Origin of the sequence: Zoogloea sp. (genome assembly GCF_023150065.1) — a bacterium.
Classification (GTDB): Bacteria; Pseudomonadota; Gammaproteobacteria; order Burkholderiales; family Rhodocyclaceae; genus Zoogloea.
In genome coordinates, this window is sequence record NZ_JAKLLN010000011.1 from 108,109 (window position 1) to 153,552 (window position 45,444).

Here is a 45,444-nt window from a genome sequence, read left to right on the forward strand (position 1 = left end):
GCTGGCCGGGATGGGCTTCAAGGCCCTGGCCTCGACGGGGGCCGGCCACGCCTTTTCCTGCGGGCTGACGGACGGCGCGGTGGGCCGCGAGGGCATGCTGGCGCACCTGCGACAGATGGCCGACGCCACCGACCTGCCCCTCAGCGCCGACCTGGAGAACGGTTTCGGCCATGCCCCCGAGACGGTGGCCGAAACCATCCGCCTCGCCGCCACAACGGGCATCGTCGGCGGCTCCATCGAGGACAGCAGCGGCGACCGCGACGCGCCGATTCTCCCGCTGGATCTCGCCGCCGAACGCGTCCGCGCCGCCGTCGAAGCCGCCCGCGCCCTACCCTTCCCCTTCACGCTGACGGCCCGGGCCGAGAACCACTTCCTCGGCCAGCCCGACCTCGCCGACACCATCCGGCGCCTGCAGGCCTACCAGGAAGCCGGCGCCGACGTGCTGTTCGCCCCCGGCCTGCGCACCCGCGAAGACATCGCCGCCGTGCTGAGCGCGGTGGACCGGCCGGTGAACGTGCTGATGGGCATGGAAGGCGTGACCCTCACCGTGGCCGACCTGGCGGCCCTGGGCGTCAAGCGCATCAGCGTCGGCGGCTCCTTCGCCCGGGCCGCCTACGGCGCCTTCCTGCGCGCCGCCCGGGAAGTGCAGGCGCACGGCAGCTTCAGCTACGCCAACGAGGCCATCAGCGGCCGCGACATCACCCGCCTGCTGCGCAGCCCACGGGGCTGACAATCCACGCCCGCTGCGTCCGGCCGGCAATCGCGCTAACATCCGCTCCGCAGTTCCCCAGAGCACACCGTCCGCGCGCAGCCCCTTGATGCCCAAGCCTCCGATCACCCCCTTCCCGGCCCTCGCCTGTCCGCTGGACGGCGGCGCCCTGCAGCGCCACGGCACCAGCTGGCGCTGCGCGGCCGGTCACAGCTTCGACATCGCCAGCCAGGGCTATACCCACCTGCTGCCGGTGCAGAACAAGCGCTCCCGCGATCCGGGTGACAGCAAGGAGATGATCGCCGCGCGCCGGCGCTTTCTGGAGGCGGGGGTCTACCAGCCCATCGCCGACGCCGTGGCCGAAGCCACCCTGGCCGGCCTCGCCCCCGGCGCCACCGCCAGCTGTCTCGATGCGGGCTGCGGCGAAGGTTATTACCTGCGCCAGCTCGCCGCGGCCGCCACCCGGCGCGGACACGCCCTGGCGCTGCTCGGCCTCGACATCTCCAAGTGGGCCGTGCTCGCCGCCGCCAAACAGGACCGGCACACCCAGTGGGTCGTCGGCAGCAACGCCAACCTGCCCGTGCTGCCCGGCACCCTCGACCGGGTTTTGTGCATGTTCGGCTTTCCGGTGTATCCGGAGTTTGCCCGGGTGCTGAAACCCGGCGGGCTGCTGCTCAAGGTGGATGCCGGGCCCGACCACCTGCGTGAGCTGCGCGAGATCATCTACCCCAGCCTCAAGCCCGAACGCCCCGCCGCCCCGACCGCCCCTGCCGGCTTCACAGCCCTGCCCCCCGGCGAGCCCATGCGCCACACCCTGAGCCTCTCCAGCCCGGCCCAGATCGCCGATCTGCTGGTCATGACCCCGCACCTGTACCGCGCCAGCGCCGAAGGGCGCGCCCGTGCCGCGGCCCTGGAAAGCCTGAGCCTGACGGTGGACGTGCGCCTCACCCGCTTCGAGCGCAAGCCCGGCAGGTGAGCGGCGCCACACCCGATACCATCCCGCCCTAAAACGTCCCCACCCTGCCCGATCTCCCCCATGAACCCCGACCTGCAGACACTCCCCACCGACACCATCAATTTCAAGGACATGGACAAGGGCTACGCGCCCTTCGCGGAGGCCTTGCGCACCCTGGGCTTCGACTGGCAGATCGGCAAGACGGAAGACCTCAAGGGCTGGTTCGAGGTGCACGGCGCCGAAGCCCGCATGTGCTTCCGCCTGCTCGCCACCGGTGACAGCCAGCGCGGCGTGGAGGTTACCGAACAGTCGGTCATCTCCGACCTCTGGTCCGGCGTCAGCGAGAGCCTCGCCCTCTTCCGCCAGAAGCAGCCCGGCAAGCTGATCAAGGTGCGCAGCATGCAGTTGGACGGCAGCGCGCTGTACTTCAGCGTTTCATGAACAGCATCAGGAGAACCGATTTGAGCGACCAGATCACCCGGGTTTTCGAGCATGTGGACTTCGCCATCTGGCATGTCCCCCAGGCCAATGGCTACGTCTATGAAGCCGCCGGCATCCTGGTGGATGCGCACAGCTACGAAGACTGCCCCTTCGAGCCCACCTACGAGGACGCGCTGAACGCCGCCTGCGAGCTCTACGACGTGGAAGTCGGCAGCCTCAGCCAGCCCCTGCCGGTGGTGTACACCAACGCCCTGTTCAAGGTCTACGAGACGCCGGCGGGGGAGTTCCTGTACGCCTTCTGCGACGACGAATTTGCCGAAGCCCCCACGGACCAGAACTTCGCAGCCCACCCCGGCGAACGCTACAAGAGCCGTGACGCCGCGGTGATCGCCGCCTTCGAGAAGGATCTGGCGCTGCGCACGGGCTAGCGCCGGGAGGGCCGGGTCCGTGGACGTAGCTTGATGTCATGTCTATGCTGGATCGTTCCCCTGGCCCCTGCGACCACCTCTTGTTTGCCGGATCGGACGGGCTTCGTTTCCCTTCAAGCGCACCCACCCTGGAGGCCTGATCATGACCGATACCCGCATCACCCCCGCCGAACTCAACCGCAAGCTGGCCGACCTCTCGATCCCGGAGCGGGATCTGGCGCGCTACTTCCTGATCGACGATGAAGGCTCCGGCCTCTTCAACCCCCGCCTGCAGCTCAACCCCGAAACCATAGCGCTGCCAGCCGACCCCGCAGCAGCCAGGGCGCGCAGCGATGCGGCCCTGACTTTTGCCAACGGCATCGCCCGCCTGCGCCGTGCGGCCCGCTTCAACCACATGGTGGCGGACGGGTATGACGGCCCCATCCTGGTCTCCGAGGGCGACTCCTGGTTCCAGTACCCCATCATCCTCGACGACACCATCGACCAGCTCTACGAGAAAGGCTTCGCCGTGCGCAGCCTGGATGCTGCCGGTGACACCCTCGAGAACATGCTCAAGGAGCGCGAGTACATCGAGGCCATCCGCGAGGACCACGCCTCGATCTTCCTGCTCTCGGCCGGCGGCAACGACGCCCTGGGCGGGGGCAACCTGCGCGCCCACCTGCGCGACTTCGACCCGGCGCTGTCGCCCGCCGCCCACGTGCTGCCCAGCTTCGAGCAGCTGCTCGACCATGCGCTGGCCATGTATGAACGCGTGCTGCGCGAGGTGGAGGCCGAGCCCGGCGTGGTGACCATCTGCCACGGCTACGACTACGTGATCCCCAACAGCGGCAAATGGCTGGGCAAGCCCATGGAATCGCGCGGCATCACCGACGGCAGCGCGCAGCGGGGCATCGCCGCCCACATGATCGACCGCTTCAATCAGCGCCTGCGCCAGTTGGTGGCCGGTTTCGGCGAGCGCGTCATCCACGTGGATGCCCGGGGCGCCGTGGGCAGCACGCTCGGCTCCTGGCACGACGAACTGCACCCGAAGAACCCCGGCTACGGACGGGTCGCCGACCGCTTCGAGCAGGCCATCCAGAAAGCCCACGCCATCGCCCGCGCCACGCCCCGTTCCCGCGGGCTCGGCACCGCTGCAGCCCCCACTCGCCGGGGCTGGTCCCTGCATGTAGGCATCAACCACATCGACCCGGCCCACTATGGCGCCGACGCACCGCTCTATGGCTGCCATTTCGACGCGGAAGACATGGAGCGTATCGCCGCCGAACGCGGCTTTGAAAAGCGCACCCTGCTGCGCGACGAACAAGCCACCCGCGATGAAGTCCGCAGCACCATCGCTGCCGCGGCAGCCGAACTCAAGGCGGGCGACGTCTTCCTGTTCACCTATGCCGGCCACGGCAGCCAGGTGCCCGACTTCAATGCCGACGAAGACGATGGCTCCGACGAAACCCTGTGCCTCTTCGACGGCATGCTGATCGACGACGAGCTGTATGAGTTGTGGTCGGGCTTTGCCGACGACGTGCGCATCGTGATGATCTCCGACAGCTGCCACAGCGGCACGGTTTCCCGCGCCGCCCGGCGCACCCCGACGGTGGCCGCGCCGGCCGACCCGGCGACCCCGCGTAGCCGCCTGCTGCCCCTCGACATGGCCGCCAAGGCCTTCCGGATGAATCGCGAGTTCTACACCCGCCTTGGCCGCCAGCAGCGCGGCCCCGACGAACGCCTGCTGACCCGCGAGCTCAACATGCCCCTCAAAGGCCCGGTGCTGCTGATGGCGGGCTGCCAGGACAACCAGGAATCCGGGGACGGCATCGGCAACGGCCGCTTCACCCAGGAGCTGTTGCGGGTATGGGACGAAGGACGCTTCAAGGGCGACTGGAAAACCCTGGCCGAACGCATCATCAGCAACATGCCCCCCGAGCAGACGCCGAAGCTCACGCTGATCGGGCGGGCACCGGAGATGCTGGCGGCGCAGGGGCCGTTCAGCATCTGAAGGGGGGCGGACGGAACACCCACTGCCGCCGAGATACCTGACGGAGCTTTCCACGGGAAAACCGCGATAATGGCGGCCAATTCGTTTTGAACGCCATTTCAGGATTCCCCCATGGAAATCAAGGTCAATTTTCTCGACAAGCTTCGCCTTGAAGCCAAATTCGACGACTTCACGGTGGTGGCCGACCAGCCCATCCGCTACAAGGGTGACGGCTCGGCGCCGGGGCCTTTCGATTACTTTCTGGCCTCGTCGGCCCTGTGCGCGGCTTATTTCGTAAAGCTGTATTGCGAGACCCGCAATATCCCCACCGACAATATCCGCCTGTCCCAGAACAATATTGTTGATCCGGAAAACCGCTACCAGCAGATCTTCAAGATCCAGGTGGAATTGCCGGCGGACATCTCTGCCGCAGACCGGCAGGGCATATTGCGCTCCATCGAGCGCTGCACGGTAAAGAAGGTGGTGCAGACCGGGCCGGAGTTCGTGATTGAAGAGGTGGAGAATCTGGATGCCGACGCGCAGGCCCTGCTGACGCTGAAGCCGGACTCCGCCGCAAGCACCTATATCGCCGGCAAGGACCTGCCCCTGGAGCAAACCATCGCCAATATGTCGGCAGTGCTGGCGGGCCTGGGCATCAAGATTGAAATTGCCTCCTGGCGCAATCTTGTGCCCAATGTGTGGTCGCTGCATATCCGCGATGCGCATTCGCCCATGTGTTTCACCAATGGCAAGGGCGCCACCAAGGAAAGCGCGCTGGCCTCGGCCCTGGGCGAATATATCGAGCGCCTCAATTGCAATCATTTCTACAATGACCAGTATTGGGGGGAGGATATTGCCGAGGCACCTTTCGTGCATTACCCCGACGAGCGCTGGTTCAAGCCCGGCCGCAAGGATGCGCTGCCAGCCGGCATCCTCGACGAATACTGTCTGCAGATCTACAACGCCGATGGCGAATTGCGCGCCTCGCACCTCTACGACACCAACTCCGGCAATGTGAAACGCGGCATCTGTTCGCTGCCCTATGTGCGGCAATCGGACGGCGAGGTGGTGTATTTCCCGTCCAACCTGATCGACAACCTCTTCCTCAGCAACGGCATGAGCGCCGGCAACACCCTGGCCGAAGCCCAGGTGCAATGCCTGTCGGAGATCTTCGAACGGGCGGTGAAGCGCGAGATCCTCGAAGGCGAGATCGCCCTGCCGGATGTACCGCCGGCCGTGCTGGCCAAATACCCCGGCATCCTGGCGGGCATTGAAGAACTGGAAAAGCAGGGCTTTCCGGTGCTGGTGAAGGATGCGTCCCTGGGCGGGCAGTATCCGGTGATGTGCGTCACCCTGATGAACCCGCGCACCGGCGGCGTGTTTGCCTCCTTCGGCGCCCACCCCAGCCTGGAAGTGGCGCTGGAGCGCAGCCTCACCGAGCTGCTGCAGGGGCGCAGCTTTGAGGGCCTCAATGATCTGCCCCGGCCGACTTTTGAAAGCAACGCCGTCACCGAGCCGAACAACTTCGTCGAACACTTCATCGACTCCAGCGGTGTGGTGTCGTGGCGCTTTTTCAGCGCCAGGGCCGATTACGAATTCGTCGAATGGGACTTCTCCGGCCACGGGGAAAACTCCAATACCGACGAAGCCGCCACCCTCTTCGGCATTCTCGAAGAATTGGGCAAGGAAGTGTATATGGCGGTCTATGACCAGCTCGGCGCCACCGCCTGCCGCATCCTGGTGCCGGACTATTCCGAGGTCTATCCGGTGGAAGACCTGATCTGGGACAACACCAACAAGGCCCTGCTGTTCCGCGAAGACATCCTCAATCTGCACCGCCTCGACGACGCCCGCCTGGAAGCCCTGCTGGAGCGCCTGGAAGACAGCGAGCTGGACGATTACACCGACATCATCACCCTGATCGGCATCGAGTTCGACGAAAACACCGCCTGGGGCCAGCTGACCATCCTGGAATTGAAGCTGCTGATCAATCTCGCCCTGCAGCAATTCGAAGCCGCCAAGGAGCAGGTGGAAGCCTTCCTGCAATACAACGAAAACACCGTCGAACGCGGGCTGTTCTACCAGGCCATGAACGTGGTGCTGGAGGTGCTGCTGGACGACGAACTGGAGCTGGACGACTACGAAGCCAACTTCCGCCGCATGTTCGGCAACCCGCGGATGGACGCGGTGCTGGGTTCGGTGGACGGCAGCGTGCGCTTCTTTGGCTTGACCCCCACCAGCATGAAGCTGGAAGGACTGGACCGGCACCAGCGGCTGATTGACAGCTACAGGAAGCTGCATGGGGCGCGGGGTAAGGCACAAGGGTGATCGGCGAAGGAATGGCAGAGACCTGATCGTCCAGTCGCACTGCGCTCACAGGACCTAGATGCCCTGCATCTCGTGGCAGGACACGCACGGCCCCCCCGGCAGGAAAGGACACTTTATGCGCGTTTGCCGGGGACCATGCGGGTTTGGCTGAGCACTCAGCAAGCGTCCCCAGAGGCCTGGAGCCCAAACAGCCGTTCGGCATTTCCATGCAATAGTCTGTCGAGCACGGACTCCTTGAAGCCAAGCTTCAAGAAGTCGTCGATACTCTGACGAATCGGGCGGAAGGGGTAAGACGAGCCGAACAGGAACTGGTCGCCGAGAAAACTGTTGGCCGCCTCCACATAGGTGCCCCAGCCCGGCTGGAAGAGGTACATGTCCGGCACGAGATGCACGTTCTCGTAGCGAAAGGCGACGCCAATGGCCTGCTGCACATTGGGCCAGTAGCCGTGGTAGCAGACGATCGGCAGCTGCGGAAACGCCTGGGCGACTCGGGCGAGCGGGGCCGGATCGTTGAAGCGCAGGTCGGGGGTGGTCGGCCCGGTCATCAGGAACACCGGCACGCCGAGCGCGGCGCAGACTTCGTAGATCGGGAAATACACCGGATCGTCCGGGTGACGCGGGGGCGCGCCGAAGCCCGGTTCGATGTCGATGCCGGCCAGGCCCAGCTCCCGGATGGCGCGTTCAGCCTCGTCCACCGCTGCCTGGCCCTGCAGCGCCGGATCGACGCCGGCGATGCCCAGCAGTTCGTCATGGCCGTGGGTGATGCGGTGGATCAGGTCGTTCGGCAGGTGCTGGCCGGGCGTGTGGCGCCCGACGACCACCGCCTTGGCGAGGCCGGCCTCGCGCACTTCGGCCAGAAAGCCTTCCTGGGTGCGCGAGCGGGCGTAGTGCTCGTCGTCACCACGGGAGCCGACGCGCCGGTTGAGCCAGCGGGCTACATCGTTGGCGGCGGAGCCCGGCGTTGCGCCGAAGAAATCATGCAGAAACGCCGGCCTGCAGCGCATGTCGATGACGCGGGTCATGCTGTTACCCCTTCTTTCGTGTTGTCTTGTTTGACGGTGCTGGTATCGAACGGACCGCCGGTCATGACCTGATCCTGGATGGTGACGGGCTGCTTGCCCGGCAGCAGCGGGAAGACCAGTTCGGCAAAACGGTAGGCTTCCTCGAGGTGCGGATAGCCGGACAGCACGAAGCTGTCGACACCGAGATCGACGTATTCCTTCAGGCGGGCGGCCACCGTCTGGGGATCGCCGACCAGCGCTGTGCCGCAGCCGCCGCGGACAAGCCCGACGCCCGCCCACAGGTTGGGGCTGACTTCCAGCTTGTCGCGGCGCCCGCCGTGAAGCGCGGCCATCCGGCGCTGACCTTCCGAATCCATGGCGGCGTAACGGGCCTGCACCTTGGAGATGGTCTCGTCGTCAAGGCGGCTGATGAGCTTGTCGGCGGCGGCCCAGGCTTCCTCGTTGGTCTCGCGCACGATCACGTGCAGGCGCACGCCATAGCGCACGGTGCGTCCGAAGCAGGCGGCGCGGGCGCGCACGTCGGCAATCTTCTCGCCCACCGCCGCGGGCGGCTCGCCCCAGGTGAGGTAGGTATCCACGTGCTCGGCGGCCAGATCGTGGGCCGCCGACGAGGATCCGCCAAAATACAGCGGTGGATACGGCTTCTGCACCGATTCGAAGAAATTGCGTGCCCCTTCGACGCGGTGATGGCGCCCTGCGAAATCCACCGATTCGCCGGCCAGCAGGCGTCGCCAGATGGCGAGGAACTCGGCAGCCTCGGCGTAGCGTTGGTCGTGATCCAGAAAGATCCCGTCGCCAGCCAGCTCGGTCGAATCGCCGCCGGCAACCACGTTCAACAACAGGCGGCCGTGGGTGGCCTGATCGAGGGTCGCGGCCATGCGGGCAGCGGCGGTGGGCTTGGTGAGGGCCGTGCGCAGGGCCACCAGCAGCTTGATCCGGTGGGTGACGCTGGCCAGCGTCGAAGCCGTCACCCACGGGTCGAGGCAGCCGCTACCGGTGGGGATCAGGAGGCCGTCGTAGCCCAGGTTGTCGGCGGCAACGGCGATCTGCTGGAGATATTCGTTGGTGACCGGACGACCGGAATTGGACTTGCCCAGGTAGCGGGTATCGCCGGAAGTGGGCAGGAACCAGAAGATGTCGAGACTCATGATGTTTCCTTGACTCGGTTTGGGTGGCGGCCACCGGCGCGGAGCGAATCCGGGCCAGGGCCACCAGCCGTTGGGAGCACCCCGAAACGGCGGTGCGCTGTCGCCGAGGATTTGCACGATGCGTGCCATGCCTCAAGGCACCGGAATCAGGCACGCTGTGCCGAAAAACTGCTCCTCCACCAGCACCTCTGGCGGCAGGGTGCTGGTGGAGAAGCAGTCGACGTGATGCGTCAGGTCAGGCTTCTGTTGCCACCGCCTGCTCGTGTCGCGCCGTGCCCGCACGGATTGCGGCCTCACGCTTCACCCGCTCGATGTCGCGATAGCGTGCGGCGGGGTGACTCTCAGGCAGCAGTGGGCCTTCACCGAAGAGCTTCTCCCGCAACGTGCCGGGTTTGTAGGCGGTCGGATAGACACCGCGCCGCTGAAGCTCGGGCACCAGATGATTCACCACGTCCTCGAAGGTCTCGTGAGCCAGCGCGTAGGCCAGGTTGAAACCATCCACGTCGGTCTCCTCGACCCACTGCTGCAGGATGTCGGCGACGGTGCTCGGCGAGCCGACGAAAACGGGGCCGAGACCGCCGACGCCGGCCCAGCGGGCGAGCTCGTCGATCGTCCATTCCTTCTCACCGTTGGCCAGGTGCTCGACCACCGACACGATGGCGTTGGTCTCCACCGCGCGCACCGGGTCGTGCGGGGCGTACTGGCCGAAGTCGATACCGCTCCAGCCCGACAGCAAGACCAGCGCACCGTCGTAGGAGACGTGCTGCTTGTACTCTTCGAACTTGGCCTGAGCCTTCTCGTCGGTCTCGTCCACGATCACCGTGACCAGCGCATAGACCAGCACCTTGGCTGGATCCCGACCGGCGGCGGCGGCCTGGCTGCGAATGTCGCTGACGTACTGCTTGAGGGTCGAGCGGGCCGGCGTCGACACGAACACGCACTCGGCGTGGCCGGCAGCAAAGGCCTTGCCGGCACCCGACGCCCCGGCCTGGAACAGCACCGGCGTGCGCTGGGGCGACGGTTCGCACAGGTGGTAGCCGGGCACCTCGAAGTATTTGCCCTTGTGCCCGATCTCGTGGACCTTGTCCGGGTCGATGAAGACGCGGCGCTCCTTGTCGCGCAACACCGAGTCCGCCTCCCAGCTGCCCTCGAACAGCTTGTAGAGCACTTCCACGTATTCCGCCGCCACTTCGTAGCGGTTGTCGTGGCGACGCAGGCCGCCCTCGCCGACGTTCTTGGCGCCGCTCTCCAGATAGGAGGTGACGATGTTCCAACCGACCCGACCCTTGGTGTGGTGATCGGCGGTGGAGAGCCGACGGGCAAAGGTGTACGGGTGTTCGAAGGAGGTCGACGCGGTAATGCCGATGCCCAGGTGCTCGGTGGCCAGCGCGATGGGCGCCGCAAGCTGGAGCGGGTCATTCACCGGGATCTGCACGCCCTGGTGCAGCGCGTGGTAGTTGTCGCCCTTGTACACGTCGTAGTAGCCAACCACGTCGGCAATAAAGATGGCGTCGAAGAAACCGCGCTCGAGGATGCGGGCGAGATCGGTCCAGTATTCCAGGTCCTTGTACTGCCAGGAACGGTCGCGCGGGTGCGTCCATAGCCCGGGCGACTGATGGCCGACGCAGTTCATTTCGAAGGCGTTGAAGCGGATGCTCTTGCTCATGTCGTGCATTCCAAGTGAGGTTTTCAGGGGAGCGGCAGGGGCTGCGGCCGGCCCCTCGTCGGCGACCCGCCCGTTCTCCAGCACGTAGCCGAAATGAGCGTGGCGCAGCGCGACGTTGATGTTCTGCCCGCCGATCAGGGCCCGGCCCAGCTCGACCCGCTTCTGCAGGCCGTAGGCCAGGTTGCCCACCGAGGTGTCGCGATGGGCCTGCAGCTCAAGGAAAGCCAGCGTGCGCTCGGCCAGCTCACGATGCGTCCGGGCCTCCCGACCCGGATCAGAAGTTGTGACGGATGCCGAAAGCGGCGCTGCGCTGGTAGCCGTTGCCCGGGTTGTAGCCGGCGCCCACCGAACTGATGAAGTCGGCATCACGCCCGGCAGCGTTGTTGGTGACGTTGGAGAAGGTGCCGTACAGCGCGGTGCGCTTCGACAGCGCATGCTCGTAGCCCACTGCCCACTGGCTGGCCTTGGCGTCGCCACCACCGCCGACCAACTCGGTACTACGCCGCACATAGCTCGCCAGCACCTTGCCGTGGGTGCTGACCGGCACGGTGGCGCCGATCAGCCACTGGCGGGAATCCTTGCCCGCGCTGGCGCCGGTGTCGGGGCTGAAATCGGCGCTATCGGCGCGGCGGATGCCATACAGCGCGGCGAGCCTGGCAACACCCAGGTCATAGGTGCCGCCGATCTCGTAGGCGCGCACCTTCTTGCCGTCGTAAGACACGGCCACCGGCGCGCCCCCTGCATCGAGGCCGGAAGTCCGCGAACGCAGCTCCTGCACATGCACGCCCACGAGCAGCGGGCCGTTTCGGTACTGGGGTACGACCGACAGGCCGTACACGTCACCGGTCGCGCCAGTTCCACGGTTGCCGACGGACTCCTGGCCGTAGCCGTTCGGGGTCAATGCCGCCGACACGGAGAAGCCGCTCCAGTCGGGGGAGAAATAGGTGATCTGGTTGTTCCAGCGGTATTCGGTCAGGAACACGTTGTTGTACTGCCCGACGGTGACGCTGCCAAAGGGATCCACCTCCGAGGTCAGCAGATAACCCGGCGTGTATTGGCGGCCGAGCGCGACCTTGCCGAAACGGCCGGCCAGGGCAACGAAGGCCTGACGGCTGAAGCCGCCACCACCGGTCAGGTCGCCGGTTGACGTGTCGATGGCGGCTTCGAGGACGAAGCTCGCCTTGAGGCCGCCACCGATGTCTTCGGTGCCCTGAAAGCCGATGCGGCTCGGCACGCTGGTGCCGGAATCGATACGCGACTGGCTGCCAATTCGCGAATCCACATTCCTGTCGCTCCAGCGGTAGCCCATATCGACGGTACCGAAAATATTGACGTTATCTTGAGCTGAGGCGACCGCACTGACAGCCAGCAGGACCAGCGCGACGATATTGGTTTTCTTCATTTTTCGATTCAACCTTATTTATTGAGAAGCAGCCAACCAATAGCAGCTTGCGTGCCAGCCAATTCAGTCAAAAAATGCCTCCGAATCGCCAAGCAATTCAAATCGAAATAGAACAATGCTTCCTCAAAGGCATTTGCTGCTAATTCAATGTCCGCACGGCAGCATTCCTGCAAATTGAATTAGCTATTCACAAGAGGCTTATGTCCGGAATCGGAAAAAAAAGCCGCACCCCGAAGGAATGCGGCCTTGAGCGGCGTACGCTGCGTTTAATTTTCGCGGCGGCGGCTGTGGTAGTGTTTGGCGTCGCGGAAGCTGCGCCGGCCATCGGCGCCCACGCCCAGGTAGAAGCTCTGGATGTCGTCCCGCCCGGCCAGATCGGTAGAGAGGCCCGCGCTGGCGACACGGCCGCTCTCGAGCACATAGGCCTGGTCGGAATACTTCAGCGCAATCGCCGCGTTCTGCTCGGCGAGCACGAAACTGACCTGTTCGTCTCGGTTGAGACGTCGCACGATCTCGAAGATCTCGGTGACGATCTGCGGTGCGAGCCCCATCGACGGTTCGTCCAGCAAGACCAGTCGCGGTGAGGCGATCAGCGCCCGACCGATCGCCAGCATCTGCTGCTCACCGCCCGACAGATAGCCCGCCAGGCTGCGACGCCGCTCCTTCAAGCGCGGAAAGTAGTGATAGATACGTTCCAGCGAATCGCGCAGGTTTCGTCGCGACGGCCCCCGCACGAAGGCTCCGACCTGCAGATTCTCCTCGACGTCGAGATGGGCGAAGCAATGGCGCCCCTCGAGCACCTGCACCAGGCCGTGACCGACCAGCTCGGCCGGATCGGCGTTGAGCACGTCGCGCCCGGCGAAGTGGATGCGGCCGCTGGTCACCTCGCCGCGCTCCGCGCCGATCAGGCCGGAGATGGCCTTGAGGGTGGTCGTCTTGCCGGCACCGTTGGCACCCAGCAGCGCGACGATGCGCCCCTCGGGCACCGCCAGGCTGATGCCGCGGGTGCCGAGGATCACCTTGTTGTAGATGACGTGGATGTCCTCAACGCTGAGGATGAAAGAAGTCGTCATGGCAGAGTCCGTCCGAGCAGGGCCGCGCGGGCCGGACACCCGCGCGGAAGGGGGAACGATCAGCTTTCCTTGGCGCAATTGCGGGGCGTGATGCCCTTTTCCTTGGCGTAGGCGGCAGCCGATTTCTCGATGATCGGGCGCAGCAGGGCGCGGTCGGCCTGCACCCAGTCGCTGATCACCTTCCAATGGGCGCCATCCCATTGCTGGAAGCGCACCGCGCCGCCGCCTTCGTGGTCGGCGCACGACAGCTTGAGGTTCTGCACCAGCCCGACAGCGCCGAGCTCCTGCAGGCGCTTGTTGTCGATGTTCAGGTGCTCGAAGCCCCAGCGCACCTCCTCGCCGGTGAGCGGACGCTTGCCGAACTTGGCCTGGGCGATGCGCACGGCTTCCACGTTGAGGATGCCGTTCACCACGCCCAGGTTGTAATACACGTTGCCGAAGCGCTTCGGATCCTGCAGGTTGCCCTTGCCGGCCTTGAGCACGTGCTTCTCGATGTCCTTCAGCACCGGAAAGTCGGTGCCGGCCGGGTGGGTGGTGATCGAGATGTAGCCCTTGGCCACATCCCCGGCGGGCGCCGCATCATCCTCGGAGTTGCTCCAGATGTTGCCGATCACGTGATCCACCGGGAAGCCGGTCTTGGCGGCTGTTTTCAGCGCCACCGGATTCATCACGCCCCAGCCGCGCAGGATCACCCAGTCGGGTTTGATGCGGCGGATGTTGAGCCATTGGGATTGCTGCTCGGTGCCCGGGTGCGGCACCTCGATGTGGGTGACCGTAAAACCGTACTTCTTGGCCAGGATGTCGAGGATGGGGATGGTTTCCTTCCCGTAGGGCGAGCCGTGATACAGCGTCACGATCTTCTTGCCCTTCAGCTTCTCAAAGCCGCCTTCACGCTGGCCGACGTAATTCACGATGGCCGACACTTCGCTGTACGGGTTCAGCTGAAGCGGAAAGACGTAGGGAAACACGCTGCCGTCGGTGGAGTCGGTACGGCCGTGGTTGATGGTGATGAGCGGAATCCTGTCGGCGGTGGAGCGGTCCAGCGTGGCGTAGGCGATGCCCACGCTGAGCGGGTTGGTGGCCGCCGCGGGCGCACCGTTGAGACCCTTTTTCAGACGCTCGTAGCACTCGACACCCTTCTCCACCACGTATTCGGTCTCGCACTCGGACCACGTCAGCTTGACGCCATTGACCCCACCGTCGCGAGTGTTGATCAGTTGCATGTAGTCGATGAAACCACCGAAGAAGCCAGTGCCGCCGGCGGCATACGGGCCGACCCGGTAGCTCTGCAGCGGAAAATACTGCTCGCCGGCGGCGTGCACGGCACCGCTGGCCAGCGCGAGGCCCAGGCTGACGGCACCCGCCAGCCGGCGGAAGGAAAGGCGTGAAACGGACATGGAAATCAACTCCTGTAGCAAAGGATGGGCACCGCCAGCGGCGCCCGTGACAAGCCCCGGAGCAACTGGCCAGGCCGCTCCGTGGAATGGAAATCGAAGAAAAGGAAAACGCTCAGTCGCGCAGCGGCCACACCCGGGCGCGGGCCCACAGCCCCCGCCACAAGCTCGCCAGCCCCTCGGGCTCGCGGATCAGGAACACGATGATCAGCACCCCGAACAGGATCTTCTGCAGGTTTTCGGTATCGCCGGGGGCGATCACGCCCGCGAGGAGGGATCCGCCCAGGTTGCTCAGCAGCAAGGGCAGCAGCACGACGAAGGCGGCACCCAGAAAGTTGCCGAGAATGCTGCCCATGCCACCGATGATGATGATGAACAGCACCTGGAACGAGCGGTTCAGATCAAAGCCATGGGGCTCCACTGTGCCCAGGTAGGCAAACGCCCACAGCGACCCCGCCACCCCGCAGAAGAACGAACTGATCGCGAAGGCCAGCAGCTTGGTACGCACCACGGGGATGCCAATCACCGCCGCGGCAGTATCCATATCGCGTACCGCCATCCAGTTGCGCCCAAGGTCGGAGCGCACGATGCGTCCGGCGAGGGCGAACAGCGCCGTGACCACCGACAGGGTCAGCAGGTAGCGGCCTGCCGGAGACGACAGATCGGTGCCCAGCATCACCAGCGGCGGCGCCGTGATCACCCCGGACGGATTGAAGTTGGAGAACCAACCGAATTTGGTCAGCGTCCATTCCACGATGAACTGGGCCGCCAGGGTCGACACGATGAGGTAAAAGCCCTTGATGCGCAGGCTGGGCAGGCCGGACACCACGCCCGCCACCGCCGCCACCAGCCCGCCCAGCACGAAGCTCACCAGAAACGGAAGCCCCTCGACACGCAGCTGGAAGTTGTAGGCAGCAAAGGCACCAATGGCCATGAAGGCCGCACTGCCCAGCGACAGCTGGCCTGCGTAGCCGGTGAGCAGGTTGAGCCCCAGCCCGGCCAGGGACAGGACGAGAAACGGGATGAGGATGGCGCTGAACCAGTAATCGCTCGCCCACAAAGGCACCACGACATAAGCAACGGCCAGCAGCACGGCGAGGCCGGCACGTGCCTGCCACAGGCGGAAGATGCGCCTGTCCTGGGCGTAGCGGGTACTGAACTGCCCGCTACCGGTCAATGACAACATGGTCAAACCCTCTCGATGGCGCGCTCGCCAAACAGGCCCGCGGGCCTGACCAGCAGGAACAACAGCGCAAGTACGTACGGAAACCAGTTCTCCAGCCCATCGCCGATGATCGGGCCGACATAGACCTCGGCCAGCTTTTCGCCGGCACCGACAATCAGGCCGCCGACGATCGCCCCGCCGATCGACGAGAAGCCGCCGATGATCAGCACCGGCAGCGCCTTCAGCACGACCAGCGACAACGAGAACTGCACGCCCAGGCGGGCGCCCCACAGCAGCCCGGCCACGAGGCCGACAAAGCCCGCGACTGCCCACACCACGCCCCAGATGCGCTGCAGCCGGATGCCGACCGCCAGCGCCGCCAGGTGGTCGTCCGCCACCGAGCGCAGCGACAAGCCGATCCGCGTGCGGCTGAACAGCAGCGACAGGCCCAGCACCAGCAGCGCAGCGATACCGGCGGCAAACAGGTCGAAGCGGCTCAGGAGGATGCCGGAGACCTCGAGCGGCTCGTCGCGGATGCCGAGATCCAGCCCATGTACCTGCGCGCCCCACAGCAACTGGGCGAGGCCTTCGATGATGAAGCTCACCCCCAGCGTCGCCATGAACAGGGTGATCGGCGGGCGATTCACCAGATGCCGCAGCACCCCGCGCTCGATGGCAAACGCCAGCGCCAGCATTGCCGCCAGCGTCGCAGCGAACGCGCCCCAGAAAGGAAAGCCGCGCTCCAGCAGGCTGACGAAGGTCAGCGCGGCAAACAGCACCATCGAACCCTGGGCGAAGTTGAAGACGCCCGAGGCCTTGTAGATCAGCACGAAGCCGATCGCCACCATCGAATACATGACCCCGGCCAGGAGGCCGCCGATCAGCACTTCCAGAAAGAAATCCATCTGCGCTCTCCGCGTCTCAGTGGGCGTTACCGATGTAGGCGGCGATCACCTCGGGGTCGTCGCGCACCTCGGCGGGCACCCCGTCGGCAATCTTGCGGCCGTAGTCGAGCACCACCACGTGATCCGAAATGTCCATCACCACCCCCAGGTCATGCTCGATCAGGACCACCGTGGTGCCGAAATCCCGGTTGATGTCGAGGATGAAGCAGCTCATGTCCATCTTCTCCTCCAGATTCATGCCGGCCATCGGCTCGTCGAGCAGCAGCAGACGCGGCTCCGAGGCCATCGCGCGGGCCAGCTCGACACGCTTCTGCAGCCCGTAGGGCAGCTTGCCGACCGGCGTATCGCGGTGCGACTGGATGTGCAGGAAGGCCAGGATCTCCTCGGCCTTGCGCCGGTGTGCGTCGGCTTCGGCAGCGGCGGCCCCCAGGCCGATCACCTGCGCCATCCAGCTCGCCTGCACCCGCAGGTTGCGTCCGGCCAGCACGTTGTCGAGCACGCTCATGCCCTTGAACAGCGCCACGTTCTGGAAGGTCCGGGCGATGCCGCCGAGGGCAGCCTGGCGCGGCGCCATCCGCGGCTGGGCACGGCCGTCATAGACCACGCGCCCCTGCTGAGGGCGATACACGCCGTTGATGACATTGAGCAGCGAACTCTTGCCCGCCCCGTTGGGGCCGATGAGGGCGCACACCTCGCCGCGCCGGACAGCGAAAGAGATGTCGGTGATCGCCCTCACCCCACCAAAGGCAAGGGAAATGTGCTCCACCGCCAGCAGCGGCGTGGCGTCGGGACGTGCCAATGCAGCGCTCGCGGCGCTCATGGCGCCACCCATACGGCGAGCAGGCGGCCCAGATCGTCCGGGGCCTCAGCGGCGGCAAGCACATCGGCCGCCGGCCAGGGCTGCAGCGTCACGCCCAGCGCACGGTAGAAGGCCACCACGTCTTCTTGCGCTGCGCCACCGACGACGATCGCAGTGCGCACGCGGCCAAGCCCGACCACGTCGCGCAAGGGGCGCAGGATCAGCAGTTGCGCCAGCCAGCCGGCCCGTCCGCCAGTCAGGGCGCGCTGGGCAAGACGACCGCGCCAGCCTTCGGACGGAAGCGGCAGGCGGGCCACGATGCGCTCACGCAGACGCACGTAGGTCTGCGCCGAGCCGAGGACCAGGGTCGGGGCGATCTCGCGGCGGTCGCGGTCGCGGCTTTCCGGGCTCTCGGCGATGTTGAAGCAGAATCCGCCCAGTAGCCACGCTGCCACCAGATAGCGGACAACACTGGCCGGGGCAAACCGTCGCCCCGCGAAGGCTTCATCGCGCGCATCCAGCCTTGCGGTACGGACCAGCCGGGCGGCGGCAGCCAGTACTTCCGCGTGGCTGGCATCGCCCGGGGCCCCACCGTCCCAGGTGCCGTGGGTGTGATAGCGCAGGGCGCTGTCGGTCGGGCGGGCGCGGAGCACAGGAACATCCCGACGGGCTGCCGGAGCGGCCCAGTCTGCATAGGCCATCAGCGCCGCCTCCGTATAGCGGTGCAAGCCCCTGCCATCGGCATAGAGCAGGCGGGTGCCGCTGAAACCGGCAGCCAGCAGCCGATCCACCTGCTCCTGGTCCTCGCCGAGCACCACCCGCGGTTCAAGCTCACGCAGAGCCGCGGCCAGTCCATCCGGCGACAGCGCCACATCCAACGGCGCCACCACGCCGCCCAGCCATTGGGCCGCCAGCATCAGCACGAGCGCTTCCGGCGTCGGCTGCCCGAGCAGCGACAGCACATCGCCAGCCCGAAAGCCATCGGCCTCAAGCGCGGCGGCCGCAGCGCCGACATCGACAGCCAACGCGCGCCAGCTGCGTTCGTGCCAGATCCCCAGCCGCTTGAATCGAAGGGCCACCGCCGCCGGGCGCCGTTGCGCCTGGGCGACGAGATGTGCAGGAAGGCTCGCGGGATCGCCCGCCTCACGTTGACTCAATTGATCGATATTCATGGAATCCATTCCCGAATCGATGACATATAAAATGCCCAGGGCAATATCCACCGGACACCTGCTCCCATTGACGATTCATGCCGGCTAATTCTGGCGACTCAAGCAGGTAATAGCAGAAACTGTTCCAGGTCTATTTCGCGGCGATTCCTGCTTTATTCACGGAAACCAGCACGCCAAATGCGGCACCGCAAACATGCGTGCTGAAAATCTGCTTTTCACGCAGCACCCGGACGCAAGGACAGAGCGCCCTTTTGCGGAAACGCAAAATGAAAAGCCCCGCACCAGGGGGCTTTCAATCCATTCCGCAGCATGAATGGCATCAGTCGAAGGGCAGGTCGTGCCCCATCCGCTTTTTCTTGGTGATCAGGTAACGCACGTTCTCGCCGTTACTCGGCGGAACCACTGACAGCACACGGACGACGGGCATCCCGGCCCGCGCCAGCTCGGCCTTCTTGCGCGGATTGTTGCTCAACAGGCTTACCGAGCGCACACCGAGGTTGAGCAGGATGTCGGCGGCGCAATCGAAGCTGCGCGCATCCACCGGCAACCCGAGCGCCACATTGGCATCCACGGTATCGAGCCCATCGTCCTGCAACGCGTAGGCGCGCACCTTGTGGCTGAAGCCGATGCCGCGCCCTTCGTGCCCCCGCAGGTAGATCAGCACGCCACACGGGGCGGCGGCGATGCGCGACAGGGACATCTCAAGCTGCGTGCCGCAATCGCAGCGCAGCGAGCCGAGCACGTCGCCGGTCAGGCATTCGGAATGCAAGCGCACGAGCACCTCGTCGTGGCCGTCCACGTCGCCCCACACGAGCACCGCGTGCTCGGCGCCATCGACTACCGACGAGAAGGCATGCATGGTGAATTCACCATGGCGCGTGGGCAGGCGCGACGTTGCCAGCCGCTGGACGCGCGGCGCGGGCAACGCATGCTCATCGCCGTCGAGGTCATCCGGATGAAGCAGGGCCAAGCCGTGACTAGTGGCGAAAGCCGCCACTTCATCGCCCTGCAGGCAACGGCCGTTGTCGTCGAAGAGCGAACAGATCAGTGCGGCGTCTGCCATGCCCAGACAGCTGGCCAGCGCACTCACGACCTGCTCGCTGTCGGGCCAGCTGAGGCTGCCCGCACCGCTCAGGCTGATGAAGGGCGCGCCGACATCGGATGCCAGATGCTGGGCACCGGCCGGATCGTGGGCGAGCGCGCGCAGCAGCACCGGCAGCGCGGCGGCGAGCGCCGGCTCGAGGGCTTCCGAGGCGTCGCCGTCGTTGGCGAGAAACAGATGAATGCCCTGCTGCTGCCTGTCACGCAGCAGGACGCTGATGAGTCCATGGGTATGCCGGCGCGCGAAGCTCAGGGCGTCCGCCCGCAGGGTTTCGAGGGCAACCAGCAGGCAACCGCCGCCGGGGCGCCGAGGATCGGGTGCAAGCACTACCGGGGCGCCTTCCCGGAAGGCGGTCAGGGCGCCGGCGAGATCAGTGCATTCCCGTTGTCCGTGGTGAATATTGGTCATGGCGGTCACGCAGGGGGTTGAATTCGATCGTAGGGGCCGTCACTTCAGGGCGGAGATCGCCCCGATCCTTATCAGCCGGGCACGGATGACGTTTCGGCTGACGCCCAGCAGCTTGGCAGCCTGGACCTGGTTGCAATGGCAATATTGGTAGGCCGTGCGCATGACCACTTCCTCGATTCTCTCGAAAAGGTCTCCATGGCAATCCTCGAAGAGCATCAGCAGCGCACGTTCCAGGGATTTGAGGGCGTCGTCCTGAGCGTCTTCAGGGGCAGCAGCTGCCTCGGGCCGGAGGCTGAGGGACGAAAGGTAGAGGTCTTCCGGGCGCAGCACGGCATTCCTGGCAATCAACAGGCCGTGGTGGATGACGTTCTCGAGTTCGCGGATGTTGCCCGGCCAACTGTGTTGACGCAGCTTCAGTTCGGTTTCCGGTGCGATAGCCACCTCGCCATAGCCAAGACGGCGGCGGTACTGATTCACGAAATGCCGGGCGAGCGGCAGGATGTCCCCAGGGCGCTCGCGCAGCGGCAGCAGCTCCAGGTGCACCACCCGCAGGCGGTAGAACAGGTCTTCACGGAAATGACCGGCCTTGACAGCCTCCTCGAGACGCACGTTGGTGGCGGCGATCAGCCGCACATTGATCGGTACCGGCTTGCGCGCACCGAGGCGGACCACCTCGCGCTCCTGCAGGACACGAAGCAGCTTGACCTGGATGCTCAGCGGCAGATCACCGATCTCGTCAAGGAACAGCGTGCCCTCGTTGGCAGCCTCGAACCAACCAGCCTTCGACGAAAACGCGCCAGTGAAGGCGCCTTTCTCATGGCCGAACAACTCGCTCTCGACCAGCGTTTCGGAAAACGCGCCGCAGTTGACGGCCACGAAGGGGCCGTTGCGGCGGGCGCTCAAGGCATGTACGTGACGGGCGATCAGCTCCTTGCCGGTACCGGTGTCGCCGATGATGAGCACGTTGGCCTCGCTGGGGGCGACGAGCTCGATCCGCGCCAGCAGTTCCTTCGACCGCGCGTCCTCGAAAACCTGTGCCGTCGCCCGGATCGACTTGGTCAGGACCTCGGGGTTCGGCATCGTCAGCAGAGGCCCGTCCGACGATTCGTCGGGCACGACGACCGACGCAGAGATGAACTCGGGATGTGCCGGGGCGTACCGGGGGGGCGGGGACGAGGGAGGGGCGTGGTCTTTCACGAGTAAAACGTCGGCTTCGGGTATTTCTGTTTCAAGGCCCATTCACCTAACTCCAGAAGTTTGTAGTCGATCGGGTCGTGCATGGTGTGGGTGCGCAGGTTGCGCCAGTAGCGATCCAGCCCCAGGCCGGCGTGGGTGGCGCGGGCGCCGGTGACTTCAAACATGCGTGTACAGAGTTCGAGCCCGACCCGTGTGGCCAGCACCTTTGCCGACGCAATGGCCAGCGCGATGTCTCCGCGTTCGGCCTCGGTGAGGGCGCTGCCCTTCTGCCAGCCGGCATCGAGCATGTCGGCCGCCCGGTCGGTCATCACCCGCACCGCGTCGAGCCCAGCCCAGAAATCGCCGTAGTGGTGCAGGACGTAGGGATCGTCCTCGAAACGTTCGGCGGGCGAGCGGTGCCAGGGGCGTGCCTCGTTCAGGCTGTAGCCCCGGGCATCGGCGTAGGCCCCCTCGGCGATGCCGGCGTAGATGTTGGTGAGGATGAGCTGGGCGATCAGCGGGCGCAGGCAGGCGAATGGCGTGCTCAGCGGGCCGGGATCGGCGAGGATCTCGTTGTCCTCGATGCGCACCCGCTCGAAGTTGACGCTGCCGCTGTCGGTCTGGCGCTGGCCGAAGTTGTCCCAGTCCTGGATCACGTTGACGCCGCTGCGCGCGGTCGGGATCGCCGCGATGATCAGCTTTCCGGGCGCCTCCTGCTCGTAGGCTGAAACGATCAGCATCTCCGAATCGAGCGCCCCGGAGCAGAAGCTCTTCTTGCCGGAGAACTCGCACCACCCGTCGAACTGGCGGCTCGTCGTGCGCCGGTCGAGGGGGTTCAGGGCGTTGCCCCAGAACCAGTTGTGACGGGCCGTCTGTTCGAACCACGCTTCCCACTGCGCGGGCCGGGAGAACAGACGCACCGTGGCAAGCATCAGGTGCTGGAAGGCAAACACATGGCCGATGGAGCTGTCCGCCCGCGACAGCGTCCGCACCACCTCCATGGTCTGGCGCCAGTTGGCGCCTAGCCCGCCGTATTCGGTCGGGATCGACAGACCGAGCAGCCCGCTGCGGCGCAGCGAATCCCGCTCGGCCTTGGGCGTTCCGCCCACGCTGTCGCGTTCGGCGGCAGTTGTCGCAAATTGCCTGGCGAGCCGTTCCGCGATCTGGACGGGGGTTTCCGGGGCCACGAAACCGCTCGAAGCATCCGACAAATGGTTGAGTACGTAGGTCAAGACAGACGCTCCACGCTGAGAGGGACAGGATGCTGTCGTGCACAAAGCGTGCCACGCCCAGAATACGCAGCCGGCACGTGCTGCTCAGGCAGCATGTCGACCGCGGCCTTCCCGCCAGGCGCGCGTCCTGACGCGCCAAAGAACGCATCAGGCCACCCCGGCCGTGCCCTTCTGCCCCATTCACAGGCCGGACTCGTGCCACTCCGGTCAGGTGCTGTCCAATCAGCAGCGCATCAGCAGCGCTGCTCTTGATCCCGCAATTGCCTCCCTTTTTCCCGGTTTCATCCCCCTCCTGGCGGAATGGCACGTTATCTGCTGATGGATGCTCGCAGCCGTGGCCTCGCCGCACCTGCCTCCCTCCACACCGACCCGGAACAATCGAAACGACACCATGCACACCTTGCTAGACGCAGTGGAGACCACCTTGTCCCGCGCTCCCGCCCCCCCCTTGGTCACCGCCCGGCTGCTTGTCGAGGAATTCGCCCGCACCGCGATTCAACGCGACGTGGCAGGCGGCACGCCCAAAGCAGAACGTGACGCGCTCAGGCGCAGCGGCCTGCTGCGCCTCGTCGTACCCAAGGAATACGGCGGACTCGGCGCTTCGTGGCATGACACCCTCCAGATCGTGCGCGAGATCGCGCGGGTGGACAGTTCCGTCGCCCACGTGTTCGCCTTTCAGCACTTGCTGCTTGCCACCGTGCGACTGTTCGGCAGCCCCGCCCAATGGCGCGCGGCGTACGAAAATACGGCCCGTCACGATCTGTTCTGGGGCAACGCCCTCAACCCCCTCGACACGCGCACCGTCTGCGCGCCCGCGGCCGACGGTCAGGGTCTGGTCTTCAATGGCCAGAAGAGTTTCTGCTCCGGCGGCATCGATTCGGACATGCTGATCGCCTCGGCGCTCGACAAGACCACGGGCAAGCTCGTCATCGCCGCCCTGCCCACCAGCCGCGATGGCATCCAGCTGTTCCCGGACTGGGACAACATGGGTCAGCGCCAGACCGACAGCGGCAGTGCCAGCTTCCATCAGGTGGAGATCCGGCGCGACGAGGTGCTCGCGCAGCCCGGGCCGCTCAGCTCCCCCTTCGCCTGCCTGCGCCCACTGATCGCCCAGCTCATCCTGACCAACATCTACCTGGGCATTGCCGAGGGCGCGCTTCATGAGGCGCGGACCTACACCAGGGGGCAGAGCCGGACGTGGCCCGCATCCCAGGTCTCATCCGCCACTCAGGATCCTTACGTGCTCGGCACCTACGGCGAATTCTGGGTCGCGCTCGAAGGCGCACGCCTCCTCACTGACCGGGCCGCCCGCAGCCTCGACACGGCCTGGGCACGCGATCTCGATCTCAGCGAAACGGAAAGGGGCGAGGTGGCGGTCCACGTGGCCGGCGCCAAGGTGGCCAGCACCCGCGCCGGGCTCGATCTGACCAGCCGCATGTTCGAGGTTGCCGGAGCCCGTGCCACCACCGCAGCGCTGCGCCTCGACCGCTTCTGGCGCAACCTGCGCACCCACAGCCTGCACGACCCGCTCTCCTACAAGCTCCGCGAGCTGGGCGACTGGAGCCTCAATGACGCCTATCCAACCCCGACTTTCTACTCCTGACACCGGGCACCCAGATCATGTATGACATCGACTTCGCATCCGGCTTCGACCACGTCGCCGACGCCATCAACGCCATCCGCAACGGTGAATTCGTCATCGTGGTGGATGACACCCATCGCGAGAACGAGGGCGACCTCATCATCGCCGCAGAAAAGATCACCCCCGAGCAGATGGCCTTCCTGGTCCGCCACACCAGCGGCGTGGTGTGCGTGTCCCTGCCCGGCCAGCGCCTGGACGCGCTGAACCTGCCGCTGATGGTTCAGGACAACACCGAATCCCACCGCACGGCCTTCACCATCACCGTCGATTGCCGCCACGGCACGACCACCGGGATCTCGGCCGCCGACCGGGCAGCAACCCTGCGCGCCCTTGCCGATCCGAGTTTCGTGGCAGACGACTTCGCCCGCCCCGGCCATATCTTCCCGTTGCGCGTTCGGGATGGTGGCGTGCTTGTCCGCGCCGGTCACACCGAGGCTGCCCACGACCTGGTGACCCTTGCCGGGCTGAATCCGGGCGGTGTGCTGTGTGAGATCGTTCGGGAGGATGGCAGCATGGCACGCCGCCCGGACCTGCTGCGCTTTGCTCACCAGCACGACCTGCCCATCATCACGATTGCACAGCTCATTGAATACCGTCGCAACATCGTCACGGTTCAAAGCACTGCCCGTCTGCACCGTGTTACAGCGAGTGAACTCCACGCGGCCTGAACCTGCCCTACCACCTTTCAGTTACGGCCACCGTCTGGTGGCCGTTTCCATTTAAGCAGATCCCTGGCGTTATTCAGAATCCTGACTTGCTTATTCAGCAGCAACGAAATAGCTAATCGTCAAATTCAGCCATCAAAAAAGCGTCACCAGCAGCAAGCAATGCTTTTTAAGTGCTTCCAGAGAAGCACCCTTTGAATAAGGGCCGCACTCCGAAGATATAAGCAAATATGAAATCCCGAGCCAATCGGAGATTTTCGCGCCCAGCCAGGGGGCTTCAGGTTAATTTCAATCAATTGCCATCCAGATTCTTATTTCTCCTCGTCTGGCACGGATGCTGCTATAGAAAATACAAGTCGTCGATGCATGCGACACCCCTCAATCCCCTCATCCTGTATTTGTGGAGCCAATTCATGAGCAATAAGCCGAAAGTCGTCGCCGTTTCCGGTGGTCTGTACAAACCGTCGCGTACCCGTGTGCTGGTAGACGAAATCGTCGCTACCCTTGGCCATCACAAGGCCATCGACCTGCATCTAATCGACCTCGCCGACCTCGCCAGCGAACTGGGCGGGGTGGTCAATCCGGCCGATCTGCCGAGCCATATCGCGGCCCATATCCATGCCATCGAGACCGCCGATGTGCTGGTTGTCGGCAGTCCTGTGTACCGGGCCACCTACACGGGCCTTTTCAAGCACTTGTTCGACTTCGTGCATCACGAATCCCTGATCGACGTTCCGGTGCTGCTTGCCGCCACAGGTGGTAGCGAACGTCACGCACTCGTGCTCGACCATCAACTGCGCCCCCTGTTCAGCTTCTTCCAGGCCGTCACGCTGCCGATCGGCGTGTATGCATCCGAAGCGGATTTCGAGAACTACCGCGTCGCCAGTGACAGCCTGCGCGCCCGCATCGACCTTGCCATCCAGCGCGCGCTGCCCTTCGTAAATAAGCGCCGCCAGCCGGAAACCGCCGCGCTGGCCGCCTGATCGTCATTCATTCCAATTCCAATCCGCCGGAGAAATCGCCATGAGCCAATCCCGCAACCCCATCAAGTTCGCCTATTGGGTGCCCAACGTCAGCGGCGGCCTCGTCGTCAGCAAGATCGAGCAGCGCACCAGCTGGGACATCCATTACAACCGCCGTCTTGCCCAGATCGCAGAGGAAGCCGGCTTTGATTACGCGCTGACTCAGATCCGCTTCACCGCAGGCTACGGTGCCGAGTACCAACACGAATCCGTTGCCTTCTCCCACGCTCTGCTGGGGGCAACATCCCGCCTCAAGGTGATCGCGGCTGTGCTGCCTGGCCCATGGCACCCCGTAGTACTTGCCAAGCAGATCGCAACCATCGATCAGCTCACTGAAGGTCGCATCGCAGTCAATATCGTAAGCGGATGGTTCAGAGGCGAGTTCACGGCCATTGGAGAGCACTGGCTTGAGCATGACGAACGTTACCGCCGCTCTGAAGAGTTCATCCAGGCGCTCAAGGGTATCTGGACCCAGGACAACTTCACCCTCAAGGGCGACTTCTACCGCTTCAACGACTACACGCTGAAACCCAAGCCCCTCCAGCAGCCTCACCCCGAGATCTTCCAGGGCGGTAGCTCGCGAGCCGCGCGTGACATGGCTGCCCGGGTCTCCGACTGGTACTTCACCAACGGCAACACCGTTGAAGGCATCAAGGCCCAGATCGACGACATCCGCGCCAAGGCCGCCAAGAACAACCACCAGGTGAAGATCGGCGTGAACGCATTCGTGGTTGTGCGCGACACCGAGGAAGAAGCCCGCGCGGTAGTTCAGGAGATCATCGACAAGGCCGACCCGGAAGCCGTGCGCGCCTTTGGTGACGCCGTCACCCAGGCCGGCAAGGCCAGCCCTGAAGGCGAGGGCAACTGGGCCAAGTCCTCGTTCGAAGACCTCGTCCAGTACAACGACGGCTTCAAGACCAACCTCATCGGCACCCCACGCCAGGTGGCCGAGCGCATCGTTGCGCTGAAGGCGGTGGGCGTCGATCTGGTGCTGACCGGCTTCCTGCACTTCCAGGAAGAGGTCGAGTACTTTGGCAAACACGTGCTGCCGCTGGTCCGCGAAATCGAGGCGGAGCAGCAGCAGGAACGCGTCGCCGCGTGACAGGCCGAGGATAGATCCCCATGAGCGACATCCAAGACAACCCGCTGTCCACCGGCACCGACTACGAGGCCCTGGCCGCCCGTTTCCGGCCGATCTTCCAGCGCATTGCCGAAGGCACCATCGAGCGTGAGCGCAAGCGCCAGCTGCCCTACGAGCAGATCGACTGGCTCAAGCGCGCCGGCTTCGGCGCCGTCCGTGTGCCGCGCGAGTTCGGCGGTGGTGGCGCCTCGCTGCCGCAACTGGTCCGCCTGCTGATCGAGCTGGCCGAAGCCGACTCCAACCTGCCGCAGGCCCTGCGCGGCCACTTCGCTTTCGTCGAAGACCGCCTCAACGCGCCGCCCACGCCCCAGCGCACCCTGTGGTTCAAGCGCTTCGTGGAAGGCGAACTGGTCGGCAACGCCTGGACGGAAATCGGTGACGTGAAGATTGGCGACGTCATCACTGTGGTCTCTCCCGACGGCGGCAAGTGGCGCCTGAACGGCCAGAAGTACTACAGCACTGGCAGCATCTTCGCCGACTGGATCGACGTCTTCGCGCGCCGCAGCGATACCGGTGGCGACGTCATTGCCGCGGTCAGCGCCCGTCAGGACGGCGTCAAGCAGAGCGACGACTGGGACGGCTTCGGGCAGCGCACCACCGGCAGCGGCACCTCGCGCTTCGAGAACGCCGTGGTCGAGGCTGAACATGTCATCGACTTCGCCACCCGCTTCAAGTACCAGACGGCGCTGTACCAGCTGGTGCTGCTGGCGGTACAGGCGGGCATTGGCCGCGCCGTGCTGCGCGACGCCGCCCAGGCCGTGCGCGACCGGCGCCGGGTCTTCAGCACCGGCAACGCACCGCGCGTCGCCCAGGACGCACAGGTTCAGCAGGTGGTCGGAGAGATCGCCGCCCTGGCCTACGCCGCCGAAGCCACCGCAATCCGCGCCGCCGAACCAGCCCAACGTGCCTACGAGGCCCGCTTCAGCGGCAACGACGCTCTCGACAAGGCGGCCAATATCGACGCCGAACTCGAGTCCGCCAAGGCCCAGATCGTCGTCTCCGAACTGGTCATCCGCGCCGCCGGCGACCTCTTCAATGCCCTCGGCGCCTCGGCCGCCAGTGAAGCCCGCGCCCTCGACCGTCATTGGCGCAACGCGCGCACCGTGGCTACCCACAACCCGCTCATCTATAAAGCCCGCATTGTCGGTGACTGGGAGATCAACGGCACTGAACCCCCTTACGTCTGGCAGATCGGCGGCGGTCGCTGAACCGCCCCGAGCGTCCCTACAGAACCCGAGGAATCCCCATGAGCAATCAAGCTGTTGCAACCCTGGAACGTCCACGCGTCAATTCACCCGCGCCCTTCGCCCCGCGCCCGCACCCCGTTCATTCGGCCCACATCATCCGCGACGATGCCGAAGCCATCGCGGTGGCCCGCAAGCTGGCCGCCAAGTTCGTCGTTGAGGCCGCGTTGCGCGATCGCGAAGGCTACCTGCCCATCGACGAGATCGACGCCTATTCCCAATCCGGCCTGTGGGGCATCAACGTGCCCAAGGAGTACGGCGGGGCCGGCGTGTCCTACGCGACCGTGGCCGAGGTGATCCGCATCATTGCCGCTGCCGATTCGAGCATCGCCCAGATCACCCAGAATCATCTCGTGCTGGTCGCCCACATCGGACTGGACGCCAACGAAGATCAAAAACACGAACTGTTCGGCCTGGTGCTCCAGGGCTACCGCTTTGGCAACGCCTTCTCGGAACTCAGTAGCCGCAACGTGGCAGCTTTCGAGACCAAGTTCGTCGACAAGGGCGACCATGTGGTCGTGCAGGGCCAGAAGTTCTACACCACGGGTGCCCTGCTCGCCCACATTGTGCCGATCGTCGCGGTGGATGAGGCCGGCAAGGGCTATCTCGCCTTCGCCGACCGGGACGCACCGGGTCTGACCGTCATCAACGACTGGTCCAGCTTCGGCCAGCGCACCACCGCCTCAGGCTCGGTCAAGATCGACCAGGTCAGCCTGCCGAAGAACCGCCTGGTGCCTGTCGATGCCTTCGACCGCCCAACCGCCGCCGGCCCGATCTCGCAGATCATCCAGTCGGCCATCGACGCCGGGATCGCCCACGGCGCGCTCGACGACACCATCTCCTTCATCCGAGAGAAGAGCCGTCCGTGGATCGACAGTGGCAAGGACAGCGCAGCCGAAGATCCGCTGACGATCTCTGCCATCGGCCAGCTCACCATCCGCCTGCACGCCGCCGACGCGCTGCTCGAACGGGCTGGCCGCAAGATTGATGCAGCCCTGGCGGACCCGAACGACCAGACGGTGGACGATGCAACCGTCGCCACTGCCGAATCGAAGGTGCTCACCACCGAGATCGCCCTCGAAGTCACCAACCGCCTCTTCGAACTGGCCGGCACCCGCGCCACCCTGTCGGCCCACAATCTCGACCGCCATTGGCGCAATGCCCGTGTGCATACCCTCCATGACCCGGTGCGCTGGAAGTACTTCCACATCGGTAACTTCCACCTCAATAAGGTAAGCCCGCCGCGTCATCCCTGGAACTGAGTCACAGTCATCGATCGCCCCAAGGGGCGATCGATGCATTCCGGAACCCGTCAATCTAAAACTGCCGCCATGAGTTCAGACCACCAAGACGACCTGCCTCTCAGTACCGAGACCATCACAGCCCAGGCTCTTGGCCACATCGCACCACCATTCCGCGAGATCGTTCCACCTATCCACGTGGCCACCACCTATGTGCGCAACGAGGATGGTGTGCTCACCGGTGGGCGGCTCTATGCCCGTGATGCCAGCCCCGCTTACGACCAACCCGAGGCTCTGCTGCGCGAACTCGAGGGTGGCGTCGATGCGCTGTTGTTCCCGTCCGGCATGGCCGCGGCCACTGCGGTGATCCAGTGTCTGCGGGCTGGCGATAAACTCGTGGTGCCTCAGGTGATGTACTGGGCCCTGCGCGGCTGGGTCCGTCGCTTTGCCGAAGAGCGTCAGGTCGAGCTGGTTGAATACGAGAACGGCAGTCTAGACAGCCTGCGTGCAGCCCTCACTGGTACGCCGGCCCGCCTGCTGTGGATCGAAACCCCGGCCAATCCAACCTGGGAAGTCACCGACATCATCGCCGCCACCTGCCTCGCCCACGAAACCGGCACCTTGGTTGCGGTGGACTCCACCGTCGCCACGCCGGTGCACACCCGCCCGCTGGAGCTGGGTGCCGACATCGTCATGCACTCCGCAACGAAGTACCTCAACGGTCACTCCGATGTGGTCGCCGGTGCACTCATTACCCGTGAGCAATCTTCCCTTTGGCAGCAGATCAGGCTGAATCGCGGTACGGGCGGCGCGATCTTGGGCGCCTTCGAGGCCTGGCTGCTGTTGCGTGGGCTGCGGACATTGTTCCTGAGGGTGCGCGCATCCAGTGCCTCAGCGGCCCAAATCGCGCACTTTCTGGCGGCCCATCCAGCGGTCGAGGCGGTGCATTACCCGGGGCTCGCAACCGATCCCCACCACGCGGTCGCTGCTCGGCAGATGCACGACGGTTTCGGAGGAATGCTGTCAGTGCGGATCAAGGGCGGCGCCGCCGCTGCGCGCCGGGTAGCAGGACGCTTGAAGCTGTTCAAGGAGGCGACATCCCTCGGTTCGGTAGAAAGCCTGGTCGAACACCGGGCACCGGTCGAAGGCCCGGAAACGCGCTGCCCGCCGGATCTGCTGCGCCTTTCTGTTGGCATCGAGCAGCCCCGGGACCTGATCGACGATCTGACCAGAGCACTCGACGATAGCTGCGCCTGAGTCGCCGACAGCGGGGTCGGCACCCAATCCAGGGGTGGCGACGGCCCTGTCCAGTGGCACATAAGGCCCCCGAAACTCAATCTTTACCTGCTGCCCAGCTCACTCTATCCAGTGTCCAAGGCATGAAGTGCGACACGTTTTCGCGGCATCTACAGAACCATTGAAACGACGAAGGGGCCAGTGGCCCCTTCATTCTTATCAAACTCCGACAAACCTTATTTTCTCTATGGTCGAAAAAATAAAAAGTGTCCTCAGGAGAGCCTGAGCCGAGGCTTTCGGAAAAGTGTCAAAACGGCCCCAAACACGGTCAGTTGATAGCAACATTTTTAGAAAAAGTGTCAGACGTCTCACGCTCAAGCTCCCGCGCTTGGGCGATTCAGACCCCATCCCAAGGATGACCAGTAATCCGGAAAACGCCAAGTCGCAGCCCCAGAATGCCGAGAATTCGGTTCATGGTCTGCACACTACCCTCACTACTCTCTTGTTCAATGCCTTGAAGGGTACTCGTTCAGCACGTCGTCGAGATACCGCCGCAACGTCGGCGGTCAAACTGCCAGTCCGACCAAACCAGCCGCCCGGTTCGGCATGGATCGCGCGGAGGTATTCAAAGAGGGCAACGTTACTCAGCACGCCGGTGACACACCTGATCGGGCGTCAGAGCGTAAGTCGGCACCGGGTAGGATAAGCTACCAGATCCGGTCAATCTCAGTCTCACGCTCGAACGGCCCGACCATTCATGTAGGGCATCCTGCCGGCTTGACGATGTTGCTCTGGCTCTCAATGTGCTCACGAGCCCATTGAGAGGATACATCCCCATAAAGCGCGCGCATCAGCACGGCCATGGCATCAGCCCAGCCCAACCGCTCCTGCTCCATCCGAATACGAGGCCCCCAAGCGCTGGCTCTCAGGTTTTCATAAACCGACTGCTCCTCCGCCGTCAAAGCGTCAAGAGGAACGTTGGGGCACTGGGCCGCCTCCTCAACCCAGAACGAGCGGTGCGACAGCAGCGTCTCCTCGTCCATAAGGACCGAGCGGAGATGCGGAACGGCACGACGTGCGCGATTCAGGATAGCGAAACCGTGGGTGTCAATATCACCCCAGTACAACACCACCTCTGCCCCAACCAGCCACGGAAGTGCTCCCACCGCACCAACGGCGTTTCCGAGCCGCATGACGACCATCGTTTCGGGCAAGTCAGGTAGCGCCAGGCCGGTCTCCAGGTTCTCGACAACGACAACGGCCCTGGGCGAAATCGGCAACGCCGCTATTTCTGTCACCGGCGCTTCGATGTCACATAGACCCCCTATGGCCTGTCGCAAGGCAGGGCAAAGGGCCCGAATCCGTACCCGATGCGCCGGCTTCCTCAGCCCAAAGAGGCGATAGAAGTCACTTTCCTCTTCGCTAACCTCACGCAGCGACCGAAGCAGGCCCGCGACCAGGCCCGTGCGCTTCTCAAGCCACTTCGTATCCACCCCTTCCACCGGTATCTGGCGAAGATACAAGCCTGATGCTCGGTTCGCGTTCAACCAGGCCAAGAGGGACACTAGCCGTTCGAAGTCCACGGCGGAATAGTCCGCGAGCACATCGAACCGTGTTGCGAGTGCACGCACCCCCATGTCTGGCCACCGCTCCCGCATCTGCTGACAGCGTTGCGTAGCAATTTCCCAGCGCCGCAACTGCCCTACGCAAGCAGCGACAGCCGCCGCATCCGGCAAGGTCAAGCTGACCGGCAGCCGATGCCGGCCCAGCCGGGCAAACTGGCGCTCCTCGAACATAAGCTCACCTGGCCCTGTCCTCGACAGCCAGGCGGATGCCCAAGCCCTGACTGCTGCCACGTCGTCCGTGATGTCCTTTTCGGTCGGGACACCCAAATTGACCTTCAGCGGCCACGCACCCTCGCCTGCCAACCAGTTCTGGTGCTGGTTGTTGAAGCGCCGAACTAGGAAGTCCCGAGCGGCGTCAGGAGATAACAGCTTCTTCGGCATTGCGAACATCCTGGGTCAGCTTCAAGCGTTGAGCGCCACGGTCGTACTCGATGGGAATGACAGCAGACTTCTTGCGGTCCTTAATATGCACGAAGCAGGCGCCGCCGATGAACGGCTCAAGCGTCATCACCGACTTGAGCGGCGTCGCCACAATCATCTGGAAGCCAAAGGTCTTGAAGATATTCATCGCCATCGCCGTGAACTCGGCATCAGCCTTGTCGAAAGCCTCGTCAAGCACCACGGTGGAGTAGCTCGGCAACGCCCTGTCCTGACCACCGAGTTGATAGCGCAGTGCTGCAGCCAAGCAGGTCGCCGCCAGCTTCTGGCGCTGCCCACCCGATTTGCCGGCTCCGCTGCGGTAGACCTCCACCTCGATGTCGTCGCCGTCAAGCTCACGAGCGACAAACTCCACGTGTTGCCTGACATCAAGCACCAGGTTGCGCCAGTTCTTGTCCGCGGTCTCCTGGCTCGCAAGACGCTTGACCAAGGCCGCCAAGGTCTTGAAACGCTCCTCAGCCAGATCGCGGTCATTCGAGAACGAGTGGCTGAGCGACTCTTTCAAACTCGCGCGAAACAGCCGCACGTCCTCGAGAGACTTGTCCATCGTCTCGATGACCAAGTGGGTCCCTGGGTTGAACGGCGCGGCTTTCAAGCTCTCGTTAACCAGTTCCATGCGTGAGCGGATAGCCGAGCGCTCTTCGTCCAGTTTGGTCGCCAGCAACGTGAGGTTCTGGTCGCTCTGTTCGCGTAGCAGGCCGAAGAAGCGGCCCTCATAAGCGGGCAAGTTGTCGTCTTCGAGACGCTTGAGCTTGGCCAAGTAGTCGTCCGCACTTTCCAGCGTTGCGTCTAGACCGCCAGCGACTGCAGGCCACAAGCGGTTGAATTCGACGAACCGCTGAACGATGAAACCTTTCAACTCCGTCAAGCGAGACTCCAGCACTCGCAACTCGTTGCTGAGCCCTCGGTCGACCTGCGCATACACTTGGTCGAGACTCTCAAGAGTGACTTCCTTGCCAACGGCCTCGTACCTGGCTGCAATCTGGTCTGCGAACGCCGGCGCGCGATCAGAAGTTGGCCACAGACGCGCCAGCTCGGCGAGTTTGCCGTTCAGCTTTTCGAGGTCCTTGGCGAGGCCCCGGCCTTTCGCGTCCTCTTCATTCTTTTTGCCGACAGCCTTGGAATGCACCGTCTCCTGCGTTTTGATACGGTCGTCCAGAATGGCCAAGTCTGGCCGCGCATCCCGTTCCGCCTTCAGACGCATCGTCAAATCGTCGATGCGAGCCAGGAGAGCGCCAACGTCGACATCATTCCAGGTCAGGTTCGACAGGTTCTGGCAGTGCAGAAGCTGCTCTTGCTGGAGATCCTCTTCGTCACCAATTTTTTCGAGCGCTGTCTGCAGTTCGGAGATGCGCCCACCTAGCTCTGCCGCGCGGCTCTTGTAGAGCGCCAGCTTCTCCTTGTTGTCGAAGCCCAGGACCCACTGGCTGCGGTCGTTGACGTTGTGTCGGTCGTTCTTCTCGTGCCGGGTCGTGCTGTGCTTGACCAAACCTTCCCTCGTGACCGCGCGTGGCGCATTCTGGAAGATCTGCATGGTGTCTGCGCACTCGAGGTCAAACGCGTGCTTCAGCTCCTCGCGAACCCAATCACCGAAGGGCCCTGGCGCCAGGTTCAGTTTGCGCACCAGCGAGTTCGGACCGGGGGTACGCCCAGAGGTCTGTTGGATGGTCCGGAAGTACACCAGGCGCTCGCCGATGTTGCGCTCGTTCAAGTAGCCGGAGACTGCGGAGTAGTTCTTGTCATCGACGAGGATGGCTCGTGCGAAGCCGCCGAGAACACGTTCGATGGCACCTTGCCATTCGGCCGAGTCGGAACGCACTTCCACCAGCTCTCCAACGAAGGGCAGCTTCTCTTCCGGGATCGAAAGGTCGCGCGCCATGCGCTCTCGCAGGTCCACCAGCCGCGCCGGAAGGTTCGATTTCTGGCGCTCAAGCGCCCTTACCTCGGCCACCGTCTTGGCGAAGTCATCACTCGCTTGCCGATGGTCAGTCTTGAGCTGATCCTTGCGGCCTTCGAGTTCCTTCTTCAGGTCGCGGGACTTCAGAACACGCTGCTTGGCAGCGTCCACCCGCTGAACGAACCAAACGACGCCGTCGGGCACGGCCCAGCCCATGGCCTGGCAGGCCGCAGCCGCTTGGTCGCGCTTTGCCATTCGGACAGGCTTTTCAGCTTCGGCCGCCTTGATATCTTCTTCCAGACGGTCGAGAACTTCAGCGCCCATGTTGAGCTTCTGTCGCTGCAAATCCGTCAGCTTCTCGAACTCGGTGTCGGCAATGTGGGATAGCCGCTGAACCTCTTGGCGAGACGCCTCCTTGTCCACTTCCAGTTCCGCAACCCGCTCATCGAGGAGAGCCTTGCGACGAAACTCTCGGTACTGGTCAGTGGCGGTCTGGATGGCCTGCAAGCCGTTGCGCTCGTTGTTACCTCGCCCCAACTCCATGTGCTCATCACGCGCCGGCTTGAGCGTCTGGATTTGCTTGCGAGCCGCCACCACCTCCTGGTGCGCCTCATTGAGCTCCCCGAACTCGTTAACCAAGCTGGTAGCAATGCCGAAGGTCTCGGGCTCATCGAGCATAAAGTCCCGCAGGAACACGTTCAGATCGCCGAGGTTCTTCGCCGATTGTGTCTTGTGCAGGAGCCGAAGCGCACGCTCGTTATCGATACCCAGCAAGCGGCGGAAGCGCTCTTGGTAGGCGCTGAACTCGGTATGCACTTTGGCATCAGGCAGGTCGTGCTTGAAGCGCCGCGTGTCGAACTCGCTCTTGGCAAAGAACTCCAGTTCCTGCACGTCAAGCTCGCGCTCCAGGGTTAGATACAAGCGCTTGGCGTCCCCTGAGGCCGTCGAGTTTCCCTTGACCCATAGAACCTGGGCGAGAAGGACCACATGGCCCTGCTCGTCGCAGTAGGTCTCAGCAATGGCCGACCAAGTCGTGCCGCTGCGCAGGTACTGCGAGACGTACTCACCACCATCGCCCGTCTGCTGCGCCCAAGCACCCCGAAGGTAGGTCATAACGCTGCGGTCACGCCCATGTCGCTCGGCCTCGCGCGCAGCGACGTTGAAGTCCACCCACTTCGGTGGTGTCAGCAATGCCGCATGAGCGTCCAAGACCGTCGACTTGCCCGAGCCGGATGGGCCGACAAAGAGGTAGCCCTCTTTGGGGATTGGGAAGTCGAAGACGTTGGAGAACGTGCCCCAGTTGAACGTCTGGATACGAGTGAGCCGAAACTGGTCATCGGCGCCTTCGAACAGGACAGTTTGGCCAAAGGGGTTCACAGCGCGTCTTCCTCATCTTCAGGGTTATCAAACTGTCCGTCGCCTTCGATACCGTCCTCGTGAGCCGCCGCTGGCGCAGATGTCAACGAGGCGTACGTTCTCACCAAGTCCTGAATTTCCTCAGCAGAGAACAACAGCTTCAGCGTCGGCGCCACCTCATAGCGCTCGCCAGAGCCGCGGATGAACTGCAGCAGGCTCAGCTTCTTGGCCTTGTCAACGGCGTTGACAATCTGCCGTTCGAACCGCGCGTGGTCGGGATTGCTGTCCCGCTCAAACACCGACAAGTGCTGCTGCATGTCGTCGAAGGACACGACCGCGCGCTCGCCCTGAGCATCGGCCTGGGTCAAGCGCTGGCGCAGAAACAGCAGCAACGCCGTCTCCAAGAAGGTCAGCGAAGCCTTGCGCAGTAGGATAGGCACGTCGAACTCTTCGGAGACGACCTGCCGCGTGAACGCGACGCGCTGCTCGTGGTCGATGACGACTTCCAAGAACAGGTCGTGCATGCGCGACCGAATGACGGCTTCGTCGCGCAGCAGCACTGGCCAGAGTTTGGACTGGCGCCGAGCATCCACCGAAGGGCCCAGAAGCAACTGCACGAGCACCCGCCGAGTGTCGACGGGAAGTCCGCCCGTGTCGCCGCGGAAGATTGTCGCTTCTGCGGTCGGCGCGTCCGGTGCTTGCTCCTCGGCAAGAGGCTCGTCCGTCGAATCAGTCAACGAGTTCAAGATAGCGCTCCCTCATGAAATAGATGGTCGGCACCTTGGCGCGACGCTGCGTCGCGTCGTCACCGGCCCACGAAACGACTTCGGATCCGTCCGTGACTTCGCCATGCTTGGCACCCAGGGCCACGTATCCAACGACGCTGCCGAGCCCTTGCTCTGCCGGGAACTCCGTAAGGACCTGGCCGATGGTGACCTGCGACTGGCGTTCGAGAATGGAGCGCAGATGCGCCTTGAGCGTCCGGAAGTCGATTTCAGACTGGCGGACAAGTTCGCTCACCGCGTCGAGGTCCAGCTCTGAAGGCTCGGCGGCAAGCATCGACGAGTCGGTCACACGCTGCGCCGGGTCATACAGAGCCCACTGAGATACCGACCGGATGCGGCTGCTGGATTGCATGAGCTCGAAGCCGACCTGCTCGTTAGGGCGCACCATGTCCTTGGCACTCAGTGCCGCCTGTGTTGCCTCTTTCAGCAAGCTGTGCAGCCGACGGTGCTCGAGGAACTCCCGGCTCTGGACGAAGCTTTTCAGGCTGCGCGCGAAGTGCTGCAGTACGTCGTGCACGCCACGGCCCTCGTTGAGCAGCGCGCCTGTCAGCCCCAGCAGGAACTTCCGTTCGTGTGATTCAAGCTGCTGGGCGAAGGGGCGCCCCGTTACTTCATCTAATGACTCCCGCAGAGTGGTGGCTTGCTCGCTGTCGGTCAGCAACCGCCAGAAGGCATTGAAGGTCCGGCCAGCATCGCTCTCGCCGATGAGGTCCACGCCTGCGAAGAGCTGCTCCAGCACGTCGCCGCGGCTGCCATAGTTCTCCATGAGGCTCTGCCGCAGCCCGCGGTTCAGGCGTTCAAACTCGTCGCGAACGCTCCGGAAATCGGCAGCCAGTTCCTGCGCCAGGGCAATGACCTCTCGCGCGCGCTCCAGCGCTCGGTCAGGTGCGAGTGTCTTGACGCCTCCACGTTCGACCTCTTCGATGGCCCTGTCGATGCGGTCGCGCTCAGCGCGTAGCGCTGCCATACGAGCTTCAGGGCTGGTGTTCGTCTCCTCGGCCAGGCGTGACAGCTGGTGTATGACGACTGACAGCCGGCTCTCGGTCGCGGTAGTCCTTGGCTTCAACAGGCCGGTGACGAAGCGCAGCGCGGTCAGAGCCTCAGCCGACAGCTCGTACTCCTCCTCGGGAGCGCCGGTCGGAAACCGCCGCGTCAGCCATCCCTGGTTGAGCCATTCGGCGACATAGGCCTGAGGCGCCTGCGGCAGGTCTTCGCCTGCGGAGCGAAGAGCATCGACGTCACGAGCAAGGCGTTCCAGGAGCACCGAGCCCGGTAGAGCTTTGTCAGCCTCCATGAACAATGCCTGCAGCAGCGCAATCACCACTGGGGCCTTGGCGGCCGCAAGCAGTTTCCACAGCGGCTGCTCCCGCAGATTGCGGAAGGCTGCAGCACCGCGAAGCGCCTTCATGCAACACCTCCGTCGATTTGACTGCCGTTCGCGACTCGCACCTTGAACCTCCAAGCGGAACTGTCTCTCAAATATACGACTACTTTTTATACTCGTCTAGTTTTTGTTCTTATGGCAAAATCTTCAACATGAAGGAACATAGCAGCCCCACATCGGACACCGCCAAGGCGGCCGGACGCCCGGCCGGCAGGTGGAGCCAAGAACGACGGCTGGAATTCATCGACTTCCGCTTGCAATGGGACGGCCGACTCAATAGAGGCGACCTGATGGACTTCTTCGGCATCTCCGTGCCGCAAGCGTCTCTGGACATATCCCGGTACACCGAGCTGGCGCCAGGCAACCTTGTGTACGACCGAAGCTCGCGGGCTTACCTCGCCTCGGACGGCTTCAGCCCCCTTTACGCGTCGAGCGACGCAAGCCGCTACCTCAACGAATTGCTCGCTCAAGTCGCCGGCGTTGCCTCCGGGCCCAGCAGCTTCCTCGCATGGGCTCCCACGGTGGCTACTGTCCCTAGCCCCGGACGAACGTTTCACATTGATGTCCTTGTTGCATTGCTGAAGGCAATCCGTGAGGGCACGGCCTTGCGTGTCCTCTATCAGTCGATGACACGACCGCAGCCGACCTCGAGAACACTGTCTCCCCATGCGCTAGCCCATGACGGATTTCGCTGGCACGCGCGTGCCTACTGTCACACGCGCAAGGAGTTCCGCGATTTCGTGATTGCCCGAATGCTCGAAGTCAACGGATCAGAGCCCGCAGCGACGGCCAGCGCTGAAGACGACCAGGAGTGGCACACCATCGTACCCCTGGTGCTTGTTCCACATCCGAATCTATCTGAATCTCATAGGCGAGCGATAGAGCTCGACTTCGGGATGAAGGACGGCCAGGTCGAGTTTCAGTGCCGTCAGGCGTTCCTCTTCTATGCTTTGAGACATCTACGGCTCGATCTGGACCAGTCCGCCAGGCCAGAAGCGCAGCAGATTGCTTTGAAGAACCGAGCATTCGTCGAGACAGTTATGGCCGGGCGGATATCTACCGCCCAACGATGAGAATGGCACTGGGTAAGGAAGCCTGTAATGGCGACCACCACACCAGTTGACACTGCTCCTGCCAGGGACGCTTGCTAGTCGAAACATGCCGTGGGCGCGGTGGGTATCTCGTCGTCAGCTGCGAGCGCAGCATGGGCGGTTTTACACCTCTCATTACCTGACCCACGATCCACGGATAATCTCGCATGGAAATCGAGGATGCCAACCCATCCAAATTGAATCGCCCCGGGTTCCCTGAACGTTCCAGTGGCCTGACTTAACCAAGTGGCCTCCGCGAAAGCCGGGGCGATTCAGATGCACGCTGACTCCTAGTTCAGGATGTGCATGTGAGAGATATACCAGTGCACGGGGTACCAAGGCATGGGCCAATGCCGGCAAACACGCAATGCGCAAGCGACCTGTCACTTGCGTGCGCAATTCGCTGGCGCGCGCTGCGATCTGTTCCAAGCCTATAAACGAGCGTTCTACTTCCTGCATTAGCGCAAGTGCTCGCACGGTAGGTCGTAATCGGCCCCGCACCCGGTCAAAAAGGTTAAACCCCAGTAACTGCTCCAGACGACCCAGCTCGCGACTCAAAGTGGGCTGGCTTGACGCGCACGCGTCAGCTGCACGCCCCAGGTTGCCGTGCAGCATGATGGCGCGAAACATCGTCAGCTGGCGATGAGTTAAATTCATATCAATATTGAATAGCTACATGACAAAAATAGCATTGATTGAATTGACTATGAAGGGAATCATCCACTCATGAACCCTTTTACTCCCGCTACCATCGCTCCTTTGGCCCAGCAGTTCGATACCCCGCTGTGGATCTACGATGCCGACACCATTACGCGCCAGATTGCCGCTCTGCGGTTGTTTGACGTAGTGCGTTTCGCTCAGAAAGCCAACTCCAATACACACATCCTTCGCCTCATGAAGCGACAGGGCGTAGTGGTGGACTCGGTGTCTTTGGGTGAAATCGAACGCGCGTTGGCTGGTGGTTTTACGCCGGGCTTGCACAACGGGCACGCAGACATCGTGTTCACGGCCGATCTGCTGGACCGCGCTACGCTTGCGCGCGTGGTGGAACTCAATATTCCCGTGAACTGCGGCTCCATGGACATGCTGGACCAATTGGGTGCGGTCAACCCGGGGCACCCGGTGTGGCTACGCATCAACCCAGGTTTCGGGCATGGCCATTCCAAGAAAACAAATACCGGTGGCGAGCATAGCAAGCATGGCATCTGGCATGGCGACCTGGTACGCGCCTGCGAAAAGATCAAGTCCAACGGCCTGGCCTTGCAGGGCCTGCACATGCACATCGGCTCAGGCGTGGACTACGAGCACTTGCAGGAAGTGTGCGGTGCAATGCTGAAGCTGGTAGAGGTAGTGAATGCGCAGGGTTTGGACCTGCACGCCATCTCCGCGGGCGGCGGTCTGTCCGTTCCCTACCAGGCCGGTGAACCCACGATTGATACGGCGCACTACTTTTCATTATGGGATGCAGCGCGCCATGCCGTGGAACAACTGCTGGAGCACCCAGTGAAACTGGAAATAGAACCGGGCCGCTATTTAATGGCCGAGTCCGGCGTGCTGGTCACCGAGGTACGCGCCACGAAGCAACAAGGCGCTAACCATTTTGTGATGGTGGACGCTGGCTTCAGTGATCCGGCTCGCCCGGCCCTATACGGCGCCTACCACGGTATGGAGTTGATCCACTCTGATGGCACAGCGGTTAATGGCCTGCAGTTTGACACGGTGGTTGCCGGACCTCTGTGCGAGTCGGGAGATGTGTTTACGCAGGGGGACGGTGGCGTGGTGTTGCACCGCTCCTTGCCGCAGGCGCAGGTGGGCGATCTCCTGGTGTTGCACGACACCGGTGCGTATGGCGCCTCCATGTCATCGAACTACAACGCGCGCCCGCTGATTGCCGAAGTGCTGATGGAAAATGGTGAGCCCCGGCTTATTCGACGAAGGCAGACGGTGGCTGAGCTGCTCGCGCTGGAGGCGGTGTAAGGCATCTATGGCCGCATGGCTGCTTAGGAGAAAGCTGACTGGCTGCTTGGGATCGGAAGTTCGCGTTCGCTGGATGGGAAAGCTGCCGTTCAAGGGCTCCCAAGGCTGAACGGCAGGTAAACGACAGATTGCAGCCCGATTCCGCGCATTAGGCCAACGGCCGGATTGGCCGAAGAGTAGTCCCCCGAACCAGCGACAGGACCTCGGCCATAGCTGACTACTGCAGGTATGGATGAGCATGACTGCTACCGCACCTGAAGAGACACTGGCTGTCCGAATCTGGAGCCATGAAGCTTCCGGTCAAACACCCCCACAGTTTGCGTCTCCACAACACGCCCTCCTAACTCGAGCAGCATAACACACAATGCCTTGATGATGTGAAAATGGGCTCATAAGCCAAGGCTGGAACTGGCCATCTTCCGGGGGAGGAATAATGTTTGACGAGCGGGCCGTACAGACGGCTAAGTTCTGGGAGGAATTGCGCGCGCTGCGTGCGCCCTCCGGGCTGAGGGAGGACGAGTTCGAGCGGTTCGCGCTGATAGTGATTGGTCTCACCTGCGTGGCGCAGTCGCCAGGGCCTTGGTCCAACGAGATGACCGACCGGGCGAGGGAGACTTTTATGATCCTGACGACTGTAGACCCATACCAGGACGAGAATCGTTTTCGTCAAGCATGGGTTGGCGCGTGCGATGCACTGGCCAGAATCTCCCGGATCACCGGCCAAGCCGACGTCCCGCGCGAGGTCGGATCCTTTCAAGCATTCGAAAGCATCGTCAGGATGCTCGACCACTTTGGGCGGGCCTGGGCCTCGCAGAGGGAGTTCCTGCTGGACTGTTTCGACGAGGTGTTTCATCGAGTCGTCAGTCGCCTGACTGTGACCGGGTACCGCGGTGGCGACACTGCAGCGGCTTTAGCGGCTCACCTCTCGGCACGCGTCGACCGTATCTCTGAGTATTTCGCAACAACGGGCGAGTTCGCCGTATTGCGGAGTATTCTCCTCAATGTGGAGACGTCCGCGCGCATAGGCGTGATCGACCGCCTGAACTTCTTCATCGGACTTCGGCTTGGCCTTCACGGCATTGATGTGGAGGACCTGCCACCGGGCGAAGACGATCTTGCGTCCTTCGTCAGCAGTCGCTTTTTGCTGGTTGATCATCCGCGCCGAGACCCCACCGGGCGGCGTCCACATTCACAAAGATGGGCCGATCACCAAACCTCGCTCGAGGCCCTGGACCACTTGCTGCGGAATCAGCTCGATCTCGGAGTGAGTTTGATCATCGTTCCTGGTGCCGATCGATCAGCCGGGGGATGGCGAAACAATCTGCGAGAGTATCTCGTGAGCAGTGGTCGGCTGCTCGCGGTGATTGACCTTCCCCAAGATCGCCGACATGGATCGCGCAAGCAGGTGTCGGCTTGGCTCCTCGGGGAAGGGGGGCTGTCAAGCAACCATGTGCTGATGGTGGACGCGAAAGGTCTCGCCGGCAGAGGCGAACTTCGCGAGGCTGGCCTCCTGATGGCGTTCGTGGCTGCGATTGTGTCGCTTGGCGTGCCGGAGGGGTGGCGCTCCTCGAGCCTCCCAAGGCGGCACCAATTCAGATCGGACGACTTGGAAGCAATGCTGGAGGCTTACTTCAAGGACGGGTATCGGGACGTGGAGGGCGTCTGCCGGCGCGTTCATGTTAGCGAACTCATCGAGAAGGCCTACAGGCTCGCTGCGTCCGTCTATATCGAAGGCGCGGACAAGGAGACGAAGCGCAAGACGTTCATGCCGTTGCTCAACAGCGCCCCCGTGTTGGAGGCCCTGCGGCAAGGACGTGACCACAGCACACGCATCTACGTCATTGGCAACAACGGCGAAGGCAAGAGCATTCTGCTTGGTGATCTGGCGGATCGTTTGGTGAAGGACGGCCAGCGCGTCGTCGGCATCTCGTTCGGACTGACGGACAGGTTTCCGTTCGAGCGGCCCAAGCAGGACGGACAGCAGTTCATCTATGTCGGGGCCCGCACCTCGGAACGCGGCATTGCGCTTGGCCGCACTTCGGCGGACGTTAATCGCATGGTGCGCGAGATCCACGTGAGCGCCGAGCGGCTCAAGGTCTTCGACGCGGTCGTGAGGCACCTCGGCTTCGGCGAGCGTCGGTACCTGGTGCCATTTGGCCTGAACAGATCTTTCGATGACGACCGAGAGCGTTACGCCGAACTGCAGCAGCTAACGGAAAGTGCCGATGAGAACGCGCGCATCCTTCAGCGCGCAGGCGCGAACAGGTACGAGCTGGGTCTCATGCGACAGGAGTCCCAGCGTTCGATAACGAGATTCGGCGAGTTGAGTTCGGGGGAGCAGCAACTGCTGACCCTGGCTCTCAAGCTCACGGCTTACGCCGGCGACAGCACCGTGATCCTGGTAGACGAGCCGGAGTTGAGCCTTCACGTGAGCTGGCAGCGCGCCATTCCGGGGATGTTGGAGATCGTCGGCTCCCGTATGGGCTGCTCAATGGTCGTGGCAACGCACTCCCCCGTCGTCGTCGCCAGCGCGACCCATCGCGACGATCAATGTTTCGTCGCCCGCAGGCATGGGCTGACTGAACTTGGCATTCGTCAGCGCCGATCGGTCGAGACAGCATTGTTCGATGGATTCCGGACCTACACGGCGAATAACCGGCAGGTGCACGAGCGCTGCGCCGCGATGGTGTCGCAAACCATCCAGCGTCTCAACGCCCGGTCGCCCGTACAGAATGGGAATCTTCCCACCTTGGAGTCGCTGCATGAAGAGCTGGAGTTGATGGACCAAGTCATTCGGATGGCCGGCTCGGCGCAGTTGTCGCATGCGCGGGAAGACCTGGAGTTGGTCGCTCGCACCCGTTCGGCCATTGATGAACTCGCGTCGATCGAGCGAGGAAACGCCACATGAGTTGGTTTAAGGGAACACATCCCTCGCGGATAGAAATGCGTCGAGAGCTCAAGCTGTATCTCGGTGTGGCGCATGGAACCAAGAAGCATGTCCCACGCACGCAGGTGCTGCTTCGGAAGTTGTGGACCCAGGCGCGCTCACGTCCGTTTGTCGATGTTTGGCCGGCGCTGGACGCGATGGCCGATGTTACGGCGCTGGGTACCATCACGGGAGCCTCCATCAAGTCCGCCTTCAGGCGCAGGCTGTTGGAGTTGCAGGGGGGACGGTGTTGCTATTGCCGCCGCTGGCTGGTCAGCACGGCGTACGCCAAACCCATCGAGCACATCCTTCCGCGGCACCACTATCCGCAGTTCTCCGTCGAATTCTGGAATCTGGCAGTGGCTTGTAGCGATTGCAACGGCGCCAAGACCGATGACGTGTGGGGCGCCATCTCGACAAAGCGGCGCCAATACCCGAGCGCCCGGGAATTCACCGACACGTTTCACCCTAGGTTGCATCGATACGATGATCACGTCCGCTACGTGAGGCTGGAGACCAACTTGAGCGCGGTTGTGCTCTTCACCGGATTGACGCGCCAAGGTCAGCACCTGTGTAGCTCGCTGCTGCACCGCATTGCGGCCAAGGAGACTTTGGTCGAGAACAATCCGGCCTTGGCGCCGGCGATGGACCAGATCCGCAACTTCGGGGCGAAGGCCGAAGGCATGCGCCTGGAGCGCTTCGACGCCTTCCGCGAAGCGCTTGACCAAAGCGTCATGCGTCTGCTCGAGTAGTTCGGCCCTCCTTGGACAATCACCATGCGCACCGGGGAGGATGCATGCGCCCCAGCTACGTGCCGGTCGACTACGAAAATGTGCATGACTTGAGGACAAGCGCCTTGACACTTAGGCACGTCGCGGACGTGCGGGAAAGCCTCAAGAAGCGGCTCGCCTTAAGACAGAGGCGAATGTTGGGCCAATAGCCATCTGGCAGAGCGAATGTGCCCAAAACCTGCCCGTCATCACCGGCGGGAGTTGGCCGTCAGCAGTCATGCTCGCACATATGCATAACCTTCCACTTTGGCCGAAAAGCAACCGTCCCGCATACCCTCCACTATGACCACTTCACACGCGCTCCTACCCAAAAAGTAGGGGGCCAACGGCCCCCTCTCTTCGCTCAGACTCCGACGAACTTTATTCGGATCCGACTGACTTTATTTTCTCCAGTCAAACCTCTCCAGCCCGATCACTCCACCGTCACGCTCTTGGCCAGATTCCGCGGCTTGTCCACATCGGTGCCCTTCACCAGCGCAGCGTGGTAGC

General features: G+C 63.6%; 35 protein-coding genes and 1 pseudogene (1 of these 36 only partly in view). 17 read left to right on the top strand and 19 right to left on the bottom strand.

Annotation, left to right across the window (positions count from 1 at the left end; translation table 11 throughout):
- From L6Q67_RS13810 to L6Q67_RS13835, 6 genes are all read left to right on the top strand, one after another.
- Positions 1 to 730, top strand: partial view of an oxaloacetate decarboxylase gene (locus L6Q67_RS13810; protein WP_296570263.1) — the 3' portion only. Its footprint begins 104 nt before the window's first position; the window shows 730 of its 834 coding nt (coding positions 105-834); its start codon lies beyond the left edge, outside the window; it ends in the stop codon at positions 728 to 730.
- A gap of 88 nt (positions 731 to 818) precedes the next feature.
- The gene (locus L6Q67_RS13815; RefSeq protein WP_296570265.1) at positions 819 to 1,685 is read left to right on the top strand and encodes a putative RNA methyltransferase; all 867 of its coding nucleotides are present in this window, start codon (positions 819 to 821) and stop codon (positions 1,683 to 1,685) included.
- A 60-nt stretch (positions 1,686 to 1,745) separates the two neighbouring features.
- Positions 1,746 to 2,105 (top strand): hypothetical protein, encoded by a 360-nt coding sequence (locus tag L6Q67_RS13820; protein WP_296570266.1) that lies wholly within the window; start codon positions 1,746 to 1,748, stop codon positions 2,103 to 2,105.
- 20 nt (positions 2,106 to 2,125) lie between these two features.
- Positions 2,126 to 2,533, top strand: coding sequence for a hypothetical protein (locus L6Q67_RS13825; RefSeq protein WP_296570268.1), 408 nt, complete (start codon positions 2,126 to 2,128; stop codon positions 2,531 to 2,533).
- A 142-nt stretch (positions 2,534 to 2,675) separates the two neighbouring features.
- Entirely contained in the window at positions 2,676 to 4,523 is a 1,848-nt protein-coding gene (locus tag L6Q67_RS13830) for a caspase family protein (RefSeq protein ID WP_296570270.1), read from the top strand.
- A gap of 111 nt (positions 4,524 to 4,634) precedes the next feature.
- Positions 4,635 to 6,830 carry an OsmC domain/YcaO domain-containing protein gene (locus tag L6Q67_RS13835; protein ID WP_296570272.1) on the top strand — a complete coding sequence of 732 codons (2,196 nt, stop codon included), beginning with the start codon at positions 4,635 to 4,637 and terminating at the stop codon, positions 6,828 to 6,830.
- 155 nt (positions 6,831 to 6,985) lie between these two features.
- On the opposite strand, the gene L6Q67_RS13840 is transcribed toward L6Q67_RS13835, so the two are convergent.
- The 14 genes and pseudogenes from L6Q67_RS13840 to L6Q67_RS13905 all read right to left on the bottom strand — a co-directional run bounded on the left by L6Q67_RS13840 (position 6,986) and on the right by L6Q67_RS13905 (position 22,494).
- Positions 6,986 to 7,852 (bottom strand): amidohydrolase family protein, encoded by an 867-nt coding sequence (locus L6Q67_RS13840; RefSeq protein WP_296570274.1) that lies wholly within the window; start codon positions 7,850 to 7,852, stop codon positions 6,986 to 6,988.
- Positions 7,849 to 9,000 carry an FMNH2-dependent alkanesulfonate monooxygenase gene (gene ssuD / locus L6Q67_RS13845; protein WP_296570276.1) on the bottom strand — a complete coding sequence of 384 codons (1,152 nt, stop codon included), beginning with the start codon at positions 8,998 to 9,000 and terminating at the stop codon, positions 7,849 to 7,851. The genes L6Q67_RS13840 and ssuD overlap by 4 nt, the downstream gene beginning before the upstream one ends.
- A 235-nt stretch (positions 9,001 to 9,235) precedes the next feature.
- Positions 9,236 to 10,675, bottom strand: coding sequence for an LLM class flavin-dependent oxidoreductase (locus L6Q67_RS13850; protein ID WP_296570346.1), 1,440 nt, complete (start codon positions 10,673 to 10,675; stop codon positions 9,236 to 9,238).
- A 126-nt stretch (positions 10,676 to 10,801) separates the two neighbouring features.
- A pseudogene (locus tag L6Q67_RS13855) lies at positions 10,802 to 10,918 on the bottom strand (ABC transporter ATP-binding protein); the annotation flags it as partial.
- Positions 10,919 to 10,940: 22 nt separating this feature from the next.
- A complete protein-coding gene (locus L6Q67_RS13860) occupies positions 10,941 to 12,068 on the bottom strand; it encodes a porin (RefSeq protein ID WP_296570279.1) in 1,128 nt (375 codons plus the stop codon).
- Positions 12,069 to 12,334: 266 nt separating this feature from the next.
- Positions 12,335 to 13,141: an ABC transporter ATP-binding protein gene (locus L6Q67_RS13865; RefSeq protein ID WP_296570285.1), complete on the bottom strand. Its 807-nt coding sequence runs from the start codon at positions 13,139 to 13,141 to the stop codon at positions 12,335 to 12,337.
- A 59-nt stretch (positions 13,142 to 13,200) separates the two neighbouring features.
- Complete coding sequence (locus L6Q67_RS13870) at positions 13,201 to 14,538, bottom strand: ABC transporter substrate-binding protein (protein ID WP_296570287.1); 1,338 nt, start codon at positions 14,536 to 14,538, stop codon at positions 13,201 to 13,203.
- 112 nt (positions 14,539 to 14,650) lie between these two features.
- A complete protein-coding gene (locus L6Q67_RS13875; protein WP_296570289.1) occupies positions 14,651 to 15,721 on the bottom strand; it encodes a branched-chain amino acid ABC transporter permease in 1,071 nt (356 codons plus the stop codon).
- 2 nt (positions 15,722 to 15,723) lie between these two features.
- Complete coding sequence (locus L6Q67_RS13880; RefSeq protein WP_296570291.1) at positions 15,724 to 16,605, bottom strand: branched-chain amino acid ABC transporter permease; 882 nt, start codon at positions 16,603 to 16,605, stop codon at positions 15,724 to 15,726.
- A 16-nt stretch (positions 16,606 to 16,621) separates the two neighbouring features.
- On the bottom strand, positions 16,622 to 17,425 hold the full coding sequence (locus L6Q67_RS13885; RefSeq protein WP_296570293.1) for an ABC transporter ATP-binding protein: 804 nt from the start codon (positions 17,423 to 17,425) through the stop codon (positions 16,622 to 16,624).
- A complete protein-coding gene (locus L6Q67_RS13890; RefSeq protein WP_367171645.1) occupies positions 17,422 to 18,585 on the bottom strand; it encodes an AMP-binding protein in 1,164 nt (387 codons plus the stop codon). The genes L6Q67_RS13885 and L6Q67_RS13890 overlap by 4 nt, the downstream gene beginning before the upstream one ends.
- Positions 18,586 to 18,895: 310 nt before the next feature.
- Complete coding sequence (ribA, locus tag L6Q67_RS13895; protein ID WP_296570295.1) at positions 18,896 to 20,086, bottom strand: GTP cyclohydrolase II; 1,191 nt, start codon at positions 20,084 to 20,086, stop codon at positions 18,896 to 18,898.
- A 39-nt stretch (positions 20,087 to 20,125) separates the two neighbouring features.
- Entirely contained in the window at positions 20,126 to 21,325 is a 1,200-nt protein-coding gene (locus L6Q67_RS13900; RefSeq protein WP_296570297.1) for a sigma-54-dependent Fis family transcriptional regulator, read from the bottom strand.
- Complete coding sequence (locus L6Q67_RS13905) at positions 21,280 to 22,494, bottom strand: acyl-CoA dehydrogenase family protein (RefSeq protein ID WP_296570298.1); 1,215 nt, start codon at positions 22,492 to 22,494, stop codon at positions 21,280 to 21,282. Before L6Q67_RS13905 ends, L6Q67_RS13900 begins: the two co-directional genes overlap by 46 nt.
- Before the next feature lie 391 nt (positions 22,495 to 22,885).
- On the opposite strand from L6Q67_RS13905, the gene L6Q67_RS13910 reads away from it, so the two are divergent.
- The 7 genes from L6Q67_RS13910 to L6Q67_RS13940 all read left to right on the top strand — a co-directional run bounded on the left by L6Q67_RS13910 (position 22,886) and on the right by L6Q67_RS13940 (position 30,706).
- Positions 22,886 to 24,097 (top strand): acyl-CoA dehydrogenase family protein, encoded by a 1,212-nt coding sequence (locus L6Q67_RS13910; protein WP_296570300.1) that lies wholly within the window; start codon positions 22,886 to 22,888, stop codon positions 24,095 to 24,097.
- Positions 24,098 to 24,114: 17 nt separating this feature from the next.
- A complete protein-coding gene (ribB, locus tag L6Q67_RS13915; RefSeq protein WP_296570302.1) occupies positions 24,115 to 24,804 on the top strand; it encodes a 3,4-dihydroxy-2-butanone-4-phosphate synthase in 690 nt (229 codons plus the stop codon).
- Between the two features lie 410 nt (positions 24,805 to 25,214).
- A complete protein-coding gene (msuE, locus tag L6Q67_RS13920) occupies positions 25,215 to 25,784 on the top strand; it encodes an FMN reductase (protein WP_296570304.1) in 570 nt (189 codons plus the stop codon).
- A 40-nt stretch (positions 25,785 to 25,824) separates the two neighbouring features.
- Entirely contained in the window at positions 25,825 to 26,925 is a 1,101-nt protein-coding gene (sfnG, locus tag L6Q67_RS13925) for a dimethylsulfone monooxygenase SfnG (protein ID WP_296570307.1), read from the top strand.
- Between the two features lie 20 nt (positions 26,926 to 26,945).
- Entirely contained in the window at positions 26,946 to 28,172 is a 1,227-nt protein-coding gene (locus L6Q67_RS13930; RefSeq protein ID WP_296570310.1) for an acyl-CoA dehydrogenase family protein, read from the top strand.
- Between the two features lie 38 nt (positions 28,173 to 28,210).
- The gene (locus L6Q67_RS13935; protein ID WP_296570313.1) at positions 28,211 to 29,470 is read left to right on the top strand and encodes an SfnB family sulfur acquisition oxidoreductase; all 1,260 of its coding nucleotides are present in this window, start codon (positions 28,211 to 28,213) and stop codon (positions 29,468 to 29,470) included.
- 33 nt (positions 29,471 to 29,503) lie between these two features.
- Positions 29,504 to 30,706, top strand: a complete 1,203-nt coding sequence (locus tag L6Q67_RS13940; protein ID WP_367171643.1) for a PLP-dependent aspartate aminotransferase family protein — start codon at positions 29,504 to 29,506, stop codon at positions 30,704 to 30,706.
- A gap of 734 nt (positions 30,707 to 31,440) precedes the next feature.
- Here L6Q67_RS13940 and L6Q67_RS13945 read toward each other — a convergent pair.
- From L6Q67_RS13945 to L6Q67_RS13960, 4 genes are read right to left on the bottom strand one after another with little or no spacing between them, the layout of a single operon-like run.
- Positions 31,441 to 32,691, bottom strand: a complete 1,251-nt coding sequence (locus tag L6Q67_RS13945) for a DUF3322 and DUF2220 domain-containing protein (RefSeq protein WP_296570315.1) — start codon at positions 32,689 to 32,691, stop codon at positions 31,441 to 31,443.
- Positions 32,666 to 36,022 carry an ATP-binding protein gene (locus L6Q67_RS13950; RefSeq protein ID WP_296570318.1) on the bottom strand — a complete coding sequence of 1,119 codons (3,357 nt, stop codon included), beginning with the start codon at positions 36,020 to 36,022 and terminating at the stop codon, positions 32,666 to 32,668. Before L6Q67_RS13950 ends, L6Q67_RS13945 begins: the two co-directional genes overlap by 26 nt.
- Positions 36,019 to 36,747, bottom strand: a complete 729-nt coding sequence (locus tag L6Q67_RS13955) for a DUF4194 domain-containing protein (RefSeq protein ID WP_296570319.1) — start codon at positions 36,745 to 36,747, stop codon at positions 36,019 to 36,021. Before L6Q67_RS13955 ends, L6Q67_RS13950 begins: the two co-directional genes overlap by 4 nt.
- The gene (locus L6Q67_RS13960; RefSeq protein WP_296570322.1) at positions 36,731 to 38,194 is read right to left on the bottom strand and encodes a DUF3375 domain-containing protein; all 1,464 of its coding nucleotides are present in this window, start codon (positions 38,192 to 38,194) and stop codon (positions 36,731 to 36,733) included. Before L6Q67_RS13960 ends, L6Q67_RS13955 begins: the two co-directional genes overlap by 17 nt.
- A gap of 128 nt (positions 38,195 to 38,322) precedes the next feature.
- Between L6Q67_RS13960 and L6Q67_RS13965 the strand changes: the two genes are divergently transcribed.
- Positions 38,323 to 39,243, top strand: coding sequence for a YafY family protein (locus tag L6Q67_RS13965; protein WP_296570325.1), 921 nt, complete (start codon positions 38,323 to 38,325; stop codon positions 39,241 to 39,243).
- 153 nt (positions 39,244 to 39,396) lie between these two features.
- Here L6Q67_RS13965 and L6Q67_RS13970 read toward each other — a convergent pair whose 3' ends face one another.
- Positions 39,397 to 39,918 carry a LysR family transcriptional regulator gene (locus L6Q67_RS13970; RefSeq protein ID WP_367171644.1) on the bottom strand — a complete coding sequence of 174 codons (522 nt, stop codon included), beginning with the start codon at positions 39,916 to 39,918 and terminating at the stop codon, positions 39,397 to 39,399.
- Between the two features lie 69 nt (positions 39,919 to 39,987).
- On the opposite strand from L6Q67_RS13970, the gene lysA reads away from it, so the two are divergent.
- The 3 genes from lysA to L6Q67_RS13985 all read left to right on the top strand — a co-directional run bounded on the left by lysA (position 39,988) and on the right by L6Q67_RS13985 (position 44,916).
- Positions 39,988 to 41,238, top strand: coding sequence for a diaminopimelate decarboxylase (lysA, locus tag L6Q67_RS13975; protein ID WP_296570335.1), 1,251 nt, complete (start codon positions 39,988 to 39,990; stop codon positions 41,236 to 41,238).
- Between the two features lie 433 nt (positions 41,239 to 41,671).
- A complete protein-coding gene (locus L6Q67_RS13980; RefSeq protein ID WP_296570338.1) occupies positions 41,672 to 44,146 on the top strand; it encodes an AAA family ATPase in 2,475 nt (824 codons plus the stop codon).
- Complete coding sequence (locus tag L6Q67_RS13985; RefSeq protein ID WP_296570340.1) at positions 44,143 to 44,916, top strand: HNH endonuclease; 774 nt, start codon at positions 44,143 to 44,145, stop codon at positions 44,914 to 44,916. The genes L6Q67_RS13980 and L6Q67_RS13985 overlap by 4 nt, the downstream gene beginning before the upstream one ends.
- The last annotated feature ends 528 nt before the right edge of the window (positions 44,917 to 45,444 follow it).

What these genes read in the sequence shown, in the direction of transcription:
- L6Q67_RS13815 (WP_296570265.1), top strand. Translation starts at nt 819, where the DNA reads ATGCCCAAGCCTCCGATCACCCCCTTCCCGGCCCTCGCCTGTCCGCTG.
- L6Q67_RS13820 (WP_296570266.1), top strand. Translation starts at nt 1,746, where the DNA reads ATGAACCCCGACCTGCAGACACTCCCCACCGACACCATCAATTTCAAG.
- L6Q67_RS13830 (WP_296570270.1), top strand. Translation starts at nt 2,676, where the DNA reads ATGACCGATACCCGCATCACCCCCGCCGAACTCAACCGCAAGCTGGCC.
- L6Q67_RS13835 (WP_296570272.1), top strand. Translation starts at nt 4,635, where the DNA reads ATGGAAATCAAGGTCAATTTTCTCGACAAGCTTCGCCTTGAAGCCAAA.
- L6Q67_RS13840 (WP_296570274.1), bottom strand. Translation starts at nt 7,852, where the DNA reads ATGACCCGCGTCATCGACATGCGCTGCAGGCCGGCGTTTCTGCATGAT.
- ssuD (WP_296570276.1), bottom strand. Translation starts at nt 9,000, where the DNA reads ATGAGTCTCGACATCTTCTGGTTCCTGCCCACTTCCGGCGATACCCGC.
- L6Q67_RS13850 (WP_296570346.1), bottom strand. Translation starts at nt 10,675, where the DNA reads ATGCACGACATGAGCAAGAGCATCCGCTTCAACGCCTTCGAAATGAAC.
- L6Q67_RS13860 (WP_296570279.1), bottom strand. Translation starts at nt 12,068, where the DNA reads ATGAAGAAAACCAATATCGTCGCGCTGGTCCTGCTGGCTGTCAGTGCG.
- L6Q67_RS13865 (WP_296570285.1), bottom strand. Translation starts at nt 13,141, where the DNA reads ATGACGACTTCTTTCATCCTCAGCGTTGAGGACATCCACGTCATCTAC.
- L6Q67_RS13870 (WP_296570287.1), bottom strand. Translation starts at nt 14,538, where the DNA reads ATGTCCGTTTCACGCCTTTCCTTCCGCCGGCTGGCGGGTGCCGTCAGC.
- L6Q67_RS13875 (WP_296570289.1), bottom strand. Translation starts at nt 15,721, where the DNA reads ATGTTGTCATTGACCGGTAGCGGGCAGTTCAGTACCCGCTACGCCCAG.
- L6Q67_RS13880 (WP_296570291.1), bottom strand. Translation starts at nt 16,605, where the DNA reads ATGGATTTCTTTCTGGAAGTGCTGATCGGCGGCCTCCTGGCCGGGGTC.
- L6Q67_RS13885 (WP_296570293.1), bottom strand. Translation starts at nt 17,425, where the DNA reads ATGAGCGCCGCGAGCGCTGCATTGGCACGTCCCGACGCCACGCCGCTG.
- L6Q67_RS13890 (WP_367171645.1), bottom strand. Translation starts at nt 18,585, where the DNA reads ATGGATTCCATGAATATCGATCAATTGAGTCAACGTGAGGCGGGCGAT.
- ribA (WP_296570295.1), bottom strand. Translation starts at nt 20,086, where the DNA reads ATGACCAATATTCACCACGGACAACGGGAATGCACTGATCTCGCCGGC.
- L6Q67_RS13900 (WP_296570297.1), bottom strand. Translation starts at nt 21,325, where the DNA reads ATGGGCCTTGAAACAGAAATACCCGAAGCCGACGTTTTACTCGTGAAA.
- L6Q67_RS13910 (WP_296570300.1), top strand. Translation starts at nt 22,886, where the DNA reads ATGCACACCTTGCTAGACGCAGTGGAGACCACCTTGTCCCGCGCTCCC.
- ribB (WP_296570302.1), top strand. Translation starts at nt 24,115, where the DNA reads ATGTATGACATCGACTTCGCATCCGGCTTCGACCACGTCGCCGACGCC.
- msuE (WP_296570304.1), top strand. Translation starts at nt 25,215, where the DNA reads ATGAGCAATAAGCCGAAAGTCGTCGCCGTTTCCGGTGGTCTGTACAAA.
- sfnG (WP_296570307.1), top strand. Translation starts at nt 25,825, where the DNA reads ATGAGCCAATCCCGCAACCCCATCAAGTTCGCCTATTGGGTGCCCAAC.
- L6Q67_RS13930 (WP_296570310.1), top strand. Translation starts at nt 26,946, where the DNA reads ATGAGCGACATCCAAGACAACCCGCTGTCCACCGGCACCGACTACGAG.
- L6Q67_RS13935 (WP_296570313.1), top strand. Translation starts at nt 28,211, where the DNA reads ATGAGCAATCAAGCTGTTGCAACCCTGGAACGTCCACGCGTCAATTCA.
- L6Q67_RS13940 (WP_367171643.1), top strand. Translation starts at nt 29,504, where the DNA reads ATGCATTCCGGAACCCGTCAATCTAAAACTGCCGCCATGAGTTCAGAC.
- L6Q67_RS13945 (WP_296570315.1), bottom strand. Translation starts at nt 32,691, where the DNA reads ATGCCGAAGAAGCTGTTATCTCCTGACGCCGCTCGGGACTTCCTAGTT.
- L6Q67_RS13960 (WP_296570322.1), bottom strand. Translation starts at nt 38,194, where the DNA reads ATGAAGGCGCTTCGCGGTGCTGCAGCCTTCCGCAATCTGCGGGAGCAG.
- L6Q67_RS13965 (WP_296570325.1), top strand. Translation starts at nt 38,323, where the DNA reads ATGAAGGAACATAGCAGCCCCACATCGGACACCGCCAAGGCGGCCGGA.
- L6Q67_RS13970 (WP_367171644.1), bottom strand. Translation starts at nt 39,918, where the DNA reads ATGAATTTAACTCATCGCCAGCTGACGATGTTTCGCGCCATCATGCTG.
- lysA (WP_296570335.1), top strand. Translation starts at nt 39,988, where the DNA reads ATGAACCCTTTTACTCCCGCTACCATCGCTCCTTTGGCCCAGCAGTTC.
- L6Q67_RS13980 (WP_296570338.1), top strand. Translation starts at nt 41,672, where the DNA reads ATGTTTGACGAGCGGGCCGTACAGACGGCTAAGTTCTGGGAGGAATTG.
- L6Q67_RS13985 (WP_296570340.1), top strand. Translation starts at nt 44,143, where the DNA reads ATGAGTTGGTTTAAGGGAACACATCCCTCGCGGATAGAAATGCGTCGA.